The sequence below is a fragment of the Pantoea brenneri genome (assembly GCF_038594305.1).
Lineage (GTDB): Bacteria > Pseudomonadota > Gammaproteobacteria > Enterobacterales > Enterobacteriaceae > Pantoea > Pantoea brenneri.
This window is the reverse complement of the sequence record NZ_JBCGBG010000001.1, coordinates 237,829-294,191: the sequence shown is the minus strand read 5'-3', so window position 1 is coordinate 294,191 and position 56,363 is coordinate 237,829. Positions and strand designations below refer to the sequence as shown.

Sequence of the window (56,363 nt, the reverse complement as noted above, 5' to 3'; positions counted from 1 at the left end):
GGGGAAATTTTGCTGCCGACATCAATGCCGACCTCATCCAGCAGCTGGAGTGGACCGACCGGGAAACCAAATTTCACCAGCGCACGATCGATATGCTCAATCGGTTCACCTTCCAGCAGACAGCGCATCGCCTCATTTATATAGGGTGCCAGAATCCGGTTAACGTAAAAACCGGGCTTATCCGCCACCACAATCGGCGTTTTGCCCTGGCTGCGCGCCAGTGCCACGATCGTTACCAGTGTTTCGCTGGAGGTATTCAGATGGGGAATGACCTCCACCAGCGGCATTTTCTCTACCGGGCTGAAATAGTGCAGTCCGATAACGTTTTCCGGCCGCTGCGCCCCGGCAGCGATATCCTCAATCGGCAAGGAAGAGGTGTTAGAGGCAAATATCGTCTGCGGCTGACAGTGTGATTCAATCTCACGCACCATCTGTTGCTTGAGCGCCAGATCTTCAAATACCGCTTCAATCACCACATCACGCCGGGCGAAGCCCTGATAATCAATGCCGCCGGTGATACGGGCCATCTGCTGCTGACGCTGAGCCGGGGTGATCTGACGGCGTTTAACCTTTTTGCTCAGCAGCTCCCAGCTGGTTTTCAGCGCATGGTTTATCCCCTCCAGCGAGATATCCTTTATGCGCACCGGTAACCCGGCGTTGATGGCACTGACGCTGGCGATACCGCCGCCCATCAGGCCGCCACCCAGAATACCGATGTTGTGGACCGGGCGCGGCGTCGCGTCGCCACCCCGTTCTTTTTTCATCGCGGTGGTTGCGAAGAACAGGCCGCGTAACGCAACCGATTCTGGCGTCATAGCCAGCTCACCAAAGGCGCGGGCTTCAGCATCATGTCCGGCACGGCTGCCCTGCTCCAGTCCAATGCGCACCACGTCAATAATGCGTTTTGCCGCCGGGTAGTTGCCCTGCGTTTTGGCGGCGGTCTGGCGACTGGCCAGCGCAAACAGCGCCTGACGCGCAACCGGTCCCTGTAGCAGGCGATCGCGCAGCGGCAGCGTACGGGCGCTGGCCTTGCCTTTTTTCACCCGTGCGATAGCGGTCTCCAGCAAAATCGCCTGCGGCACCGCATCATCAACCATGCCGAGTTTACGGGCCTGTTTCGCCCGCAGGCTTTTACCGGTCAGGATCAGCGGCAACGCCTGCTGCACGCCGATCAAGCGGGGTAACCGCTGCGTGCCGCCTGAGCCGGGCAATAAGCCGAGCTGGACTTCCGGCAAACCAAGGCGGGTTTTATCATCCAGCGAGCAGATGCGCGCATCGCAAGCCAGCGCCAGCTCAAGCCCGCCGCCGAAGCAGGCACCGTGAATCGCCGCCACCACCGGGAAAGGCAAGGCGGCAAGCATCGCCATCACTTCCTGTCCCTGTTTCGCCAGCGCTTCAGCATCTGCGGCACTCTGACAGCGATCGATCATGCTGATGTCGGCACCGGCGATAAAGTTGTCAGCTTTGCCCGAAATCAGTACCAGCCCGGCCAGCTGAGGATCGCGCCGCGCCTCGGCAATAATGGCAGCGATCTGGCCAGCAAATTCCGCTTTAAGGGTGTTCATCTTCTCGCCCGGCACGTCAATGGTTATGACGCCGACGTGATCCAGCCGCAGCTGTAAATGAAAAGCATTCTGCTCCATTATTCGGCCTCCAGAACCATTGCCGCACCCAGACCACCGGCCGCACAGGCGGTAACCAGTCCTAATCCTCCCCCGCGCCGCCGAAGTTCGTTCAGCGTCTGGGTGATCATTCGCGCACCGGTAGCGGCAAAAGGATGGCCATAGGCGATCGATCCCCCCAGTACGTTAAAGCGCTCTTCATTCACCTCACCCAGCGCATGGGGACGATTCAGCACTTCGCGGGCAAAGCGCTCATCCCGGAACAGTTGCAGGTTACTCAGAGTCTGAGCGGCGAAAGCTTCATGCATATCAATCAGCGTCAGATCGGCCAGCGTAATGCCAGCGCGGTCCAGCGCCACGGGCGAGGCGTAGGCCGGGCCCAGCAGCATATCCTGCTGTACGCCAATCGCGGTAAAGGCATAGCTGCGCAGATAGCCAAGCGGTTGCAGTCCCAACTCACGGGCGCGCCCTTCACGCATCAGGATGACTGCTGCCGCACCGTCCGTCAGAGGCGTACTGTTGGCGGCAGTCACGCTGCCGTGCTGGCGATCAAACGCCGGACGCAGCCGGGCATAATCTTCAGCTTTGGCATCCATCCGCACGTTATTGTCCTGATCGATTGGCTTTTTCCAGGGCGGCACCAGCGCCGCCATCACTTCCTGTTGCAGCACGCCCGATTGCCATGCTTTGGCGGCATGCTGGTGAGAACGCAGCGCCAGCGCATCCTGTGCCTGACGACTGATACCGTGGCTTTTGGCCATCTGCTCGGCGGTGTCGCCCATTCGCAGTCCGGTTGAATACTCGGCCACCGCAGGCGGCACCGGTAGCAGATCACGCGGGCGCAGACGACGCAGAATCTGTAATTTTTGCGACAGGCTGCGCGCTTTATTGAGATCAACCAGGGCTCGCGCCAGGGTTTTGCTGACGCCAATCGGCAGCACCGATGACGAATCAGCACCACCGGCGATGCCGGCAGAGATGGTCCCGGCCAGTAAACTTTCACAGACGTTAGCCACCGCCTGAAAACTGGTGGCGCAGGCGCGGCTGACGCTGTACGCGTCGGTATGGACGCTGAGTCCGCTGCTGAGTACGATTTCGCGCGCAATATTCGGCGCTTCGGGCATCTGCACTACCTGACCAAACACCAGCTGCTCAATCACGTCGACCGGCAGTTCGCTGCGTGCCATTAATTCGCTGACCACCATCCGTCCCAGTTCTACCGCCGGAATGCCATGGAAGCCGGTCGCCTGGCGCAAAAAAGGGGTACGTAACCCGTGGGTAATCGCGATGCGTTCGCCATCGCGCGTCAGCAGCGGCTGCGCTTTGCTCATTGTTCTCACCTGTGAATCGGGACTGTGGCATCATTGCCCAAAGAGGTCTGACCTGATCCCAGTGTTAACCACAAGCGGGTGAGTCGCCAATATCGAAAGGGGAAAATTGCGAAGGGAAACACGAAAATGAAAAACGCCGCTCTGAAAGCGGCGTCTGGCGGGTTAGCGTAAACCGAGCTGGAAAATCAGGGTTTCTGCCTGGCAGCAGAAGGTGAAATCGATATCGAGTTGTACTCCCTGGTCCACATCGCTGAAGCGAGCCTCAATCAGGCAAGGGTCAGACTCAACTTCACGCGCACGTTCGGTCAGGCTGGCCAGTTTTGCTTCAGCATCAGCGCGCTGTGCAAACCACTCCGACCAGCTGGCAGTGCAATCGGTATTATCCATTACCGTGCCGACATCGACGCAACAGCAGGCTGCCGTTTCGGTCGCACTGCATTTTTTAATGGCATCAGTCATCATTTTCTCCTGACGATAGTCTGGTGGGATAAGCAATTTTATGCGCCAGATTTTACCTCTTCGGTTAAAGATGCGCCATCAACCTGTAGCTAAGTGACGAATATCACAATAAAATTTGATCCAGAACAAACTGGACTGGTTATGCTGTGCTGCGTCGGGTCAGTTTTGTTACGCAGATCGAATTTTAAGCGATCAATCCTGAAATATTTTAAAAACAATATTGCAACATGCACACAGGTCGGACCTATACTCTCCGCACTGGTCTGATATGTGCGATTTACATCAGTCCCTACAATCCGCCGTCCCTTGTTACGCGACGTAATAACGTTAAATAATAATTCACATGAGGTTGTGGTCATGAACCATAAAAACCTGTTTGCAAAGTCAGCCGTGGCGGCTGCAGTGGCGCTTGTCTCTTCACATGTTTACGCAGCTGGGTTTCAGTTAAATGAGTTTTCTTCGATTGGTTTAGGTCGCGCATATTCAGGCGAAGGCGCAATGGGCGATACCGCCGCGTCCGCCAGCCGTAACCCGGCAACCATGGCGTTAATGGATCGTCCGGCGTTTTCCATCGGGGCGGTGTATATCGATCCGGATGTGAATATCAGCGGACGCAGCCAGAGTGGCCGCAGTCTGGATGCAAATAATATTGCCCCGAGCCAATGGGTGCCGAATATTCATTACGTCCAGCCAATTAATGATCAATGGTGGATAGGCGCGTCTGCTACCTCCAATTATGGCTTAGCAACAGAGTTTAATAATGGTTACACCGCTGGCGGCTACGGCGGTAAAACCGACCTGATGACCGGCAATTTTAACCTCAGCACCGCTTACCGACTGAATGAACATTTCAGCGTCGGGGTGGGATTTGATGCGGTCTACGCCAAAGCAAAAATCGAACGTTATGCCGGTGAATCAGGCGCAGCGTTACGCATCCCGGCGGATACCCAGGTCGCCCATCTGAAAGGTGATGAGTGGGGCTACGGCTGGAACGCCGGTATCCTGTATGAAGTAGATGAAAATAACCGTTTCGGCTTTACCTACCGCTCAGAAGTCAAAGTTGATTTTGATGGCGATTACAAAAGTAATCTCCCTTCTGCGCTGAACGCGGTTAATAATCCACAGCAGTCCGGCATCCCTTATGGCACCAACGGCTCGACCATTCCAGGCGCGCTGACCCTCAACCTGCCGGAAATGTGGGAAGTGTCGGGCTGGCATAAAGTGGCACCGCAGTGGGCGGTTCACTACAGCATGGCTTATACCAGCTGGAGCCAGTTCCAGGAGCTGAAAGCGACCGGTTCCAACGGTCAGACCCTGTTCTATAAAGATGAAAGTTACCGTGATGCCTGGCGTATCGCGCTCGGGACCACCTACTTCTACGACAAGAACTGGACCTTCCGTACCGGTATCGCCTTTGATGACAGCCCGGTTCCGGCAGATAAGCGTTCGATCTCCATCCCGGATCAGGATCGCCTGTGGTTAAGCGCCGGGACCTCCTACGCGTTTGACGACAATGCTTCGGTCGATGTGGGCATCTCTTATATGCACGGCCAGAACGTGACGGTCAAAGAAGGCCCGTATACCTTTAATTCCGAAGGTAAGGCCTGGCTGTATGGCGCGAACTTTAACTATAAGTTCTGATGCGCAGAGGCCAATAAAAAGGGCGACTCACCGGAGTCGCCCTTTTTGCTGCTATAAAAACCGCACCTTACTGCGCGTCAATATCCTGCAGATCGTCCTGAATCGCGGCTGCGTTCGGGTTCTCTTCCGGTTTGAGCTTGCCACCGCGCGCCAGGAAATCGTGACGCTGGAAGTAGGCGTTGCGAATAAAGGCGTATGGATCGCTTTGCTGTTTGAGGATGGCATCCGAGTCGAGCAGCTGTGCCCGCGTCTCAATCCCTTCCAGCGTCCATTTACCAATCGACATCGGCCAGGTCAGCCAGCCGAGAATCGGATAGAGGGTATCGACGTAGTCGCCACCATCCTGACGGACGGTAAAGCTGCCGTAAGCCGGCAGTTCAACGTAAGGACCATAGCCGACGCCATAGTGGCCCAGCGTGGTGCCGAAACGGTGCGGCTCTTCACGCGCCAGCTCCGGATTAGCTTTACCGGCCACATCAATGAAGCCGCCCAGCCCCAGCACGCTGTTCAGGAAGAAACGGGTGAAGTGAATACCCGCATCACGGCCGTTACCGACCAGAATGGCGTTAACCATGCTGGCGGGTTCTTCGAGGTTACCGAGAAAATTACTCAGGCCGGTGCGGGCTGGCACCGGTACATAGTCGCGCCAGGCGACGGCTACCGGGCGAAGCACATAGGGATCGAGCACGTTGTAGTTAAAGTTGAACATCGTGCGGTTAAAGCCTTCGAACGGATCGCTGCGCTGAGCAGGTTCGTCATTCGCCGGCTTCGAACTGGCACAACCCACCAGAAGAACGCTGGCAACAGCCAGGCTGGTCAGGCGATAATTCATTCCAATCTCCCTGTGCGGATGAAAAAAAGTCTGCTCACCCTTCAGGCGGCAGTCCATTAACGAACCTGCATACCCTCAGCATAGCTAACTTTACGTCAGCCTGGGTGAGACAGGATCTGCCTGAGCGTCGTCGGATCCCGCGCTCAGGGCTGCTGTTGATTTATTTCTACTGCCATCTGCTGATGGCCGTCCCAGGGCATAACCGCACTCAGACCAAACCAGTCACCCGAACGCGCGTTGGCACTGCCGTCGCGGGAAATGCGCGCCCGTACCTGAAGCTGATGCTGCGCCGACAACAGGCGATCCGGCATCATCGCATTGCTGTCATCCAGCGTCAGCGATAACGGAAAGTGGCTGAGCGGCAGGCGTTTTACCGCCACCGGCACCGGCGAAACACCGTCAGTGACAGAAATATACAACACTCCGCCTTGCGGTAATATTTTTTCTGCCTGCGGCGTCAGGCTGATACTGAGTGCCAGCTGGCTGCTCTGTTGCCCGGCCGCGGTTTTGGCCTGCTCAATGCTACGGGCGATCATCACACGCCGCTCATCGTTAGCCGGTAACAGCGTCAGCAGCGTTTGCCAGGCATCAATCGCCTGATCATATTGCTGTTGCTCAAAAGCATTAAACGCCAGCAGGCCCAGAGTACGCAGGTTGTGCCGATCGGCCTTAAGCAATTCGTGCAGCAGCAGCGCCGCCTGGCGGTTATCCTGCGGATCGCTGGAGCGAGTCAGCACTTCGGCGTAATCCTGCTTCAGGCCGGGATCGTTAGGTGCAAGCTGCAAAGCCCGTTCAAACGCCTGGCTGGCGATGCTGGCGTTATTCAGCACCATGCCGAGCCGTCCCAGCATGGTCCAGTCGTTAAGGTTGTCCGGTTCCGACTGCAGTGCACTGCGCAGCCCGAGCTGCAACCGCGCCAGCTCCTCCATCGTCAGCGGCTTCGCCGCCGGGTCCATCAGCCGTGCCCGTAAGGCAGGATAGTCCTGCTGCACCTGCATCCAGCCGGTCAGCTGCGCCAGGCCGCCGACTTTCAGATAGGTCCCCAGCGACACCAGCAGCAGCACAATCAGGCCGGGCAGTAATATCCAGCGGCTACTGCTGTGCGCCTGTGCGGTCTGGGTGGGCGGAATATCGGCCAGCAGCGTCTGTTGCAGCTCCCGCTCCATGACCGGCCGCTCCGCCACCACGCCCTGCTCTTCATCTTCCGCCAGTTCGCTCAGACGCTGATGATAGAAGCGCTGATTGAGGCGATCGCGATCGCCAGCGCTGGCTTGCCGCTGCCGCCAGCCTGCGGCAAGGAACAATACACAGGCTGCCAGCAACAACAGTAAAAGGGTGATCCAAAATGCACTCATTACGGCTTCCTGTCTGACTTCAGTAGCGCATCAAGACGCTGTTGTTCATCTTCATCCAGCTCGCTGCGGGTTTTACGCTGGCGACTGCGCAGCACGATAACGCATCCGCCCAGCAGCACGAACAGCGCCGGTCCGACCCATAAAATCAGGGTAGACGGCGTAACCGGCGGCTGATAAGTGACGAAGTTGCCGTAACGCGCCACCATGTAATCGATAATTTGCTGACGGTCCTGGCCCTGCTTCATTAGCTGATAGACCTTGAGTCGCATATCCGCCGCAATCATCGCGTTCGAGTCGGCGATGCTGTTGTTCTGGCATTTCGGGCAGCGCAGCGAGGCGGTCAGATCGCGGTATTGTTCTTCCTGCGCCACTGAATCGAACTGCAGGGTATCGATAGACGCCCACAGGCTAAAGCTGAACAGCAGCCCACAGACCAGCAGTAACAGACGCCTCATGCTCCCGCCTCCTTACTGTATTTGATCCACAACGGCTTCACTTCCTGCTGCCAGACGCGCTCATTCAGATCGCCTGCATGGCGATAGCGGATGATGCCTTTGCCATCGATCAGGAAGGTTTCTGGTGCGCCGTAGACGCCGAGATCCAGCCCGAGCATCCCGTTGCCGTCATACAGGCTGAGCGCATACGGGTTACCCAGCGTATTCAGCCAGCTGACCGCTTTGTTGCGATCGTCTTTGTAGTTCAGCCCGACCACCCGAATGCCCTGCTCCGCCAGGCTATTAAGGTAGTGATGTTCGGCCCGACAGGTCGGGCACCAGGTGGCCCAGACGTTAAGCAGTATCGGTTTGCCGTCGGTCAGCACCTGCTGATCGTAAACTTTACCCGGCTGATCGAGCGCTTCCAGCCTGAACAGCGGCACCGGCTTGCCAATCAGCGCCGATTCCAGTCGGGTCGGATCGTCACCGTCGGCATTGCGCGCCAGCTGCCACAGCAGCGCCGCCGCCAGCAGCAGAAACAGCACCAGCGGGATAAACAGGATTTTCTTATTCATGCCAGCTCCTGAGGGACCGTTTTTTTGCGGGCGCGATAGCGAGGATCACACAGGCAGAACAGGCCACCCAGCGCCATCAACAGGCCGCCGAACCAGATCCAGCGCACAAAGGGTTTGTAATAGATCCGCACTGCCCAGCCACCATCATCCAGCTCTTCGCCTAACGCCGCGTAGAGATCGCGGCTGAAACCGCCGTCAATCGCCGCTTCGGTCATCATGGTGCGTGCGGCAGTATAAAAACGCTTTTCAGCCTGCAGCGTCGCTTCCGGTTTGCCGTTGCGCGTCACGTCGATCACACCTGAACCGCCGCTATAGTTAGGGCCCTGCAGGTTCTGCACGCCACGAAAAACAAAGTGGTAATGATGAATGTCCACGCTGTCGCCGGCCTTCATCCGCACATCGCGCTCTACGCTGTACTGGGTGCTGAAGGCAATGCCAATCACCGTTACGCCCACGCCAAGATGGCCCAGTACCATGCCCCAGTGACTGCGCGAGAGATGACGCAGCCCGGCAAAGAAGGTATGGCGATGGGTGGCGCGCTCATGCAGTTCCAGCAGCGTCAGCACAATGATCCACAGCGACATCATCAGCCCGACCACGGTCATGGCGGCAATACGATCCTGTAACCACCACGGGATCACTATCGAACCGGCCAGCGTCACGATCAGCGCCAGCGCCAGTCGTTTCGCCAGTTTCTGTGGCTCGTCACGACGCCAGCGCACCAGCGGTCCAATCCCCAGCAGCAGGGCAAACGGCGCCATCAGCCAGCTGAACATGGTGTTAAAGAACGGCTCACCCACCGAGATGCTGCCCAGTCCGAGCTGCTTATGCACCAGCGGCAACAGCGTGCCGAGCAGCACCACCAGCATGGCGGCAATCAGCAAGACATTGTTACCGAGCAGGAAAGATTCCCGTGACCAGGTTTCATTCTGCACCCGGCTACGCACTTTTCCGCCCTTGATAGCGTACAGCAGCAGCGAACTGCCAATCACAATCACCAGGAAGGCGAGGATAAACATGCCGCGCGCCGGATCGGAGGCAAATGAGTGCACCGAAACCAGCACCCCGGAACGTACCAAAAAAGTCCCGAGCAGGCTGAGCGAAAAGGCCGTAATCGCCAGCAGCACCGTCCAGGCTTTAAAGGTGCCACGCTTTTCAGTGACCGCCAGCGAGTGCATTAACGCGGTGCCCGCCAGCCAAGGCATGAACGAGGCATTTTCTACCGGATCCCAGAACCACCAGCCACCCCAGCCCAGTTCGTAATAGGCCCAGGCCGAACCGAGCACGATGCCGATGGTAAGAAACACCCAGGCCGCGGTGGTCCATGGGCGTGACCAGCGAGCCCAGGCGGTGTCGAGCCGTCCGGCCATCAATGAGGCAATAGCAAAGGCAAACGCCACCGAGAATCCGACATAGCCCATATAGAGCAGCGGCGGATGGAAGATCAGACCGATATCCTGCAGCATTGGGTTCAGATCGTGTCCATCAATCGGGAAATCGGGCAAGGTGCGGCTGAAGGGATTTGAGGTCAGCAGGATAAACAGCAGGAAACCGAGGTTAATCATTCCCATCACCGCCAGCACGCGTGCCAGCGCATCCTGCGGCATGCCGCGACTGAAGATCGCGACCGCCACGGTCCAGGTACTCAGCAGCAGCACCCACAACAGCAGTGAACCTTCATGGGCGCCCCAGGTGGCGGCGATGCGGTAATAGATCGGCAGCAGGCTGTTGGAGTTGGTGGCAACATAGCTGACGGTAAAATCATTGGCAATGAAGGCCCAGACCAGCAGCAAAAATGCGGCTGCAATCAGCACGAACAGGCCGGCAGCCAGCGGACGCGCCATCGCCATCAGGCGGGCATCCTGGCGCACCGCACCCCACAGCGGATAGGTGCTGAGCAGCAGTGCAATGCCCAGCGCCAGGCAGAGCAGAAAGGTTCCGATTTCCGGCATCATGATGACTGTTTTCCCGGCTGATACAGCGACTGCGGGCCGTTGTGATTTTTCTTCATCGCGTCTTCAATCTCCGGCGGCGTATATTTTTCATCGTGCTTCGCCAGCACTTCTTTGGCGATAATCCGGTTGCCAGTCTCCAGCACTCCTTGCGCGACCACGCCCTGCCCTTCTCTGAACAGGTCCGGCAAAATCCCTTCAAAACTGACGCTCACCACGCCGCTGGCATCATAAAGTTTGAACGACACCGCCAGCGTGTTGGGATCGCGTTTGACGCTGCCCGGCATCACCATGCCGCCGACACGCAGCCGTTGTCCCGGTTCCGGAACTTCATGCGCCTCGCCTTTGCCATACAGGATTTCACTTGGGGTATAAAACAGATCGATGTTCGAGCGCAGCGCATACATCACCAGCGCCGTGGCCAGGCTGAGGCCGATCAGAATCGCCAGCACGGCATACAGACGATTACGTCGACGGATATTCACAGGCTTTCTCCTGCCGCTTCAGCGGCGGCTTTTTTACTCTTCGCTGTCCGGATGCGACGTTCGCGCGCCTCGCGCTGGCGGATCTCTGCCAGTAAACGGCGTCGTGTCAGCAGGGTATGCAACACCAGACCGATCAGCGGAATTAAGGTGCAGGCGACGGCCAGCCAGACATAGAAGGCGTAACCGCCCATGGCGAAGAAGGCGTGCCATGACGAAAATGCCGGCGTCATGCTTTCTCTCCCTTGTTTGCCACGCCGATCGCCCACGGACGATGGCGTTCGGTTAATAAAATCAGATTACGTAACCGCATCAGGGTCAGGGTGAGAAACAGCAGCAGGTAACCGAGAATCGACCAGCGCAGCGGGGTACGCATCACCGGCGCGATGGCCTGCTGCAGTATGCCGGACGAGCCCTGATGCAGGGTATTCCACCACTGTACCGAGAAGTGAATGATCGGCAGATTCACCACGCCAACCAGAATCAGGATACCGGCGGCACGACCGGCAGTACGGCGGTCATCAAAGGCGTGATAGAGCGCAATCACCCCCATATAGATGAACAGCAGCACCAGCTCCGAGGTGAGGCGCGCATCCCAGATCCACCAGGTGCCCCACATCGGTTTGCCCCACGCCGAGCCGGTAACCAGCGCAATAAAGGTGAACACCGCGCCGACCGGTGCCATCGCGGCAGAGGCCAGATCGGCCATCTTCAGCTGCCACACCAGTCCGCAAAAAGCGGCAATCGCCATCGAGGCGTAGATGCCCATCGACCACATCGCGGCCGGAACGTGGATATAGATAATGCGGAAACTGTCGCCCTGCTGATAATCAGCCGGTGCGTAACCAAATCCCCAGATCCACCCTAACAGCAACGACGCCAGGCCCGTCACGGCGAACCAGGGTATCAGCCGACCAGACCACTGATAGAGCCGCTCGGGTTTCCCCAGTTGATGTAACGCTTTCCACATATCAGCCACTCACATTTCGGTAAATTATGGGTCGCCGCGCCGGTCAGACGCGGTCATTGCAGGGTAATCCGCAGCGCCGCCGCAGTAGCAAACGGTGACAGGGTGGCGCTGACCAGCAGCATCGCCCCGAGGATCGCCAGATAGCCGCCAATCGGTAAGCCCTGCCCGGCGGCCTCAATCGCCGCGCTGGCGAAAATCAGCACCGGAATCGACAGCGGCAGCACCAGCAGGCTCAGCAGTACGCCGCCTCGCCGTAAACCGACGGTTAACCCGACGCCGATCGCCCCGAGAAAACTCAGGGTCGGCGTGCCGATCAACAGCGTTAACGCCATTGCCCACCAGCCATTAAAATCGAGCGATAACAGCAGTGCCGCCAGCGGCGACAGCACAATCAGCGGCAAGCCGGTTACCAGCCAGTGCGCAATCACTTTCCCCAGCACCGTGACCGGCAGTGGCGTCGGCAGCAACAGCAGTTGCTCAAGTGAGCCATCGATAAAATCATCGCGAAACAGCCGCTCCAGCGCCAGCAGCGATGCCAGCAGCGCGGCGACCCAGGCGACACCGGGCGCAATGCGCGCCAGCTGTTGCGGATCGGGTCCGATACCCAGCGGAAACAGGGTGATGACGATCAGAAAAAACCACAGCGGATTAACCACATCGGCCCCGCCACGAAAGGCAATACGCAATTCACGCTGGATGAGGCGCAACAGCATCAGATTAACTCCGTCGCGCTCAGGCGAATTTTACGCACCCGCGCCGTCTGGCCGGGCAAGTCCTGATGGGTCGTCAGGATCACCGCCCCGCCGTTATCGGCATGCTGAGCAAATTTCATCATTAATTTTTCGATGCCCGTTTTGTCGATGGCAGTCAGCGGTTCATCCAGAATCCACAAGGTGGCGCGACTCAGCCACAAACGCGCCAGCGCCACCCGCCGCTGCTGGCCTGCCGACAGCTGCGCCACCGGCACTTCTTCGTAACCCAGCAGATCGACGCTTTCCAGCGCAGCAAAAATCTGCGCGTCGTCGCAGTCAGGATGGTAAAAGCGCAAATTTTCCAGTGGGGAGAGCACGGCTTTCACGCCGGGATGATGCCCCAGATAGAGCATCGATGCGTGCCAGCGTTCGCGCTGCTGCTGGTTCGGCCGATCGTGCCAGCGAATCTCGCCCTGTTCTGCCCGGCTTAATCCCGCCAGCAAGCGCAACAGCGAGGTCTTACCGGCGCCGTTCGGTCCCTCAATCTGCACAATGTCACCTGCTTTGACGCTGAACGACAGCCGATGGAACAGCGTCCGTTCATCGCGAACACAAGAGAGCGTAATGATTTCCAACATGAAGGGGGAATCGCACCAGCTAAAAAGAGGCCAGGATAATACCATAATGTTGCTGTGGGCCGAAGTCTGCACCGCCGTTGAGACCGACCGTCAGGAGGCGATATGTGCGGTCCGCCACGCTGTTTGCTTAAAAATGCAGCCGCGAAAAAGCTTGTTACGCTTATTCATATCGACCGTTACATTATCGGCAAATAAAAAGCAGCTACGCTTATTACGCCACAGCACTATCACCAGGAGAAAATATGAAGCCTTCATCAGGTAACCAACAGGGTCACAATGACGTTGAAAGCGATGAAAAGGACGAGGGAACGGAAATAGAAGTCGATGAGGAGGCGTTACCTTCACGTGCGGCGGCGATACATGAAGAGATCCGTCAGGATGGGGAAAAAGAGCTGGAGCGCGACGGCATGGCCCTGCTCTGGTCAGCCATTGCGGCTGGATTATCGATGGGCGCCTCGCTGATGGCGAAAGGGATTTTCCAGGTTCATCTCGACGGAGTACCCGGCGCATTTTTACTGGAAAATCTCGGTTACACCTTTGGTTTTGTGATTGTCATTATGGCGCGCCAGCAGCTGTTTACCGAGAACACCGTGACGGCGGTATTACCGGTGATGCATAAACCGACCTGGGGTAATGTCGGTCTGCTGCTGCGTTTGTGGGGCTTTGTGCTGCTGGGCAACCTGATTGGCACCGCGCTGGGCGCGCTGGCGTTTAATGAGATGCCGATTTTTGATGATGCGACCCGTCAGGCGTTTACCAACATCAGCATGAAGGTGATGGAAAACACCCCTGGCGAGATGTTTGCCAATGCGGTGATCTCCGGCTGGATTATCGCCACTATGGTGTGGATGTTCCCTTCAGCCGGCGGTGCCAAACTGGTGGTGATTGTGATGATGACCTGGCTGGTAGCGCTGGGCGATCTGGCGCATATCGTGGTTGGTTCGGTGGAAGTGCTCTATCTGGTGTTTAATGGCAGCATTCCCTGGCACGAATTTTTCTGGCCATTCGCCCTGCCTACGCTGTTAGGTAACATTACCGGCGGCACCCTGATTTTTGCCCTGATCAGCCATGCGCAGATCCGCAATGACATGAGCGAAGCGGCGGTCGCCAAAGCCAAGGCCGATCAAAAAAAGCAGGAGAAGCGCCGTCAGCGTGAAGAGCAAAACGGTTAAGTTGCTGTCGGAATGAGCAAACGCACGGCGTCGTAGTGAATTTCTGCGCCTATCTGCGCTATACTGCGCGCCGTCGTCCTCTTAGTTAAATGGATATAACGAGCCCCTCCTAAGGGCTAGTTGCAGGTTCGATTCCTGCAGGGGACACCATATACACCCTTCACGCCGCCTCTTCTGTTCGTCAAAAACCGATTTCATCAGGCATTCCGCCCAACTACCGTTCGACATCGTTCGCTAAATCCCGCGATTAGTCCGGATAACGGCGGGAAAAATCACTTTTACTGCCCACCTGCGAGAAGTTCGCCGTGCAAGCCAAAACGCGTGGTTATCAGAGAAATGGATTGCGTCACTGATGGTTTTTACGGCCTTATTTTGATGCATTCCGTTTTAATTCAGCATAACCGGCAGTCAGTTGTTTCAGGTGCATCTCCAGTTGAGAGCTGGCAGCGGCAGGTAAAGGTTCACCGGCAGCATTTTCTGACAGTGCCCGCAGCTGCTCTTCAGCCGGCAGAGACTGGTTGAACGACTGCATGGCTGAAAATACCACTGATTTCAGCTCACTGACCGTCATGTATTTTCCCTTCTGTTGATCCAGTCCGTTCAGGCGGTCGCTCAGATTCTGTAGCGTCGTCATTCCCTGATGCCAGCCATTCAGGTTTTCTGCCGGTATGCTGGCAGCGTTTAACTGCCGCAGCCACTGCTGTGCCAGAGGTTTTGCCTGTTCCGGCCACAACGCCTCAGCCTGTTCAACCAACTGACGGCTGTAGTGAATACGCCAGTCCGGTGGCAACCGATCCAGGCGCTCAATCTGCTGCTGCGTGGCTGCGATAAAGGCTTGCGGTGAAAGCGCTTGCTGATGCAGCATCTGCCGTTGTTCTGGCCTAAGTGTTGCGGGTAACGGCATCAGGGATGACGCAAGCTGCGTCTGTAGCGGGTCAGGTTGGTGCAAGAGATGCCAGCCCCACACCGCCGCCGCACCTGCCACCAGCATGGTAAACATCCCGGCGGCAAAGGATTTGCACTTTTTTTCTGGCACCGGGATCGCCGCCAGCACGTCCACATTCGGCTGATGTGCCGGCTGGGCTACATACACCCATTTTACCCGGTTATCCGGTTCGGTTTTCTCCGCAAGCGGAATGGTGGGCTGTGCATCAACGGATGTTCCTGAGCGATTGATCTCCGTTGCCGGTAGTACCACACCGGGCTGAAGTGCGTCAGCGTCGCTGGACGCACCTTTGCTGGATGCACCTTTGCTGTTTTCCAGCCGGACAGTGCTGTTGTGCATCAGGGTACGCAGGGTATCAAGCTGGCTGAGATGTTTAAGCGCCTGCCGCTGCAGCACCTCTCCCATACGATTAAGCTGCTGCTCCGCCAGATAAAGCGAGCGGAGATCGCTGTAGCTGAGAGGAAGCGTGCGCATCCGTTGCTGCAGGCGCTGGCTCAGACTGCTGAGGATTTCCATCCGGGCATGGACCGGCTGCGGCCAGAGTGCGCCCCATTGGTGGGTGATGAGCGCCTCGAGTATTGCCAGGCCTTCATTCAGGCCCGCCAATCCAGCCAGTTGAGTCCGGGTCAGCGTATACCAGGCTGCCGTCTGCAGCTCTACACCATTTTGCTCAAACAGTGAAAGACAGAGTTTTTCGGCATATCGCCAGTTCACGTCCGGACGCGCCGGATGTGACAGTTTGCTCAGTTCATCGCGCAGAGCAGCATAATCCGGCAGCATGCGCGGATCGCTGCCGGATTTAATTTTACGGGAGATAATGTCATTCATGACGACTTGTCCAACTGACGTAACATTGCATCATCTTTAATGCGGTGATCCATCCAGTGGTTGATTACCCCCGGCCCATTGCTGTCGGTGTACTCAAGCGCGCAGGTTATGCCACTCTCCTGCCAGGCTTCCTGCCAGATATTTCTGACAGCAGGGAATGACAGAGATGACGAGATATCGAGGATGACAACAAGCGAAGCGTTCTCAGGAAACTGGTGAACTGGAAGATCAGCAATGAGTTCTGAGAACAAACGTGAGATGACCAATCCAGGAGTATCTTCTGGTTCTGCCGTAATACGGCTCAGCCTCCTGCTTTCTTCGCCTTTCCAGTCCGACTGCGAAATGATAATGCTGTGGTTATTGAGCATTTCAACTGCAACAGAAGCTTGTTCATCATCCTGATGGGCCGTTATAAATGTCGTATTCAGAATCTGAAGCGCACGACGTGCCCTACGAGTCTCACTTAATATCCATTGCTCCCGACGCCGGTCAAAACCATTCGCTTTACTGTCCTGTAATGACCACGCCCATATGCGAATAGTGAAACTCACAATCCACACAACTAATGGTGTGCCAATAGCCAATATCCAGAAGTGACTGTTATCGATGTATCGTCCGAATATCCGCATAAGGATCACGCTGATAATCAGCATTGCCACCAGGACAGCAATCCAGCTCGATACTTTTGGTTGATCTGGACGTGGATAACAATCAGGAAGATGTTTAAGGGAATACAACATTAATTATCTCGATATGAAAATACCACAAACGAATTTTTGATTATGAGTAATGCTCATCGCAATAAAAATTGGTCAATAATGAGTTGCCCAAGCGTCTACTCAGTAGAAACCTTGGACAAAACACTTTTAGGGAAGTGGCTCAGGCATTCAGGGCTTACAGTTACATTAAAATGGCTAACGTGACCTATATCACTAATATACATAGAACTTACATCAGGCGATCCATCTTTAGCAATATCACGATAAAACATCCCTCCAACCCCACGATTAGATTTGCTTAAATATATAACTTCGTCAGTTGGGTTGCCATTTTCCATACTATATATGGTCAAGGAATCTAATTTTAAAAGAGTGCCATTTAAAATATATGCATGCCCATCGATAGCTAACCTGTCGTCACCCTAGGAATAATTTTCTTCACTGGCACTTGTTAGAAGAAGGTAAGAATTATCTACACTCGTTTTAGCACTCACTCTTTGATAAACATCAGAAATAGCATCAGTGGGAATCATAGCACACATTGATACAGATTCTTTGTCTGCGTTATCATCAGCAAGGCAATAAATTGCCGGCAAAAACAATCAATAGACCACACAAAATCAAATTTTATATCGACCTACTAAATGTGAAAGAATAATTGATTATCCATTTCATTATTCACCCCTCCCAATTAACAGTAATCACCGACCCTCAGCCATCTATATCAATATTTAATTCCCTCAAGCGTTTTGAGTCGAATATGGCATGACTTGTGGGTATTACCGTCATAAATAACATTAATCAAAGTATTCCTCTCAACCCTGATATTGACAAATTCATCTCCGCATGATGGCTTTATCTCTTTGAATTGTTTATCACCAGGGGAAAAGATAAATAACCTATATATTTTATAAGTGTCCATTCCCTCATCCATGTGCCAAATACTAAAATCCCTATAACCATCATGGTTGTAATCTTCAAATGATATGTGGTTTTTTCTCAGATGAAACATCAATTCTTTCTATATTAACCTGTTTATCTGCATCTAAAAAGGATACTAACAACGAATCATTATCATTCAGCAAAACCGCTGCAGAAAGCTTTTTTCAATTATTAACATCTAAAATGCAATTATCACATCCAATTGCAATCTTTGTAAAAATGCACAGGAAGAAAAAAATATATTTCATGATAGTATCATTAGGAATTTTGAGTGATTCTACAGCAGGGCTTACACGGGCTGTGGCTTAAGGATATCTATTAAATTCCCACGAGCTATTTTTCTTGCACGTTTCAAAGTTATTATCATCCGTAGGATCAAATTCTGACCCAACTGGCTTCAAATTTCCATTTGCAAGATTAAAAAACACCCCCTGATTGGTTCCGATATAAGCGAAATCCTTTCCTTTTATAAAATCAACGCCAAAAACACCTTCACTCACACTCTTTTCAATCTTTTTATATCTGTGTTCCAAACCTACAAGAATCACATTTGTATCTTGGGGACTGCCCTCATTAATCATTTTCGGCTTACCCCAGAGAATTATTTTATCACCACTACATTTAACACTATAGCCATTGATAACAGTATCAAACTTAAAAATCTTTGTATGATTGTTAATGTCAACGGTTATCGAGTCAGTACCATTTAATGTAACTCCTAATGCATATACATTAAATGAAATATAAAAAAATGATAATTATTGAAATAATCAGATTCATTTGCTAGCCCATCAAATAGCAGTAGCTACAATATAATCGATAATACCCCTAATTGACTTTTTGTTTGTTACTGCCATTCAACATTTTTTCATTTACTTTATTATCCAAGCCTATTTCCATACTTTCAAAAGTCTTTAATACGTAAGGGATTTGACTACTATCTGAGGAAAGGTTACCTGAACCACAAAGTGCACTATAAGTAGAATCTTGAACTAAGCAAAAACTAACCAACTCTTTTGCATTCTTATAGATTTTTTTATCATCCTTTGTAATGTTTTCATCAAATACAACATATCCCTCAGCATTCTTTGCTTTGATATTGTATAATTTCAGCGACTTGTAAGGTCCGTCTTGATCTGAAGAAATAATTTCGGATTTTTTATTGTTTGCTTTAACCCATAAAGATTTGCTTCTCGAATAAACAATTTTTTCATTCATACTTCTGTCATACCCGTTATTGTACACTGTATCGGACGATAAACAGACCCAAGTATTGACAGGAAATCTGTTAGCGGGGTTATTTTCTTCGGTGCTTGCTTTATTGTTAGGTGATGTTCTATACTCTTTAAATTTTATAATATTGCAACCGCTAGACTCTACAGTATTGTAAGAAACAGATGAATTCTCATTAATTTCCCTTGCTATGAAATTATCACCATTAAAATCAGCAGGCATATTTATTTCAGGATTGATATCTGCAAAAGTGAACTTGCAAATTGAAAATATGAACAAAGCAAAATATTTTGTTTTCATCTCTTATCTCCTTAACACAATGCCTTCAGGTTTATCTAAAGTAAACGCATTGTTTTCATCTGGGAAGTTAATTTCTGTTAACACAGCCAAGGCACAAGTATATGCGCAGCAACGCTCTATAAATCCATTTATACCTTGATAATTTCGTCTGCTGATAGCTCCTGGCAAATTCACAGTTGCACTCGCCCGCCAGAATGCTGGGCTACGATAATAGATCTTAATACCATGCCCTGCAGTCACTGCCTGCCTCTGTAGTTCATGAGCTTCATCGGCATATTTTGCCATGCCGGTTAATGACCAATAAAACCCTGCGCTATCGGATGGGTCGAATTGTCCAACATCGACATTTTCACGCCAAGACACCACTTCTTGCTCAAGGCTAGGATGTTGTCCGTCATATAGAATCCTGTTATCTAATCTTTTTTCCCGTTCCCTGAGAGCACGGTCACCTTGGACCCTTCTGTAGTCCCTGACCAATTCGTCTCGAACATCTTTATTAAATGACCTTCCCCGATATGTAAAATATTTATAGAAATTATCAGGGTTAGTTAACTGCAGGAACCCCCTACCATACCACGGGAAATACCAAATATTATAATGGTATCTATGCCCATGATCGTCTGTAGCAGAATATCGATAATCTTCTCTAGTTACATTCAGCCATTTAGTTTCCTGTACTGAATTCCCTAAAAAACTCACCAATCTGAAAGGTGTGTTAATGCAATACTTTCTAAACATCTTATTCAGCATTGGATAATGTTTTGAGAAGACAGATGTATCACTTTCATGAAACGTGACTGGTTCCCAACTATAACGAGAACCCGAAGGTCTTATTATATTACGTGGTACAACTTGTTTAAATTCTTCTCGACTGAGCCAATTACATTTACGAAAGTGGGAAATAAATACTTTAGGTTCTATATGCCACAATTTTCCGCTACCGAGAGAGCCGGAATCAAAACACAGCGCTTCTGCGTGTTGCTTAAATTTGCCATAGTCTTCCTCGCTCATTAGCGTACGTTCATTTGATTCCTGTGACCCGGGAACCTGCCATATGGCCGTTTTTTCCGGCGTACACTGCTCCCAGGGCAGACCGGTCATCAACCATTTATATCTGGCATCTATTGTGCTTTTTTCCCACTCGAATGGTAAACAGCAGATAAGCCTGTTGCTTTGAGTTTCGTAACTGCCTTCTTCCTGCAACTTTCTTATGATCGCCGAATTACACTGACTGTGTGTATCGTTGTCATCATCAACCAGTAGCCATCCTGTCCAGTGCGGGAAATCAGCGTCACTGAACTTTTTAATCTTCGCATCCGCAAGATTGACCACGCCCTGCCCTCCGGGATAGCTGACGGTCATCCATAATGGCGCATCCGCTGGCACCAGAGTTTCATGCTCAGTATTGATAACCCGCCCAAAACGAAGCAACTCAAACCCGGCGCTGGGGCTTTGCTTATAGTTCCGCATCGCGGTTTTATAGAGATTATATTCGTAGTCTTCACCGTCAGCGTTAACCAGTGGTTCGCCCAGCAAATCATACTTCCCGTCAGTCTGTGTGTTCTTCTGTCGGGTCACCATCGTGCAGCTGCCTTGGGCCAGAGTCATACTGACATACAGAGGCGTATTGCTGGTATAGAGTTCAGAAAGTCCGGTGATAGAAGTGCTGTTATCTGCAGGGGCCTTGTCATAAAACTTTGTCTGCGGTGGCAGATAAAAGTGAATATCACCATAAACCGCATCGGTGCGACCATTCTTCGAAATATCCAGCTCTCCTGATTTCCTGCCCGTCAGTTTGCTGATGTTGTCGTCATCGCAGAAAATCTGGAAATGGAAGGCATTGACCGCATCGACCATCCCGGAGGTGCCAAGCGGATCTTTCCGGTACACCTTCTCACCGACTTTCACTGTTGATTCAAGCGACTTCAGGTGCATGTAAAGCGAATAAAAGACCACTTTCGCACCCTCACCACTGCCGATCTCCGTTTCGTGCTTCAGCAGCACGTAGCCATCGTCACTGCCTTTGACATCTGGTTGATCCGCATTGAGGTTCAGCGGTGCCTTATCCCGTTTATCGATGCCTGAACTTTTACGCACGGAAACCACGATCCCATCCGCAACAGCTCTTACACTCTCAAAAGGCCTGCCGCCATCAGTATGGGCTATGTGGATCCCGCCATGCCATGAGCCATGGCCATTAACCGGGTAGTCGCGGCGGTCAACTACGGTCATCACTCTTTCAATCCACGCCGCATCGGTTTCATGGGCATTTTTCGCTTTCAGAAGCGGTGGGCTGATAATCATAAACTGACTCCCTGTCAGGAAAAGCTGAATTTGCGGGAAGGTTCGGTGGTTTCCAGGGCAATGCTCGGGAATTGTTCGGGGTTATTAGCCTTCTCTTTGCGCCCGTAGAACCCGGCTTTTGTCCGGTACTCACCCAGCGTGGCAGATTCGATGCCGTTGGCATCCAGGTTGATATAACTTCCGCCACCATTAATCACCACACGCTTATTTGCCGTAATGTGGATCTCATCCTCAGTGCTGGTAATACTGAGTTCCCCACGCGCCACCAGTTCCATCAGGTTATTCTGCGCCTGTATTTTTACCGGCCCCTGGTTCGCGATGAGCCTGATCCCCAGCTTGCGGACAAACACGCTCAGGGCATTGCCCACCCCGATGAACAGATTTTTCACCACGCTGACATCTGCATTTTTACCAGCTGTGGCTATCAGGTTCTGCCCAGCAGATACCTGCAGATGTTGTCCGCTGGTCAGCGCCATACCCTCCGGTGCGCTGAGCAGCAGCACTGATTTTTTGAGGTCCGTCAGCTGCTGTTCCAGCAGTTTGATTTGCGCCTGGAGATCGGCCGGGTTCGCGGTCGCCTTCTGCGCGTCATCGGAAATGGACGTCATCTGCTCCCGGGCATCACCCAGATTGCTGATGGCCGGTGCCATCTCCAGCACCTGACCCTGTGCTTTCGTCTGGCCATCAGCGCTGATGAACAACCCTTTCTGCGCCCGGATGGCTCCCCAGCTGTCGGTTCTGAGTTCAAAACCCTCGCCGCGCTTCTGCTTTTCGCTGTCGACCAGGTGACCCAAATTCAGCTGGCTCTTGCCACCGTACTCCGTACTGACCTTGATGTGCTCTTTCCCGCGCTCGTCGTCGAGGCGGATTTTGTTGTTGGCCGGGGTGCGCAGCACGTTGCGTTTGTAGTTGCGGATGGTGACGGGGTCACCGTGCGCCGAGTCGTGCAGCACGCCGGCGATGTACGGCCGGTCCGGGTTGCCGTCCTCAAAGCCAATCGCCACTTCGGTGCCCGCCAGCAGCGGCAGGTGCAGGCCGTAAGTGTCGCCGGCATACGGGCGGGACTGGCGCACCCACAGGCTCTCAAAGCCCGTTTCCCGGTCTTCGCGGTCAAACATCATGTGAACGCGGTAGCGCCCGTCTTTATCGATATGGCCGTAGGTGTCGTTTTCGGTGGTACTGGTGACGCGTGCCGGCAATGTGCCGGCCATCACGGGACGTGTGCCAGGCTCAGGACGGAAACTAAAATCAGTGCTGTCCGGGATGCCGTCAAAGCTGACGCTGAAGTCCTCATCACGTCGCGCATGGCTGTGCATCGCCGTGACGACCACGCCCTGCGCGAACACCTCTGCCACTTCGTAGCCGCCGGTGACTTTGAGTACCTGACCCGGCGAGAGAGTCGGACAGCCGGTGATGGCACGGGTCTGCGTCTGGCCATTCAGGTAGCGCTCATGACGAATGCGGGCATAAAACGCCCCGGACTCCGGGGCCGGATTGCGGTCATGGTGATTTCCCGGTGTCAGATAGTTATCAGCATAGTGATAGGCATCACCACAGGTGGTGACATCCCCGCGGGTTGCATCCACCCGCGCGTTCATGTCCTCCGTGGCCTGGCGGTAGTTGTAGTCCCGGGTCAGCAGGCAACGGGAAAGTCGCTCGCTGTCAGCGTGCTTCTGCGGGCAAACACTGACCATCACCGACAACTGAGGTCCCCAGTCAGGACGCAGCCGCAGGACCTGACGAGCTGCCTGCTCCAGATTCTGAGGGTCCTCCACGCGAATCCAGCACCCCTGCGTGACCGTGAGCACCAGTGACTGATGAGGCCAGACCTGCGGCAGATCGCCACAGACCAGCACCACCGGCTGACGGTAAGTGGCTTCAGGTAGATCATCCAGAGGCAGGGTGTCATCGTGCTCAGCACGACGACTTTTGACAGTCCAGAACGCCAGGATAAGCCCCAATAGCGCCACCAGAATGAGCACAGAAACCAGTCGGGATACCGGCACAAAACCCAGGCAGACCACTGTACTCAGCAGGGCGGCCCACATCGCAAGCCCGCGCTGCTGTGCAGGGCTCATTTCACGGCCCCCGGCAACAGGGTCAGTAGCGTCTGATCCAGCCAGTGATCCAGTGCCCACCAGAGCGCGGCGATCACCACCACGCTCAAGCCAATACGAATGGGCCATGACGCCAGCCAGCCTCCCATCCCTCGTCCGGCACGGCTTTCCGCCAGTACCGGATGCGCTTGCGGATAGCTGTATGGCGTGACATGTTCACTGAGTATGTTGATGAGTTTCTGGCGTTCCGGGTCGTTCAGCGAGCGGAAACTACCGAGGAATCCCACCATCATGACTCGCTGGAAGCAGGTCACAACAGCGTGGTCAGGAACCGGTTCACGTAGCACATCACGCATCCGATCGCACAGTGTGTCGCCAGCGTCCATAGTGCCGAGGAAATACCCCTGCAGCGGAATGTCATACCATTGCACACAGGCGTCATCCTCCACACCGCGACCTTTGACCACCTCATCGATCAGCGCACACTGTGCTGTGAGAATATGCTGACAACTGGCTTCATCGAGTTCACTCGCTTTAAGCTCACGCTGCACGCGCTCCACATCAGCAATACAGCGATCCCACAACATCCGGCCTTCACCGTCCTGAAACTCCGGGCCGTTACGCAGGCTGATCACCTGCAGTAAGGTGTCCTGAAGCAGCATATCGATATCAACAGATGCGGCAGTACTGCCTTGATATGCACTCATGTTCTCAGTACCGCAAAGAGTTCAAGTTCAGGCTCGCCAAGCATTCCAGGAACGTAAAACATGCAGGTGCCACCCTGGAGCATTTCGGTGGCCAGTGGATGAGAGGCATCAAGGCTGAAATACTGGTTTTCCAGACGCAGTGGAATGGCGGCCGGCACATGGCGCAGCGGCGTCAGAGGTATACCCACCCGCGATGAATTAACGATACTCCTGACATGATCGGGACTGCCGACCTTGCACTGACGCGGGAACTGCTCCTGCAACTGCGCCACGGGCAACGGCGATCGCACGGAGAGGTAATAATCAGCCCCTTCGCGCAGGCGTGGGTCATGCAGACGAGCCTGCCAGAAGTGAAGTCGGGCATCATGCTCGAGCTGAATCGCCACCACCCGCGATGGCAGGCTGGCTTCCAGCAGGTCGCCCAGTAGATCAAACAGCGGCGGGAAGACGTTATTCAGCTGCTCATGCTGCCATACAGGAATAGCACTCACCTGGTGTTCCAGCGAGAAGGTCAGCAGGCTGCCCGCAAGGCGTGCCAGTTCCGGGTACAGGCGCTCCGGTGGACTTTGCGGATGACGCTGAAACTGTCCCAGCACCGGCTCCGCACTGTTCAGGGCATTGAGCAGCCAGAACAGAGACACATCAGCCACGGCAAAATCGGCCATGCGCTCGTTACTTTCCCGGCGCATATCCATCAGCCGACTCAGACGAGCGCGCAGTTGCGTCATCAGCTGTTCCAGCTGTGTCACCAGCCAGCGGCTGCCCTGCAGAGTCAGCAGTGGCGGAAGCCAGGTTTCATCGGGTACCCAGTTCCCCTGTGAATCCTGCTGCAGATGAGCGACCGGACAGGTCAGGTAATCGCTGTTGTTCTGATGGGCGAAACGCAGAGTCAGCTCTGGCTGCATCACCGCAATCTGACGGGTGTCGTCTCCAAAGGCATTGCGGACATCCCGCCAGCGCTGGCGATAACGAACAGGACGCTCGGCCACCTCATCAGGTTTGAGGCAGTTACCGCCATTCGATCGCAGCAGCGGAAGAGCCAGAACCACCCGCTCCTCATGTGAAGCGCTTTCAAGCGACAGTACCGGTGGCAGCTCGTCGGCATTGTCAGTATCAATCAGCGTACCGTCCTGAAAACGGACATGCAGATGACGAGCCTGCAGACGGCCCAGTTTTAGTGCTTCCGGTTCGAAAGCGACATTTATCACTCCCCAGGGCTGTGATAAACCCAGTCGGGCGATACATTCCACAGACCAGGCCGCATAGGCAGCCTGTTGCTGGAAGTGCTGGGGAGAGACCATCTGGCCCCTGCCCCATAATGGTTGTTCCGTTTTCATTAGCTTCCTGCCTTAGCTTACGATTTGGCTTTCGGCATCTGGGAAACCAGCGACAGATTGACGTCCATGCCTTCCACCTGGAAATGTGGCACGGCAAACAGTTTCACGCGGAAGAAGCCGGGGTTGTCCTCGATATCTTCAACCACTACTTTTGCATCACGCAGCGGGTGTGACGCCTGCAACTCGTCGCCCGGATCGGTCATTTCAGTCACCAGACTGCGCACCCAGGTATTGAGCTCCAGCTCGAGTAAACGGCGATCCTTGGTGGTGCCGATGTTTTCGCGCTGAATGAGCTTCAGATAGTGCGCGATACGTGACAGCAGGAAGATATAGGGCAAACGGGCGTTGATGCGGCTGTTGGCCGTCGCATCTGCCGTGTCGTACAACGCCGGCTTTTGGGTGGAGTTGGCAGAGAAGAAGCAGGCGTAATCGCGGTTTTTGTAGTAGGACAGCGGGATGAAACCAAGGTTGGCGAACTCAAATTCACGGGTTTCCGGAATCATCACTTCAGAGGGGATCTTCACCTGATTACCGGTGCCGAGATCGTACAGATGGATAGGCAGATCCTGCACAGCGCCGCCGGCCTGCGGACCCCGGATTTGCACACACCAGCCGTTGTTGATGAAGCTTTTCACCATGTTGGCGGCAAAAGCAAACGAAGCATTGGTCCACAGGTATTTATCGTGATCCGGCCCCTTTACTTCCTCAATGTAATTGAAGCTGCGCACCGGCACGGTATCAGGTCCGTAAGGCAGGCGCCCCAGCACGCGTGGCATCACCAGCCCGATATAGCGGCTGTCGTCCGTTTCACGGAAAGATTTCCATTTGATGTATTCTGCCCGGTCAAAGTAGTTGCCAATATCTTTAATCGCCGCCACCTCTTCCATCGAGCTTTTCAGGAAGAACTGCGGGCCGGCAGAGCCGATAAACGGCATATGTGCCGCTGCGGACACCTTCGAGATGTTGCGCAGCAGGGCGATATCCTGCGCCGAGGCATCAAATTCAAAGGCAGAAATCAGCGCGGCAATCGGCTCGCCACCCGGGCTGTCGTACTCTGCGGTATAGGTATGCTGGTATAATCCGCTCTGAATAATCTCCGGCGCGTCTTCAAAATCCTGACGCATATCCTCTTTAGACAGGTCAAGTAACTCAATTTTGACGTTCTGACGGAAGTCAGTTTTGTCCACCAGTGACTTCAGCCCACGCCAGGTACTTTCTGTTTTCTGAAATTCCTCATGATGCATCACCGCATCCAGCTGGCGGCTGATCTGGTAATCAAGCTCGGCGATATGATGGTCAATCAGCGTCTTATCCAGCTTTTCAACTTTTGAACCCGATTTAGTCAGGCACTCAAGGAAAACCTGCATTCCGGCGGTCAGTCGCTCATCAGCGGTGGCATCAGACATCGCCTGGCTGTCCTGCCAGATATCCAGGGCGCTCAGTTCAGAGACCGGGTTCAGGTTGATTTTTTCAAACAAGGAGGCATACACGCCCCCGGCTTCCGGACGTTCCAGCACGATGCTTTCGCTACCCGCGGCATTCTCATTTTTTACAGACATCAGCATTTCCTTCATTAATCCGTTAAATCATCGGGACCGTTACGGCTGTTTCGGTGCCAGAGCAGATAACTCACCGCGCAATTCAGCGCTGAGCGCCGGGTCGAGCAGGATTTTTTCCAGCTCTTTACGGAAGGTCACGTTGTCCAGCAGGTTAGCTTTAAGGTCACGGAGCAGGTTGCGCATGGCGAGCATGGCCCGGAGTTGCGGGATTTGACGCGCAATCTGTTCTGGCTCGAAATCTTTCATCTCACTGAAGGAAAGGCTGACACTCTCTTCGCTGCCATCGCCGGCCAGGGTGTTTTCGACTGACAGATGAACGGCAGGCAAGAATCCTGTCATTACGCTGTCGAAGTTGTTTTTATTGACGCTGACGGTCTCACGTTCCGACACCGGACGTTGCTCTGCGCCATTGCTGTAATCGCCGATTACCATCAGCTTGAGCGGGAGTTCGATTTTTTTCTGTGCGCCGCCGGTATGCAGGCTGAGCTGGATGTTAACGCGGGCCTTAGGGATCTCGGACTGATAGGAGTTAGACATGGCTGTCCCTGTTCTATGGAGTAATAGAAGCGGTTAATGCCACTGAAAAATTAATAAGAAAGACTTACCTTTAAACAATCCCTTCCCCATTCACGCTACCCGAAAACACGAGTCTGTAATCGGGCAGATTCCATTCATCAGCGAGCATGACACCTGTTTTTAAGTCTTTCTCTGAAAATTTAAAATTTCAGATAAGTGCTCATTGACGAAGTTTAGAAACATTGGTTGTGTGATTGGAAATGAAAAGATGTAACTAAAGTTTACAAAATGCAAGTTTAACAACAATAGATCATCAAATTGATTTATAAGAATTTTCTCAAGACATACTCTACAAACCCCATGAGATAAGGGTGTGCGCTAATTGATCAATGTAACTCCCCGTTTAAAATCGTATAAAGCCTCATCACTTTCCTGTGGAATGTGATCCTCTGCTTTTTATGTAAATATGAGAGCCGGGTCGTAGGCCGGTAAACGAAATGTTCACCATTGTGTTGAAAGTGGATTTTTTGTTTTTACTTAAACATTGCTTAATATTATTTTTGTGCATAAAGAGAGGGAAATGTAACTGCTCGTCGTCTCTTATTGAGCAGAAGGCTGGCATCCGGCGCACGCTGAAGTGATGCTAAACTTTGGCGGCAGAGATGACCCGAATAAGAGACTGTCAGATTGAAAAAGCGGCTGACCGCAGTCATGCTGGATCAGGAGAGGATGCTCAGAGCGGTGAAGCGGTGTGCTGACAACAAATCCGCAGCGTAGAATGAGTAAAATCAGATGAGTTTTGACCCCGATTTATCAAAACGAGGACCAAAGGTGTGAAAAAGAAAATTACCCTGCCCCAGTTTGGTCAGCAGGCTGATGCAGAGGTGTTCGGCAATAAAATCACCGTACGCTATGAGGGCAATGAATCCTTTCCCAGAGGCCTCAAAATAAATGAACAGTATTATGTGGTGATTGATGGCGAGGAAAAAACCATGACGCTGGTGCGCAAGCCGATGGGCTCATGGCAGTTCACTCTTCAGTAACGACCTGTCGCTGAAAACCACCTCGCTTCGGCGAGGTTTTTGTTGTCTGGCCGCCACCAGACGTTGCACCACAACGGCCAGTCGCTAAGCGCGTTGTAACGTTATCGCAGTCTGCGGTTATTGCCGCAAAACGCGGCGTCTATCAATCCGGCTGATGAGGCTTTGCCTTGCGGTAAGCCGAGGGCGTAACGCCGTGTACCTGACGAAAACGGTGGCTGAAGTGGCTGGAAGAGTGAAAACCGCACTGCAACGCGATGTCAGTAAGGGTTAATGCTGGCTGCGTCAACAGCATCCGGGCACGCAGCATACGGCGTCGCATCACAAACTGATGAGGGGCCTCACCCGCTGAGTGACGAAACATACGGGCAAAGTGATACTCACTCAGTGCCGCTTCGCTCGCCAGATCGGCCAGCGTTAACGGCTGATCGAGATGCGCATCGATAAATTCAAGAACCCGACGCAATACGGCAGGCGCCAGCCCGCCCCGCACCTGAGGCAGTTGCCACTGTACTTCGCTATATTCCTGCAGCAGATGAGTCAGTAATAACGTTGTCGCACTGCTCAGCGTGAGCTGGCTTGCAGGCTGTTGCCAGTCGCAGCTCAGCAAAAAATGCCGATAGAGCTGGGTAATGCGCGGGTCGGCAGAGAAGATTTTCTCGTGCAGATTTAGCTTCGCCGGACTGCGATCCCATACCTGCTCAGCCAGCTGGCGCAGCTGGGGCTCGCTGCAGTAAAGGTGAACAAAGGCGAGATCGGCACGCAGATCCCAGGTCGATTCTATCCCCGCCGGCATCAGGCAGAAACGATCCGGTCCGCCGCCATTACGCCAGCCCTGCGCGGTTTTATGCCAGGTATCGTAGCCCCCTTCCACATACAGACTCAGCGTATGGTGATCGCTGAGCGTCGTGACGCGATCGCCGCTGTTAAACCAGGCCGCCAGTTGCAGACCATTTCGCAGCTCCACCCGATCGCGCAGCTGCGCTTTATGGCGTTGCAGGGTTTCAAACGTCTGGTAAGTACGCATCCGGGTATCAGCTTCAGGGGAACAGAGTGCCAGTTTACGGATCTGACGGGACAGAGAACAGACCACATCGGGACGCATCATAAAAATGCGCAAGATTTTGCAAATCTGCCGCAGCCTGATGCAAGCGCCGCCTGCGCTAAAGCTGCACACTGCGGGCTTTAGGGTAAGGAACGCGACGATGAATCTGTTTTTATATCTCTCGGTGGTGCTGATCTGGGGCACCACCTGGATTGCCATTTATGCGCAACAGTCGGTTGGCACCAGTGCGGTGACCGTTGCCGTGTTCTGGCGCTTTTTACTGGCTTCAGTGGTGATGTTACTGCTGCTTAAAGCGGTGAAGCGCCTGCATCGCCTGAGCCTGCACGATCATCTGTTCTGCCTGCTGCAGGGCGGCTGCGTGTTTGGCTTCAACTTTGTCTGCTTCTATTACGCGTCCGGGTATATCAGTAGCGGGCTTGAGTCGGTCATTTTTTCCATGGCCGTGATGTATAACGCCATCAATAGCTGGATTTTCTTCGGCCAGCGCCCTTCGCCGCGTCTGATTCCGGCGGTGTTGCTGGGTATGGCAGGCATCGTGGCGCTGTTCTGGCATGATCTGCGTGAAACCCAGGCATCTGGTGAATTGTTGTGGGGAATGGGATTGAGCGCGCTCGGCACGCTGGGCTTTTCGTTCGGCAATATGATCAGTCAGCGCCATCAACGGCGGCAATGCGATGTGCTGACCACCAACAGTTATGGCATGTTGTATGGTGCGCTGCTGATGGCGCTGGTGTCACTGCTGCAGGGCGTTTCACTCTACCCTACCTGGAACGGGCAATGGCTGGCGGCATTGAGCTATCTGGCGATAGTTGGGTCGGTGATCGGTTTTGGCGCCTACTTCACGTTGGTGGGTCGCATCGGTGCCAGCCGGGCCGCCTATACCACGGTGCTGTTTCCGCTGGTTGCGCTGGCTTTCTCTACCCGTTACGAGGGATATCAGTGGCATGCCAGCGCCATCCCTGGCCTTGTCATGATTTTGCTGGGCAACCTGGTGATGTTTGCCCGCTGGCCGGCAAGCCGTCGCCGGGCTATCGTCTGACGAGGAGGCGGGCTGTGGCCCACGTCCGGATGAGCGTCATGCCCATTGCTGCTGTTGAATGAGTTTTTGTGGTTGGTTGATTGCCTTACGTGCAATCCAGTAGAGCAGAACACGCTCATCGTCACTATCGCGATCGGCCATCGACAGCAGTTTGAGCGCCAGCGTCGATTTGGTCACAGGCTGTTGTTCAGCACTCAGTTCAATCACTGCCTGACCGATAATGCAGCAAACTTCATCCTCACTGGTGATGGATTCATATGTCCGGTCTTTCATATTTCCTCCTGATAAGTGAACCCTTAGCCTGGCAAAAAATCTGGAAAGCTGCAGGCATAATCGCCTGAGTGAAACATTATCTTACGGCTACTTACCCTTACTTATTAAACTGCCGCTTTGGTTATCTTGCAGCGGAGGCCGTTCATACCCTCTCAGCGGCATTTCATGCCGCGCCTGCTTCCGTTCATGCCGTTGTTCGCCACGCGCGCGTAAGGCTGCCCTATTCTGTCCGCAGTTTCCAGATTCCCGGACGGGAGAGAAAATCATGAACCAGACTCAACAGGCTTCGCACCAGCGCACCCGCTGGCTCACACTGATCGGAACGGTGATTACCCAGTTCGCACTGGGATCGGTTTATACATGGAGTTTATTCAACGGCCAGCTGTCGCAAAAGCTGGATGCCTCGATCAGTCAGGTGGCGTTTTCGTTTGGCCTGCTGAGTTTAGGCCTGGCTATCGCCTCGTCGCTGGCGGGAAAATTGCAGGAGCGTTTTGGTGTACGCCGCGTCACTATCGGTGCCGGTATCTTGATGGCATCAGGATTCTGGCTGACCGCCCATGCAGACAACCTGATGATGCTCTACCTCAGCGCTGGCCTGCTGGTCGGTCTGGCTGATGGCGCCGGTTATCTGATGACGCTGTCGAACTGTGTGAAGTGGTTCCCGGAGCGCAAAGGTATGATTTCGGCCTGCGCAATTGGTGCATACGGACTTGGCAGTCTGGGCTTCAAATTTATCTGCGGCGCGCTGCTGACCCGTGTCGGTCTGGAACAGACCTTTATTATCTGGGGCGTGCTGGCGATGACGATGATCATACTCGGAGCCCTGCTGATGCGTGATGCCCAGCCACAAAGTGCCGCCAGCGCCAGCCAGCAGCAGGCACGCGATTACACGCTGGCCCAGTCGGTACGTTTGCCACAGTACTGGATGCTGGCGCTGATGTTCCTGACTGCCTGCATGAGCGGTTTGTATGTGATTGGCGTGGCGAAGGATATCGGTGAAGGGCTGGTACATCTGAGCACGCAGACTGCTGCCAATGCCGTTACGGTGATTGCCATTGCTAACCTGAGCGGGCGTCTGGTGCTGGGTATCTTATCTGACAGGATGTTGCGTATCCGGGTGATTTCGCTGGCGCAGGTGGTTTCGCTGGCGGGAATGAGCGTACTGCTGTTTACCCACATGAATGAAACGACCTTCTTCCTATCGTTAGCCTGCATCGCCTTCAGCTTCGGCGGCACCATTACCGTATTTCCCTCGCTGGTCAGTGACTTTTTTGGCCTTAACAACCTGACCAAAAACTATGGCCTGCTCTATCTCGGCTTTGGTATTGGCAGCGTAATGGGCTCACTGGTGGCGTCGCTGTTTGGCGGCTTTACCGTCACCTTTAGCCTGATTATGACCCTGCTGGTGATCTCACTGTTACTGTCATTGACCATTCGCTTACCGCATCAGCCTGTGACGGGTAAAGCGGTGTTGCAGCGCCACTAATGTTTACGGGCCGCGTCCACGCGGCCCTTTCGGATCAGCCGCGGAAACGCGGCTCTGCGATGCCCGCCACGTCGACCTCAACCGCAAAAATATCGCCTGACTCAGGATAGCGTGCCAGTTCTTCTTCGGTGCGATCTTCACGCGAACTGGTGATAAACAGGGTTTTCAGATCCGCCCCGCCAAACGCCACCATGGTAGGCCATTTCACCGGCAGCAGGATTTCTTCCACAATTTCGCTGCTTTGCGGATCAATACGCACCACCCGCCCGCCGTCGAACTGGGCTGACCAGTAATAGCCCTCACTGTCGACCGCGGCGCCATCCGGTAAGCCGCCGGCGGCATCGAAGCGGCGGAAAACGCTGCGCTCGCCCGGTTCACCCTGGCTATCTAACGGATAGCGATAGAGCACCTCGTTGGGCGTGTCGCTGTGATACATCCAGCGACCATCGGGAGAGAACGCCACGCCGTTAGAGATTTTGATGTCCCGCGCTTTGACTTCCAGCGTCAGTTCCGGCGTAACCCGGCATAACAGTCCGCCGTTTTTATCCTGCGGTTCCCACAGGCTGCCACACCAGAAATTGCCCCAGGGATCGACACGGCCATCATTAAAGCGACTGCGCGCGGCTTCACCTGGATTATCCGCCACCTTCTGTTGCGGTTTACCCTGCGCATCCAACAGCCAGACGCCGCTGCGCAAGGCGGCAATCAGGCCGCCCTGTTCACGTAAGCCGATACAGCCCACCTCTTCAGGCTGGGGAAACGTCTGCAGTTCGCCACTGACCGGGTCAAAACGGTGAATCGCCGGTGCCAGAATATCGACGCACCACAGCACCTGCTCCTCTGTTGACCAGAGCGGGCATTCACCCAGTTCCGCCTGCAACGCCAGTACATTTTTCACTTCATGCGCCATGTTTCTCTCCTGTTGAAAACGTCTGCTAATAATGTAGCTATAATTTATTTTAAATGAGAATTATTTTCGCTTGCTTTTAAGATTATTCTCGCTGAGAATAATCGCTATTCAGCCCTTTCTTATTTCCTTCTCTTTTTGCGGCGTCATTTTTCGCAAACAGAAATATTCAGTAATATCTGCATAAATAACTCTACATTTCCTGCATCTTCACTCCACTTTTCCAGCGTAATGTCGTAGTCATTGGAAAAGAGGAGACGTTTCCTATGAAAAGATTAATTAAAGTCGCGTCGGTAGTCGGGCTGATAACATTATTAAGCGGCTGTATTATCGAACCTCGTCACGACAATGGCTGGCATCACGGGGGCGGCGGGTATCATGGAGGCTATCACGGTGGGTATCATGGCGGACATCATCACCGCTAACGGGCAAAGACGTCACACAGCATAATATAAAAATAGAAAAATTAAGGGCGGGATAATTATCCCGCCCATTTTATTTAGCTTTTGACCGCATAATTACACTGGAACCAGGCTTTCTTTAGCCCAGGAATATGACTGTCCTGGGCAGGTAGCGATTCCACTTTATCGAATCCTTTCTTATTACAGTAATTTGCCAGGTCAATTTCCATCGCATCCCGATTGACTTTTAACGGGTCAAACCGGTACTGGACAGTATTTGAGCTGGCATCTTCGTCAATACGTTCAAATGCCCCGGGTTTACTGGCGGTACAACCGCTCAGCAAAATAAGCGCCAGCGCGCCAATAATCTGTTTTTTCATTTATTTATCCTCACAGTGCTGCGCAGTGTAAATCGCAGCACCTCGCGCATCCATAAGACTAATGCGCGAAAACCAAAACTTGACAAGCTTTTACCGATTAATGCGATTCGATTAAACGGCTATCGCTATCATAGTGAGCATGACATGATGCATTCAGACAAAACGAAGTCTGCACCACACCAGGTAATAGCCAAAATAAGAACGTAATCCTGACCTTTGTGCCCGCGCTACGCGGGCTTTTTTACGTCGGTAACTAACCGGAAACCGCAAACATTCTACGTAACAGGTTGGCCGCGCGCTTGTCAGGTAATGCGAGAATCGCGCTGTAGAGATCGATCGACATGGCGCACATCGATGAGCGATCAACGGCGGTATCGGCTGGCATATTCAGCTGCTGCAGCTTATCGCCCCAGCGCTGATAAAGCTGCGCAACCACCTGTTTCAGATCGCGCTGCGCCAGCACGCTGTCCATTGGCTGCTGCTGAGGTGCGCTGTTAAGCAGTAATTGCTCCATTGCCTCGGCCTCTTTGTGATTAAGCGACGGCGGCAGGATTTTCACTAAATTGACGCCGCCGTTGACCTGCGGATAGAGAAAACGGAAGCACAGGCCAGGATCGCGGGCATTGAGTGCCTGCATCTCCTCTACTGATACGCCAATGTAATTCACCACCGCCGCATCGGTTCCCCGCATCAGCCGCTGATTAATCACATCAAGCAGCCAGCCGCGCAGTTCGCCCGTCGCCTGTTCAACCGGCTCACCCGCGCGGACCCGGCGCGTCAGTTCCTGCGTCAGCAGCTGCCACAATGCCGGTTCCTGGGTTTGCAGTACCCGATATCCGGGCGTCTGTGCCAGGTAACTGGCCGCCTGATCATGCTGCCGGGCCTGCTGCTGCTGCGGCACGGCCCAGCTGAACCATAGCAGATTAGCCGCCACCAGCGGCAGCAGAAAAAGGATTAGCCCCTGCCACAGTCGCAATCGGGTGGTTTTAATCAGCACAATAATAATCAACGCCAGCAGCACAAAGGCGGCCAGCGTAATAACCAGCAGAGAGGTCATGCTACGGTATTAATCCTTACGCACATCAATCAGCACCGGACAGTGAGCACGCTCAATCACCGCCGCGCTGACCGAGCCTTTTAACAGTCGGTTAAAAGAAGAGAGATGGCGGCGTCCCATGATAATCATGCTGGCCTTGAGCTGGAGTGATTGCGCAATAATCGTGTCGGCTGCTTCACCGGCCAGAATCATACCGCGCGCATTAATGCCGGCCCGCAGCAGCGGTGCCAGAGCATGGCGCACCACCAGTTCCGCCGTGTTCTGCTCATCCTGCGCCGCGACAAAATCGGCCGGATCTTCACCGGCATCAATTTCCATCGGTTGATTGCAGGAAGAGTACGCCGGATCGACGCAGCACAGCACCACCACTTCTGCGTGGTGTGCCAGCGCCTCTTCAATGGTCAGCGCAACCACTTTTTCGGTTACCGGCGAATGATCAATGGCCATCAACAGGGTTTTCATCGAGTGCTTATCCTTCTACAGCGGCGATTTTGCCAATTTCACGCACCAGCGCGTCTTTACACTTCAGCATTTCATCACGAAAACGATCTTCGTGTCGGTGGAAGCGTGCAGAGGGCACCAGCAAAGAGACAGAGAAGCGGCCAAACAGCGTATCGAGGGCAAACGCCATGGTCGAGATGCCTTCCAGCGTTTCACCGCGATCGACGGCAATGCCGGTTTCGCGCACTTCATTGATCAGTTGCAGCAGCTGCGGCAGGGTTTTGACCGTCATCTCGGTTAACTCCCGCCAGGCTTCGCCGACAATCACCCGAACGTCTTTATCGCACTCTAACGCCAGCAGCGCTCGTCCGCCGGAGGTGCTGTAGAGCGGCAGGTTGAGTCCCATGTGCGGCACCACGCGCAGCTCACGCGAGGCGATCACACAGTGAACAATAGCCAGCTGAGTACCGCTGGCGCGCGCCAGCGAGACGGTTTCATTGGTATCGGCAGAGAGTTTCTCCAGCAGCGGCCGGACCAGATCGACCACGTCGGTGTGCACGCTGGAGATCAGCTTCAGCAACGCCGGGCCAAGCCGCAGGCCACCGGCACCGCTGCTGCGCACCAGTTCTGCACTGTCGAGTGCGGCGACAATCCGCTGTACGGTGGAGCGAGGCAGATCGACTGCCTGCGCGATCTCACCCAGGCTCATGCCGCCCGGCTGTTCGCCCAGCGCATTCAGAATTTTTGCCGCACGTGCGATAACCTGGATACCGCCCGTTTTTTCATCCTCACGGCTGGAGGGTTGATGTGCCATAGCGTCGTCCTTTTTAAGCTGCCCTACTGTAGCGCGATCGGCGCACTTTTTACAGCCTGTACCACATTGCAATACACCATACCGGGATGTAATATGACGACCTGTATCACATTGCAATACACTGCATCAAAATAACGAGATCACCTGCTATGAATGCTAAGCCAGCCACCGTGCCGGCCCCTCACCCATTTACGCTGCGCCTGGCGCTGGGGTTAGTCGGCGTGTTGATCGCCGCCCTGACATCAGGGCTGAACGATCGCGTCAGCGATATCGCTCTGGCCGATATCCGTGCTGCGATCGGTATCAGTTACGATCAGGGTAGCTGGATTATTTCCGCCTATCAGGCGGCAGAAGTAGCGGCGATGATGATCGCGCCATGGTTCGCCGTCACGTTATCGCTGCGGCGCTTTGCGCTCGGCGTGTCGGCGGGCTTTATGCTGACCGGGATCCTGCTGCCGCTGGTGCCAGATCCGACGCTGTTTATTGGCCTGCGGGTGCTGCAGGGACTGTTTGGCGGCGCGCTGCCGCCGATGCTGATGACCGTTGCTCTGCGCTTTTTACCGCCGCCGATTAAACTGTTTGGCCTGGCCGGATATGCACTGACCGCTACCTTTGGCCCGAACATGGCGGCGTCCCTGGCATCATTATGGACCGATCACGTCAGCTGGATGATGGTGTTCTGGCAGGTGGTGCCGGGCATGCTGATCGCCATGCTGCTGATTGGCTGGGGTCTGCCGCAGGACCCGCTGCGTCCCGAACGTTTCCAGCAGATCGATCTGTTTGGCATGGCCACCGGCTGCAGTGCTATCGCCCTGCTGGTGCTGGTGCTGACCCAGGGCGAACGCCTCGACTGGCTCAACTCCCCGCTGATCGTCGGGATGCTGCTGACCGCACTGCCGCTGCTGCTGGTATTTCTGATTAACGAGTGGTTTCACCCGCTGCCGCTGTTTAAGTTGCAGATGCTGAAACGTCATAACCTGGCGCATGGCCTGCTGGCGCTGGCCTGCATACTGACCCTTTCGCTGTCAGGCTCGGCGCTGCCTTCCGCCTACTTTGCCCAGGTTGAGGGCTTTCGTACCCTGCAGTTTGCTCCGCTGGCGCTGACGGTTGGCCTGCCGCAACTGCTTATAGCGCCACTGGTAGCGGCGTTGCTGAATATCCGCTGGATCGACTGCCGCTGGATGCTGGCAGCGGGAGTGGGCCTGCTGGTGACGTCCTGCTTGCTGGGTATGCAGGTCACCAGTGACTGGGCGCGACAAAACTTCTGGCTGCTGCAAGTTTTACAGGCATTCGGTCAACCGATGGTGATTGTGCCGATTCTGATGAGTGCCACCAGCGTTGTCGCGCCGCCAGAAGGCCCGTTCGCCTCAGCGATGTTTAACACGGTGCGCGGTTTTTCCAGCATCGCCGCCTCGACGCTGGTTGAAGTGTTCCTCAGCCACCGCGAGCAGTTTCACTCCAATATTTTAATTAACCAGGCAGCCAGTCGTCCGTGGCTGATGACCGCATCCAGCAGCAGTCAGGCCAGTAGCAGTCAGCCGTTACTGCCGGACGGCAGCATCAGCGCCAGTGAAAATATCAGCGGTTTCGCCACGCTGGTGAAACATCAGGCGACGGTACTGAGCCTGAGCGACAGCTGGCTGATGCTGATTGGCTTTGCTGGCTGCCTGTTATTACTGACCGCCATCCTGCCTAAACGCGTCTGGCCGCCTCAAACCCTGATTCAACCCCTATCCCGGAATAACTGAATATGCGTACTTTAATAATGAGAAAAACAGTGTTGCTGAGTCTGCTGCTGTTGGTTTTACTGGCGATAGCGTGGGTGATCGGCTCGATGATGACCCGTAACGATCACCGCACCGACGATGCTTACGTCAATGCCGATTACACCCTGGTGGCACCGAAAGTGTCGGGCTACATCAACACCGTGCTGGTGCAGGACAATCAGCAGGTTAAGGCCGGAGAACTGCTGGCCACGCTCGACGATCGGGACTATCGCGTGGCGCTGGAGAGCGCCAGAGCCGACCTGCAGGTTAGCGAGGCAAAACTGCTGAGCAGTCAGGCGCAGCTGGAACAGCAGCAGTCGGTGATTGAGCAGCAGAAAGCCAGCGTGGCCGCCAGCCAGGCCTCAGCGCAGTACGCCGGCCAGAGCGCCGATCGCTATAACCGACTGTATAAGAGCGGCACCGTTGCTGCTGACGATCAGCAGAAAGCCAGCTCAACCCAGCGTTCGGCGCTGGCGGCAGTACGCCAGAATCAGGCGGCGCTGGCATCGGCAGTGAAACAGGTTGGCGTATTGCAGGCGGCGGTCCGCTCCGCAGAGGCTGATGTGGCTGCGGCGAAAGCCAGTGTCGATCAGGCCGGGCTGAATCTTTCCTATACCCGGATCGTCGCACCCGTGGCCGGCATGATCGGACAGCGCTCGGTACGCACCGGTGCCTACGTCTCGGCCGGCACCCGTCTGCTGGCGGTAGTCCCGCTGCAGCAGACCTACATCACCGCCAATTATCTTGAGACTCAGCTGAGCGACGTGCGGCCGGGACAGCGGGTGCGTATCCACATCGACGCCTTACCGGGCGAGACCTTTACCGGTCACGTGGACAGCATTGCGCCCGCCACCGGCGCTACTTTTTCGGCTATCTCCCCCGATAATGCCACAGGCAACTACACTAAAGTCGTTCAGCGTCTGCCGGTGAAAATTGTGCTGGAGAGTAACCAACCGCATCTGGCGCAATTACGTGTAGGCATGTCGGCGATCCCGGAAATTGAAGTGCCGTAAATTTGTGAGCAATATCTCAGAACGGACCTATTTCATTTAGGCAGGATTCCGCGTAAATTAGCGCTCGATCCTGTTCTGAATTATTCAGTTCGACCCGGAAAAGAGCAGACCGTTAATCCAGGCGGCGTTCTTTTTTCCAAATCTGTTCGCGTTGCACTGGCCTGGGATCGCCATCATCGTAACCGCTCAGAGGAGTTGCTTTGTGAAATATGCCTTGATGGGAATATCTTTTTTCGCGTTACTTTGGTTCGGAACCTTCGTTCTGCTGCTGAAGTAATGGCGTGACAGTGCCGCCAGGGGGCGACAAGCTTGTCGCCCCAGTTGGCTGTCAGATCTCTTCTTCCAGACTTTTTACGCTGCCCGGCAACACGCCATCGGCACGGAACATCGCTTTAATCCCCCGCACTGCCTGACGAATCCGGTCACTGTTTTCAATCAGTGCAAACCGCACATGCGTATCACCGTAATCACCGAAGCCGATGCCTGGCGAGACGCACACCTTGGCCTCCTGCAGCATATGTTTGGCAAACTCCAGCGATCCCATATGGGCATAATGGTCGGGAATTTTCGCCCAGACGTACATTGAGGCTTTAGGATTGTCGACCATCCAGCCCGCTTCATGCAGTCCTTTGACCAGCACATCACGGCGGCGTTTATACTGCTCAGCGATATCGCGCACGCATTGCTGATCGCCTTCCAGCGCCGCGATAGCCGCCACCTGCAGCGGCGTGAAGGTGCCGTAGTCGTGGTAACTTTTGATACGTGCCAGCGCAGCAACCAGCTCTTTGTTACCGACCATAAAGCCGATGCGCCAGCCCGCCATGTTGTAGCTTTTTGACAGGGTAAAGAATTCGACGGCAACGTCACGCGCGCCCGGCACCTGCATAATCGACGGGGCTTTCCAGCCGTCATAAACGATGTCGGCATAGGCCAGATCGTGGATCACCAGTACGTTGTACTGCTTCGCCAGCGCAATCACCCGTTCGAAGAAGTCCAGTTCCACGCACTGCGCGGTCGGATTAGACGGGAAGCCGAGGATCATCATTTTCGGCTTGGGATAACTTTCGCGGATGGCGCGTTCCAGCTCATTGAAAAAGTCGACTCCCGCCACCAGCGGCACCGAACGGACCTGAGCCCCGGCAATCACTGCGCCGTAGATATGAATCGGATAGCTTGGGTTCGGCACCAGCACGGTATCGCCATGATCCAGCGTCGCCAGCATCAGGTGCGCCAGGCCCTCTTTCGAGCCGATGGTAACAATCGCTTCTGACTCCGGGTCAATTTCCACCTGATAACGATCGGCGTACCAGCGTGAAATTGCCCGACGCAGGCGAGGAATGCCGCGCGAAGTAGAGTAACCGTGGGTATCGTCACGCTGAGCGACCTGACACAACTTTTCAACGATATGCGGCGGCGTTGCCCCATCCGGGTTGCCCATAGAAAAGTCGATAATATCTTCGCCGCGCCGACGCGCAGCCATTTTCAGTTCAGCGGTGATGTTGAAAACGTAAGGGGGCAGACGTTCGATACGCGAAAAACGACGGGGTGTGCTGTTATCAGCCATGATGTCCTCTGGAGTACGTGAGCGCCCGGACCGTCCGAGCGACGCTGGTCACTGCGGTGACCTCTCAAGAACATAACGTGGCGATAACAACTTTGTCGAGGGTGGCGGAAAATATTTTTATTTTTGCGGATTCAGCCGTCCCAGCAGCCAATCGTTTACCCAGCGACCGTTCAGCAGATAATTATCCCGTAGCGTCCCTTCGAGCTGAAAGCCATTTTTTTCCAGAATGCGCCGCGATGCCCAGTTGCCTTCAATCACCATGGCTTTGAGCTTATGAAAGTCGGCCTCAAATAAAAACTGGCACAGCGCCGCCAGCGCTTCGCTGCCAAATCCCTGACCACAGTGGCGATGCAGCAGCATGTAGCCCACTTCCGCCTGGCGGTAAGGCTCCCATTCCGGGCTGCACCCAAACAGGCCAATCGGTTCGCCAGTATCGAGCCGGCGCGCCACCAGGCAGAGCATATGAAAACTGCTGGCCTGCCAGGGGGCCAGTCGCTCATTAAAGCGCTGGCGAATATCCGCCTCATCAGGAATTTCGCTCACCCAGGTCATGGTGTCGCGGTCCCGATGCACAGCGCGGAACAGTTGCCAGTCCTCTGGCTGGAGTTTACTCAGGGCTAATCTGGCGGTGACGAATTGCATGCTCTGCTCCTGATGAGCGTGGTTTAACGACAGTCTCTGGCTCACTTATTGCGCAACATAGCAAACTGCCCCGCTGGCGACCAGTCCCGGCAGCCTGGAAAATGTTCCCCTTTATAGCACTCAGGCTTTCCCCTTTTCTTTATTTGATCACCATCATTGATCTGAAACATAAACCGGCATGGCGGATCGCCAGGATGCTAGCGGATCGCGATCACATTTTTTATCATAGGCCCACATTCCTTTGCCGATGAGTCGCCTGTGTCCTCCCACTTCACGATGTTACTGGCAGTGTTTGATCGCGCCGCATTGATGCTGATCTGTCTTTTTTTCCTGACGCGTACCCGTCTGTTTCGCCAGCTGCTGCAAAAAGATGAACACACCCTCTATGAGAAAGCGGTCGTAACCGCCATCTTTTCACTGTTTGCCCTGTTCAGCACCTGGTCCGGCGTGGAGGTTGATGGTTCTTTGCTGAATGTACGGGTGATTGCAGTTATGGCGGGCGGCATTCTGTTCGGGCCGTGGGTCGGTATCGCCACCGGCGTGATTGCCGGTCTCCACCGCTTTTTGATTGATATTCACGGCGTCACCTCGGTGCCGTGTCTGATCACCAGCATCATTGCCGGTCTTGTGGCGGGCGGCATTAACCGGCGGGTGCTGAAAGAGCATCGCTGGCGGGTGGGCATCATCGCCGGCATGCTGTGTGAAAGCCTGACCATGCTGCTGATTGTCCTCTGGGCGCGCCCGACCTCACTCGGGCTGGCAATCGTATCGGAAATTGCGCTGCCGATGATCCTCGGTGCCTCCAGCATCGGCCTGATTGTGCTGCTGGTGCAGAGCGTAGAAGGCGAAAAAGAGGCGATTGCTGCCCGTCAGGCCAAGCTGGCGCTGGAAATTGCCAATAAAACCCTGCCGCTGTTCCGTCAGGTCAACAGCGATTCACTGCGCAATATCTGTGACATTATCCGGCGCGAAATCAAAGCCGACGCGGTGGCGATGACCAATAAAAAACAGATCCTCGCCTACGTGGGTTATGGCGAACAGAACTATCAGCATGGCGATGATGACATCAGCCCGACCACCGCCCAGGCACTGGCCAGCGGTAAAATCATCATCAGAAACAATGATGAAGCGCACCGGACCAAAGATATTCACTCGATGATCGTCATTCCGCTGTGGGAAAAAGGCCAGGTAACCGGCACGCTGAAGATCTACTACCGCCGGGCGCACCGCATAACCGGTTCGCTAAAAGAGATGGCGATTGGGCTGTCACAAATTATCTCCACCCAGCTTGAAGTCTCCCGCGCCGAGCAACTGCGCGAGATGGCCAATAAAGCGGAACTGCGCGCGCTGCAAAGTAAAATAAATCCTCATTTCCTGTTTAATGCGCTGAATGCGATCTCCTCCTCCATCCGCCTCAATCCCGATACCGCCCGCCAGCTGGTGATCAATCTGTCGCGTTATCTGCGCTACAACCTGGAGCTGAATGATGATGAGCTGATCGACATCCGCAAAGAGCTGTGGCAGGTGAAAGATTACATCGCCATTGAGCAGGCGCGTTTTGGCGATAAGCTGACGATGATTTATGACGTCGATGAAGATCTGCACTTTTTACTGCCCAGCCTGCTGATTCAGCCGCTGGTGGAGAACGCCATTGTGCACGGTATCCAGCCCTGTAAGGGCAAAGGCGTGGTGACGTTAAGCGTGCGGGATCTGGGCGATCGGGTGCGGATCGCGGTGCGCGATACCGGCCAGGGGATCAGCGATGAGGTGATGGCGCGCGTTGCCCGCAACGAGATGCCCGGCAATAAGATCGGCCTGCTGAATGTGCATCATCGGGTCAAACTGTTATCGGGCCAGGGATTGTCTATCGTACGCCATCAACCCGGCACCGAGATTGCGTTCATGCTGAGTAAAAACGGCCAGCGACTGGCGGAGAATCTGTTATGAAAGCGATTATTGTCGAAGACGAGTTTTTAGCCCAGCAGGAGCTGAGCTGGATGATTCAGCAGCACAGCACTATCCAGATTGAAGCCTGCTTTGATGACGGTCTCGACGTGCTGAAATATCTGCAGCAGCATCGGGTCGACGTGATTTTCCTCGACATCAATATTCCCTCGCTGGATGGCATGCTGCTGGCACAGAATATTAATCAGTTTGCCCACAAACCGTTGATTGTGTTCATTACCGCGTGGAAAGAGCATGCGGTCGAGGCGTTTGAACTGGAGGCGTTCGACTATATTCTCAAGCCTTACCACGAGTCACGCATTGTTACCATGCTCAACAAGCTTGAAGCCACCGCCCAGAGCCAGCAGGCCATCAGCAATCCTGCCGTTGCAGCAGCACCGCAGACGGTAAATTTGCTGAAAGATGAACGCATCATCGTCACCGACGTGAATGATATTTACTACGTGGAGGCCCACGAGAAGCTGACGTTTGTCTATACCCGACGCGAAGCCTATGTGATGTCGATGAATATCAGCGAGTTCTGTTCACGCCTGCCGGAACAGCTGTTCTTCCGCTGCCATCGCTCTTACTGCGTTAATCTGAATAAGATTCGCGAAATCGAACCGTGGTTCAACAACACCTACCTGCTGAAACTGCGCGATCTGGACTTTCAGGTGCCGGTCAGCCGCAGCAAAGTGAAGCTGTTTCGTCAGCTGATGCGTTTGTAATTACCGACAGGGGATGGCAGAAACCCACTTCCCGACCGATCTGCCTGATCGGCAGCCTGGTCGGGAAGCGGTATAGCGGATGAGGTGCAAATCAGATTTCGCGGCCCAGCGTCTGACGCAGATGCGCACCGGCACCCAGCAGGCCAGGCTGATCGTGGGTGATCATATAAACCGGGATGCTGGCAACGTAATCGCGGAAACGGCCTTTATCTTCAAACGCAGCACGGAAACCCGAGGCTTTAAAGAATTCCAGGAAGCGTGGCACGATGCCACCCGCAATATAAACGCCACCAAAGGTGCCGAGGTTCAGCGCCAGGTTGCCGCCGAAGCGTCCCATGATGACGCAGAACAGCGAAAGTGCGCGACGGCAATCGGTGCAGCTGTCATCCAGCGCCCGTTCACTGACATCTTTCGGCTTCAGGTTTTCCGGCACGCGATTATCCACTTTAACGATGGCGCGATAGAGGTTAACCAGCCCGGCACCGGAGAGCACGCGTTCTGCGGAGACGTGGCCCAGCTCTTCGCGCAGCACTTCCAGAATCTGATCTTCTTCTTCGCTGTTGGCGGCGAAGTCGACGTGACCGCCCTCGCCCGGCAGGCTCACCCAGCGCTTATCGACGTGAACCAGATGGCTGACGCCCAGCCCGGTACCGGCGCCGTAAATAGCGATAGGTTTATCTTTAACCGGCTCGCCGCCGCCGAACTGAATAACGTTATCGGCAGTCAGCATCGGGATCGCCATCGAAACCGCGGTGAAGTCGTTAATGATTTCCAGGTGTTCAAAACCGATGTTCTCTTTCAGCTTGCGCGTCGAAAACGCCCAATCGTGGTTGGTCATTTCAACCCAGTCATCGGTAATCGGGCAGGCGATGGCAATACAGCCATCTTTAATATCCTGCTGTTGTTCATCAAGATAATGGCGGATGACGGCTTCGAGGCTGTCGTACTCTGATGTTGAGAATGTTTTGGCCTGGGAGATGCTGCCGCTTTCCACCTCACACAGGGCGAGACGGGCGTTGGTGCCGCCGACATCGCCGACCAAGGCATAGGTTGTCATTCTTCTGTTGCTCCGCTTGGGGTCTTAAAGAGTTGGAGGACACTATAAAATCCTGCCCATAAAACAACAACGCTCACCGGTGCGATTGGTGAGCGTCTACTCAGGTGCGCTACAGCCTAACCGCGATAGCCTGACCTGCACAGCGGCAACTATCTGAATCTATCCACCGTTGCGTTGATTCAGGCAGGCAGTGACTTTTCGCAGCAGCGGAGGCAAGTCCTCTTTCTGCATCACCACCTCAACCAGCGTCAGACGTTGAGGTTGAGAAAGTCGCGCCATCACTTCCTGTAACTGGACCGTTTCACTGATGCGCCAGCTCTGTGCCTGGCCATGCAGGCTAAGGGCTTGCGGCAACGCCGTCCAGTTCCACTGGGCGATATCATTGTAACGTTGTGTTGCGCCGTGAATGGCCCGCTCAACCGTATATCCTTCATTATTCAGCAGAAAGATGATTGGCTGCTGCTGGTCGCGCAACATTGACCCCAGCTCCTGGATGGTTAGCTGTGCCGAACCGTCGCCAATAATCAGGATCACCCGGCGAGCGGGATCGGCGGTCTGCGCGCCAAACGCTGCCGGTAGAGTATAGCCGATCGATCCCCATAATGGCTGAACCAGTAGCTGCGCCTGTGTCGGCAAGCGCAATGCTGCTGCACCAAAGGCCGCGGTGCCCTGCTCAGCCAGAATAATATCGCCTGGCTGCAGAAATTCCTGCATCGCCTGCCAGAAAGCCTGCTGGCTGATGGTCGCCGCTGCCTCAACCGGCGCGGCGGCGGTCGCTTGCGGCCCGAGCTGCCATTGCTGACCATAGCGGGCAAATAATCCATCAAGTTCGCTGAGCGCGTCAGTCATCGATAGCGGTGAAAACGTTTCCCCGGCCACAGTGGCGCAGTGTGACTGCAGATCAATCAGACGTTCAGCAGCAAACTGCTGGGTAAAGCCGGCGGTAATGGTGTCGGTAAAGCGTACGCCCACGCAGAGGGTGACATCGACCTGTTCGATCTGCTCACGGACCTGGCCGGCGCTGCCCTCGCCCGCGTAGGTGCCGGCAAATCCCGGTTGCTGTTCATCCAGCACCCCTTTGCCCATCAGTAAACTGGCGCAGGGGATTGCACGATGCTGGCGCAGCGCGGCCAGTGCCGGTTGCTGCTGCCAGCGCAATGCCAGAAAGTCCGCCAGTAACGAAACCCGCGCTGCCGGTGCCAGCAACCGTTCGGCGGCCTGCCTGAAGGCTTCGCGCACCTGGTGTGATGAAGCGTGGATCAGGTTTAAGGGCTGTGTTGGTGGCTCAGCGTCACAGGCGGCTACGTCCACCGCCAGCGACAGATAGCCGGGCTGGCGCATCTGTAGCGCGCTGACAATCACCCGGTCGATCTCCGCGCTGGCATTTTCCGCGGTTAACAGCGCGGTTGCGGCACTCACCTCTTCGGCCATGCGGATGAAATGACGAAAATCACCATCACCCAGTGAATGATGCACGCAGTCACCCTGCTGCTGGGCCTGGGTCGCGGGTGCGCCGACAATGTGGATCACCGGCAGATGTTCGGCATAACTGCCGGCAATGCCGTTGATGGCACTCAGTTCGCCCACGCCAAACGTCGTCAGCAGCGCCGCTGCCCCGCGGCAGCGGGCATAACCGTCTGCGGCGTAGGCGGCATTCAGCTCGTTAGCACAGCCGACCCAATGGATTACCGGATGGTCGATAACCCGATCCAGAAATTGCAGATTGTAGTCACCCGGCACACCGAACAGATGCTGCACGCCAATCTCCTGCAGACGTGCCAACAGGTAGTCACCAACAGTAAAAGCGGACATAGCAGATTCCTTTTATAGGAGAGTCGGCTTAAGTATCTGACAGCCTGCAAAATTGGCGAGAAAAGAGTCGCAGGTGCCAGCCACAATGGCTGGCAAGCCGCCGTTACGGCGGCGGATTACTCTGTAAATATGCGATCTGCGGCGCGTTGTCACTGAGTGTAACCGTATACACTGCTATCCTTTTGGCACAAATCCCCGTTTTTGACCCAGGAGCGTTGAATGTCGTCTTTCCCCCGTCCCGATCGATATCAGCAGATGGAATACCGCCGTAGCGGCCGCAGTGGCATTAAACTTCCCGCAATCTCACTTGGCCTGTGGCATAACTTTGGTGACAACACCCGGGTGGATAACAGCCGCGCCCTGCTGCGTCATGCGTTTGACCACGGCATAACCCACTTCGACTTAGCCAATAACTACGGTCCGCCGCCGGGCTCGGCAGAAGAAAACTTTGGCCGTATTCTGCGCGAAGATTTTCGTGCTCATCGCGATGAACTGATTATCTCGACCAAAGCGGGCTACACCATGTGGGACGGTCCGTATGGTGACTGGGGATCGCGTAAATATCTGGTGGCCAGTCTCGATCAAAGCCTGAAGCGTATGGGGCTGGAGTATGTCGATATCTTTTATCATCACCGTCCGGATCCGGAGACGCCGCTGGAAGAGACTATGCGCGCGCTGGATCAGGTGGTGCGTCAGGGTAAAGCGTTATACGCCGCCATTTCGAATTATCCGGCCGATCGCGCAGCCGAGGCGATTGCCATTCTGCGCGATCTCGGCACGCCGTGTCTGATCCACCAGCCGCGCTATTCAATGTTCGAACGTACTCCGGAGCAGGGTCTGATTCAGACGCTGGGTGACGCGGGCGTCGGCTGTATCGCCTTTTCACCGCTGGCGGGCGGCGTGCTGACTGACCGCTATCTGCAAGGCATTCCGGAGGATTCACGGGTAGCAAGCGGCAGTAAATTCCTTAGCGAGAATCAGCTGACCGACGAGAAGATGGAAAAAGTCCGCAAGCTGAATGAGATTGCCCTGCAGCGTGGACAAAAACTGGCGCAGATGGCGCTGGCCTGGGTGTTGCGCGACGATCGGGTGACCTCAGTATTGATCGGGGCCAGCAAAACCGCCCAGATTGATGATGCAGTGGCGATGCTCGCCAGCCGTCAGTTTGATCAGGCAGAGTTAGCCGCAATTGAGGCTGCCCTGCAGTAACTTTTTTCGCCCGGCGCAGGCCGGGCATTTTCTGCGCCAGAATAGTCTCAATCCCCCTTTTCTCCCCAATTTCCTCACAATCTTCCGACACAATGATGCGGTAACAACAGCAATACGCAGGCATAATCGCTGCGCCGCAACAGCATCAGACTGTTGATGAGGAGAAAAAATGAAAAGAGCCGTTTTGTTTGCCGCCTTGCTGGCAATGTTATCACCGCTGGCAATACACACCGCACACGCGTCCAGTGCCTCCATAACGCTGGCTCCCGGCGTGACTTTGCAACTGGGTGACCGCGACCGTCGTGGCTACTACTGGGATGGCGGCCACTGGCGCGAACCGCGCTGGTGGAACGATCGCTATTCCTGGAATGAGCGCCGCTGGTGGCGTCATGAAGAGTGGCGGCGTCATCAGGAGTGGGAGCGTGAACGCCGCTGGCACCAGCGTGATCGGGACCGCCGCTGGGAACATCAGTATCGTCGCGACCATCATGACCGTCACGATCACCATGGCCGCGACCATCATGGACACGATCACCATTAATGCAAAACGCCCGGCAAAACCGGGCGTTTATCGTTGCCTGCCGCCGTTATAGTCCCAGCGCTTGTCCCACCAGCAGATAGATATTCAGCGTAATCACCAGCGCTACAATGACCCAGCCGGTCAGCTGCATCAGGCGAGAATTCACCATCTCATCGCCCATCAGTTCACGGTTGCCGGTGAACGCCAGCAGCGGAATTAATGCCAGCGCAATACCAAAGCTGAGCAGCACCTGACTCATCACCAGAATACGGGTCGGATCCCAGCCTGCCCAGATGACAATAAAGGAGGGCAGCATGGTCACCGTGCGGCGCACCCAGAGCGGGATATGGAAACGGATAAAGCCCTGCATCACCACCTGTCCCGCCAGTGTACCGACCACCGTCGACGATAAACCGGCGGCCACCAGGCTCAGGCCAAACACGATGGCAGCGGCTTCGCCCAGTAACGGTTGCAGCGTCAGGTAGGCCTGATCGAGTTCGGCAATTTTACTGTGTCCACTAAAGTGGAAGGCCGCGGCTGCGGTTGCCATCATCGCCAGGTTAACGAATCCGGCAATGGTCATTGCAATCGCCACGTCCAGTTTGGTCGACGAGTAACGCTGACCTTTGCTGTCGCTGCTTTTGCCCTGCGTCAGTGCGGAGTGCAGATAGATCACGTGCGGCATAATGGTCGCGCCCAGCACCCCGGCGGCGAGGAACACCGCATCTGAGGTCGGCAAAGAGGGCAGCGCCATGCCGAGCACCAGTTCACTGACCTTGGGTTGGGAGAAGAACAGCTCAACGATATAGGCGGCGGCGACAAACAGCAGCAGCCCGCCAATCACCAGCTCCAGCGGCTTTTGCCCGCGACTCTGTAACATCAGGATCAGGAAGGTAGCGATGCCGGTCAGCACCGCGCCCTGCATCAACGAGATGCCCAGCAGCAATTTGAAGCCCAGCGCCGCGCCGATAAATTCCGCCAGATCGGTGGCCATAGCGATAATTTCCGCCTGCACCCAATAGAACCACACCGCCGGCCGGGGGAAGCGGTCACGAATATGTTCAGCGAGGTTTTTGCCGGTGGCGATACCCAGTTTGGCCGACATCAGCTGGATCAGCATCGCCATGATGTTGGCCCACACCACCACCCACAGCAATTTATAGCCGTACGCCGCGCCCGCCTGAATATTTGTCGCAAAGTTGCCCGGATCGATATAGCCGATAGCGGCAATAAACGCGGGTCCCAACAGTGCGAGTTTGACTTTTCTTACTCCGCGAGCGGCGCGCTCGGCGGTACGACTTTCAAACATATACGGTACCCTGTCTGAACATGTGCCTACCCCGGCAAGCTTAGGAGGAAGCGGTTGCAAGTGAAATTCGGTTATTGTTATTGGTGAAATAGATGCTGCTATAAAGTATAGCCATTGCTATATCTTACAGTAAAGGAAGTGAGTGCTAAAAATGTGAGCAACGATGTCACTCTACGCCCGGTGCAAAATATAGACAATAAATTTGTGGTTATCTACTGTGAACGTTTTGTAAACGAGACGTGATCGCTGAGAGTTTTCTGGAAAATAAGGTGATAGCGAATACTTATATTGTGGTTCAGATCTCGTTTTTAAGTAACGCGTTACATAGAATACGCAGCAAAATACAACCCTCCTCAAATTTGGAGCAACCATGTCCCATATTTTGCAGTTTCTTTTAGCACTGGTGGTGGTCGGCGTGTTGGCCTTGCTGGTCAGTCACGACCGAAAAAGTATTCGCATTCGCTACATTATACAGCTTCTGGTGATTGAAATTGTGCTCGCCTGGTTCTTCCTGAACTCCGAAGCGGGACTCGGATTCGTCAAAGGCTTTGCCGGCGTGTTTGACCATCTGCTGAAATATGCGGCTGAAGGCACCAACTTCGTCTTCGGCAATATGAATGATAAAGGCCTCGCCTTCTTCTTCCTCAACGTACTGTGCCCGATCGTCTTTATCTCTGCGCTGATCGGTATCCTGCAGCACTTCCGCATTCTGCCGTGGGTTATCCGTGGCATCGGCACCGTGCTGTCAAAAGTGAATGGCATGGGCAAGCTGGAATCGTTTAACGCCGTGAGTTCTCTGATACTGGGACAGTCAGAAAACTTCATTGCCTATAAAGATATCCTCGGCCAGATGTCACAGCGCCGGATGTACACCATGGCGGCCACCGCGATGTCGACCGTTTCGATGTCGATTGTCGGCGCTTACATGACTATGCTGCAGCCTAAATATGTGGTCGCGGCGCTGGTACTGAACATGTTCAGCACCTTTATCGTGCTGTCACTGATCAACCCTTACCGCGTCGACAGCGAAGAAGATCTGCAACTGCAGGATCTGCATAAAGGCCAGAGCTTCTTTGAAATGCTGGGCGAGTACATCCTGGCCGGTTTCCGTGTTGCCATCATTGTGGCCGCGATGCTGATCGGTTTTATCGCGCTGATTTCCGGCCTGAATGCACTGTTTGACGTGATTTTCGGTATCACCTTCCAGGGCGTGCTGGGTTATGTCTTCTATCCGTTTGCCTGGGTGATGGGCGTGCCGGCAGGTGAAGCGTTACAGGTTGGCAGTATTATGGCCACCAAGCTGGTGTCGAATGAGTTCGTTGCGATGATGGATCTGCAGAAACTCGCCGGTCAGCTGTCACCGCACGCCGAAGGCATCCTGTCGGTGTTCCTGGTTTCGTTCGCTAACTTCTCTTCTATCGGTATTGTGGCAGGCGCTATCAAAGGTCTGAACGAAGAGCAAGGCAACGTCGTTTCCCGCTTTGGTCTGAAACTGCTGTACGGCTCAACCCTGGTCAGCGTGCTTTCAGCCGCGATTGCCGGTCTGGTGCTGGCGTTCTGATTTAAAAGGGCGAGCAGGTCTCGCCCTTCTCTTCTGTCTCTTTGCCCTTTCTGCTTCATCCCTCTTCTGCTTCCTGTTATCACGGCTCAGCAACATGCTGACGCTGCGCATCACCGATCGCTAAGCACAGCGCAATCATCTCAACAGCGTGCCGGGGCAGAATAGTCGTCTGGCAGACAAAGAGTGGCGGTATCGCCGCACAGCAGCGTCCTGAGCGTGATAGCAGGTGTCTACAACAGAAGGTTCAGATACAGGCCGATCGGGTGATAAACGGCACAAATCACGCATTCGCGCGGTTAAGCGAGAAGTCACAATCAGAAAGGCGAGTTTGACAGAAATTGTCAGAAAATGGTGGAGATAAGCGGGATCGAACCGCTGACCTCTTGCATGCCATGCAAGCGCTCTCCCAGCTGAGCTATACCCCCACATCTGGAATCGTTTTTCAGTGCCAAACTTTTGGGAAGAAGTTTGGTGGAGCTAAGCGGGATCGAACCGCTGACCTCCTGCATGCCATGCAGGCGCTCTCCCAGCTGAGCTATAGCCCCGAACCGAAAAACTGTCGTGTTAAGCGACGGACGGCATAATATGAAACCCCCTCCAGGGTGTCAACGGCAAAATCACATTCTGCGTCTGATCGCTGAAAAAGGCGGCAACCTGAGCGGTTTCAGCAGCATGGCAACGCCAGAAAAGCGGCTGTAAAAGCCTGAGCGGTTTTTTCTGTTATTCAGACTGCGGCCAGGTTAAATCACGGTTAAATATGTTATAGGAATTTTCTTGTCTTCGTCTTTTCCGCATGCAAAACTTAGCGCGCTAATTAAGTGGTCAGCGGGACCCTCTCCCGCCAGCCACGCGTCCACCAGGCGTTTACCGTCCCATTAATCAAAAAAATATTGAGAAACTATGTCGCTGCATACACCAAAAGAAATCGCCCAACTGGCGATCCAGGCGGGCGTGGCCAAAAGCCGTGCGCCGGTCAGCATTCTTCTGATCCTCGGGTTTATGGCAGGAGCCTTTATTGCCACCGGCTTCCTGCTGGATCTGCACGTTATCAATTCCCTGCCTGCTGACTGGGGCTCGTTCGGCGGCCTGTTGGGCGCGGCGGTCTTCCCGGTCGGATTAATTCTGACGGTTCTGGCGGGCGGAGAGCTGCTGACCGGCAATATGATGACCTTACCGGTGGCGTGGTTTGCCCGTCGTATCTCGTTTTTCAGCGTTGCGCGTAACTGGTTTTGGGTGACGCTGGCTAACTTCCTCGGCAGCGTGGCGGTGGCCTGGTTCTTTGGCCACATGCTGGGCATGACCGAAGGAGATTACCTGAAGAAGACTGTCGCCATCGCCTCAGCGAAAGTACACGCCGATTTCCTGCACGCCTTTATTTCCGGCGTAGGCTGTAACTGGCTGGTCTGTCTGGCGGTGTGGCTGGCGTTTGCCAGTAAAGATGTGGTGGGCAAAATTTTCGGCATGTGGTTCCCGGTCATGGCCTTCGTCGCTATCGGCTTCCAGCACGTAGTGGCCAATATGTTTATCATTCCGGCCGCCATCTTCGCCGGTCAGATGAGCTGGGCAGAATACTTCCCTAACTTTGTCGCGGTATTTTTAGGTAACGGCGTCGGCGGGGCAGTTTTCGTCGGTCTGGCCTACTTCCTCGCCTTCCGCCCGGCTGTTGAACCTGCCAGCAGCGTGCAATAAATGATTTCTTGCCTTTTGTCGAGTGGCAAAAGGCAATTTCACCTTCAGTTACTTTCACCCGTTACGTTTTGCTGTAATATGTAGTGCTAATGTATTTAACAGGGACAGCATTGTGAAAAAGGAATGGCTCACTCCCGAAGAGTTGGCAGCAGAAACGGGTTACAGTCGACAAACGGTGAACAAGTGGATCAAACGGGAAAACTGGACCACCACGCCAAAGCCCGGTGTACAAGGCGGTAAGGCTCGCCTGATCCATATTGATGAGCGTGTTAAAAATTTCATCCAGTCAACGCGCAACCTGAATGAACCCTCAGCGACCTACGGTACAGCCCCTCATTCATTGCCTGCGTTATTAATTAGTTCCGTGCAGCAAATGAGTCAGGCCGAGCAGGATCAGTTCACGGCATTAATATTACGTGAAGGGATTAAAGGCGTATTGCAGCGGCTGGGGATTAATGAAGAGTAAAAAAACCGGAAGCGTGCTGCTTCCGGCAGATTTATTTAGGCCTGCGCTTCGCGCTCACTGATAAAGGCCAGCGCCTGATCGATGCGCGCGACGCTGCGGCTACGACCAATCGCTTCAACGGTCACGTCCAGACCGGGTGACTGACCGGCACCGGTCACCGCCACACGCAGCGGCATACCGACTTTGCCCATTCCGACTTCCAGCTCATCTGCGGTGCTCTGAATCGCCTGATGAACGTTTTCCGCAGTCCAGTCGCTGATTGCCGCCAGCTTATCACGCACCACTTCCAGCGGCTGACGCGCGACCGGACGAAGATGTTTCTTCGCAGCATCGGCGTCAAACTCATTAAAGTCTTCATAGAAATAACGGCAGGAAGCCGCTATCTCTTTCAGCGTCTTACACCGTTCCCCCAGCAGACCAACCAGCTTCGCCAGTTCCGGACCGGTACGGGTATCAATTTTTTGCTCTTCAATATGCCATTGCAGATGCGTCGCAACATATTCTGGCGGCAGGGCATTAATATAATGGTGATTCAGCCACTGCAATTTTTCGGTATTGAAGGCACTGGCAGACTTGCTGACCGCATCCAGCGTAAACAGCTCAGTCATCTCAGCAACGCTAAAGATCTCCTGATCGCCATGTGACCAGCCGAGGCGAACCAGGTAGTTCAGCAGCGCTTCCGGCAGATAACCATCATCACGATACTGCATAACGCCAACGGCACCGTGACGCTTGGACAGCTTCTTGCCATCATCGCCGAGGATCATCGACACATGGGCATAGACCGGCACCTGTGCGCCAATCGCTTTCAGGATGTTGATCTGGCGCGGGGTGTTGTTGATATGGTCTTCGCCACGAATGACGTGCGTAATACCCATATCCCAGTCATCAACCACTACGCAGAAGTTATAAGTCGGTGAACCGTCGGTGCGGCGGATGATCAAATCATCCAGCTCCTGGTTGCTGAATTCGATCGGACCGCGGATCTGGTCATCAAAAATGACCGAGCCGTCCTGTGGGTTGCGAAAACGCACCACGCAAGGCTCATCCGCTGCGTGATGATCGTGGCTGTCACGGCAGCGACCGTCGTAACGTGGCTTTTCGCCATCCGCCATCTGCTGTTCACGCAGGGCTTCGAGACGTTCTTTCGAGCAGTAGCATTTATAGGCTGTGCCCGCCGCCAGCATTTCATCAATCACCGCGTTATAGCGATCGAAACGTTTAGTCTGGTAGTAAGGGCCTTCATTCCAGTCGAGGCTCAGCCAGTTCATGCCATCCATAATAGCTTCGATGGCTTCTGGCGTTGAGCGCTCCAGATCGGTGTCTTCAATACGCAGCACGAACTCGCCCTGATTGTGGCGGGCGAAGAGCCAGGAATAGAGTGCGGTACGGGCGCCGCCCACATGTAAATAGCCGGTAGGACTGGGCGCGAAGCGAGTTTTGATTTTCATTCAGTATTGCCTTAGATGCGCGGGTTCTCTGTCTGGATGACAAAAAACAGGTTAGACGCGAAATAGTGGCCACATTCTAGCATCTGGTGGTGAATCCTCAATGCGTGCCCGCTGGCTGCGCCCGAGGAAAAGGGCCTTTTCTGCCAGTAAAACCAGCACATTGGCTAAAAGCGCCACAGGATGTTTAAAAATAAACCGAACGCACATTTATGTTTTAAAAAGCGTTGACTCAAAATCAACTATCCCTATAATGCGACTCCACACAGCGGGGGTGATTAGCTCAGTTGGTAGAGCATCTCCCTTACAAGGAGGGGGTCGGCGGTTCGAACCCGTCATCACCCACCACTCTAACCCGGTGGCCCGCAGTGAACAGGTTATAAGATATGGGTGATTAGCTCAGTTGGTAGAGCATCTCCCTTACAAGGAGGGGGTCGGCGGTTCGAGCCCGTCATCACCCACCATATCTTAGTGTGATACACACCTGTTAAGCAGTACGAAGTGGGTGATTAGCTCAGTTGGTAGAGCATCTCCCTTACAAGGAGGGGGTCGGCGGTTCGAACCCGTCATCACCCACCACTTCGGGTCGTTAGCTCAGTTGGTAGAGCAGTTGACTTTTAATCAATTGGTCGCAGGTTCGAATCCTGCACGACCCACCAATTCAGAATAAAGCGCCTTAAAGGCGCTTTTTTCGTTTCTGCTGCACAGAGTTGAACGTGCCGGATGAGAACCTGCGCAGGTTCGACTGAAGCGCCGGGAGCGGTTCAGGCTGATGCGACAGCATCACCCGCAGGGCGTGGCCCCGGATGGGCCGCGGCTTATCCTGCACGACCCACCCATTCAGAATAAAGCGCCTTTAAGGCGCTTTTTTCGTTTCTGCTGCACTGAGTTGAACGTGCCGGATGAGAAACTGCGCAGGTTCGACTGAAGCGCCGGGAGCGGTTCAGGCTGATGCGCCAGCATCACCCGCAGGGCGTGGCCCCGGACGGGCCGCGGCTTAGCCTGCACGACCCACCCATTCAGAATAAAGCGCCTTTAAGGCGCTTTTTTCGTTTCTGCTGCACTGAGTTGAACGTGCCGGATGAGAAACTGCGCAGGTTCGACTGAAGCGCCGGGAGCGGTTCAGGC

The 56,363-nt window shown here is 54.5% G+C and carries 53 protein-coding genes and 7 tRNA genes (1 of these 60 running past the window's edge); 21 read left to right on the top strand and 39 right to left on the bottom strand.

The genetic code is table 11. From position 1 onward, the window contains the following. From fadJ to AABB92_RS01395, 3 genes are all read right to left on the bottom strand, one after another. Window positions 1-1,643 carry the 5' portion of a fatty acid oxidation complex subunit alpha FadJ gene (fadJ, locus tag AABB92_RS01405; protein ID WP_031375916.1) on the bottom strand. It extends 454 nt beyond the left edge of the window, so only the first 1,643 of its 2,097 coding nucleotides appear in the window; the start codon lies at window positions 1,641-1,643; its stop codon lies beyond the left edge, outside the window. After that, window positions 1,643-2,953 carry an acetyl-CoA C-acyltransferase FadI gene (gene fadI, locus AABB92_RS01400; RefSeq protein WP_031375915.1) on the bottom strand — a complete coding sequence of 437 codons (1,311 nt, stop codon included), beginning with the start codon at window positions 2,951-2,953 and terminating at the stop codon, window positions 1,643-1,645. The genes fadJ and fadI overlap by 1 nt, the downstream gene beginning before the upstream one ends. 162 nt (window positions 2,954-3,115) lie before the next feature. Continuing rightward, on the bottom strand, window positions 3,116-3,412 hold the full coding sequence (locus AABB92_RS01395; RefSeq protein WP_082097556.1) for a YfcZ/YiiS family protein: 297 nt from the start codon (window positions 3,410-3,412) through the stop codon (window positions 3,116-3,118). A 357-nt stretch (window positions 3,413-3,769) separates the two neighbouring features. On the opposite strand from AABB92_RS01395, the gene fadL reads away from it, so the two are divergent. Beyond that, window positions 3,770-5,053: a long-chain fatty acid transporter FadL gene (fadL, locus tag AABB92_RS01390; RefSeq protein ID WP_031375913.1), complete on the top strand. Its 1,284-nt coding sequence runs from the start codon at window positions 3,770-3,772 to the stop codon at window positions 5,051-5,053. 67 nt (window positions 5,054-5,120) lie between these two features. Here fadL and mlaA read toward each other — a convergent pair whose 3' ends face one another. The 10 genes from mlaA to ccmA all read right to left on the bottom strand — a co-directional run bounded on the left by mlaA (window position 5,121) and on the right by ccmA (window position 12,983). Then, window positions 5,121-5,885, bottom strand: a complete 765-nt coding sequence (gene mlaA / locus AABB92_RS01385) for a phospholipid-binding lipoprotein MlaA (protein ID WP_031375912.1) — start codon at window positions 5,883-5,885, stop codon at window positions 5,121-5,123. A gap of 143 nt (window positions 5,886-6,028) precedes the next feature. Further along, window positions 6,029-7,240, bottom strand: a complete 1,212-nt coding sequence (ccmI, locus tag AABB92_RS01380; RefSeq protein WP_031375911.1) for a c-type cytochrome biogenesis protein CcmI — start codon at window positions 7,238-7,240, stop codon at window positions 6,029-6,031. Then, complete coding sequence (locus AABB92_RS01375) at window positions 7,240-7,695, bottom strand: cytochrome c-type biogenesis protein (RefSeq protein ID WP_031375910.1); 456 nt, start codon at window positions 7,693-7,695, stop codon at window positions 7,240-7,242. Before AABB92_RS01375 ends, ccmI begins: the two co-directional genes overlap by 1 nt. Further along, window positions 7,692-8,249 carry a DsbE family thiol:disulfide interchange protein gene (locus AABB92_RS01370; protein ID WP_031375909.1) on the bottom strand — a complete coding sequence of 186 codons (558 nt, stop codon included), beginning with the start codon at window positions 8,247-8,249 and terminating at the stop codon, window positions 7,692-7,694. Before AABB92_RS01370 ends, AABB92_RS01375 begins: the two co-directional genes overlap by 4 nt. Next, complete coding sequence (locus tag AABB92_RS01365) at window positions 8,246-10,204, bottom strand: heme lyase CcmF/NrfE family subunit (RefSeq protein ID WP_031375908.1); 1,959 nt, start codon at window positions 10,202-10,204, stop codon at window positions 8,246-8,248. Before AABB92_RS01365 ends, AABB92_RS01370 begins: the two co-directional genes overlap by 4 nt. Then, window positions 10,201-10,686 (bottom strand): cytochrome c maturation protein CcmE, encoded by a 486-nt coding sequence (gene ccmE / locus AABB92_RS01360; protein ID WP_031375907.1) that lies wholly within the window; start codon window positions 10,684-10,686, stop codon window positions 10,201-10,203. The genes AABB92_RS01365 and ccmE overlap by 4 nt, the downstream gene beginning before the upstream one ends. Next, window positions 10,683-10,916: a heme exporter protein CcmD gene (gene ccmD / locus AABB92_RS01355; protein ID WP_031375906.1), complete on the bottom strand. Its 234-nt coding sequence runs from the start codon at window positions 10,914-10,916 to the stop codon at window positions 10,683-10,685. Before ccmD ends, ccmE begins: the two co-directional genes overlap by 4 nt. Next, window positions 10,913-11,653: a heme ABC transporter permease gene (locus AABB92_RS01350; RefSeq protein WP_046288510.1), complete on the bottom strand. Its 741-nt coding sequence runs from the start codon at window positions 11,651-11,653 to the stop codon at window positions 10,913-10,915. Before AABB92_RS01350 ends, ccmD begins: the two co-directional genes overlap by 4 nt. Window positions 11,654-11,706: 53 nt before the next feature. Further along, window positions 11,707-12,366: a heme exporter protein CcmB gene (gene ccmB / locus AABB92_RS01345; RefSeq protein WP_031375905.1), complete on the bottom strand. Its 660-nt coding sequence runs from the start codon at window positions 12,364-12,366 to the stop codon at window positions 11,707-11,709. Beyond that, window positions 12,366-12,983: a cytochrome c biogenesis heme-transporting ATPase CcmA gene (ccmA, locus tag AABB92_RS01340; protein ID WP_031375904.1), complete on the bottom strand. Its 618-nt coding sequence runs from the start codon at window positions 12,981-12,983 to the stop codon at window positions 12,366-12,368. The genes ccmB and ccmA overlap by 1 nt, the downstream gene beginning before the upstream one ends. A 242-nt stretch (window positions 12,984-13,225) precedes the next feature. On the opposite strand from ccmA, the gene AABB92_RS01335 reads away from it, so the two are divergent. Together AABB92_RS01335 and AABB92_RS01330 are read left to right on the top strand one after the other, a co-directional pair. Beyond that, window positions 13,226-14,155 carry a formate/nitrite transporter family protein gene (locus AABB92_RS01335; RefSeq protein ID WP_031375903.1) on the top strand — a complete coding sequence of 310 codons (930 nt, stop codon included), beginning with the start codon at window positions 13,226-13,228 and terminating at the stop codon, window positions 14,153-14,155. Window positions 14,156-14,230: 75 nt separating this feature from the next. Continuing rightward, window positions 14,231-14,305: transfer RNA gene (locus AABB92_RS01330), tRNA-Arg, on the top strand. Window positions 14,306-14,522: 217 nt separating this feature from the next. Here AABB92_RS01330 and AABB92_RS01325 read toward each other — a convergent pair. The 11 genes from AABB92_RS01325 to tssB form a co-directional block, all read right to left on the bottom strand. Further along, complete coding sequence (locus AABB92_RS01325) at window positions 14,523-15,929, bottom strand: VasL domain-containing protein (protein ID WP_031375902.1); 1,407 nt, start codon at window positions 15,927-15,929, stop codon at window positions 14,523-14,525. Then, window positions 15,926-16,669: a hypothetical protein gene (locus tag AABB92_RS01320; RefSeq protein WP_238585822.1), complete on the bottom strand. Its 744-nt coding sequence runs from the start codon at window positions 16,667-16,669 to the stop codon at window positions 15,926-15,928. Before AABB92_RS01320 ends, AABB92_RS01325 begins: the two co-directional genes overlap by 4 nt. A gap of 703 nt (window positions 16,670-17,372) precedes the next feature. Further along, window positions 17,373-17,660, bottom strand: coding sequence for an XAC2610-related protein (locus AABB92_RS23400; RefSeq protein ID WP_031375900.1), 288 nt, complete (start codon window positions 17,658-17,660; stop codon window positions 17,373-17,375). A gap of 235 nt (window positions 17,661-17,895) precedes the next feature. After that, a complete protein-coding gene (locus AABB92_RS01315; RefSeq protein WP_342550251.1) occupies window positions 17,896-18,171 on the bottom strand; it encodes a hypothetical protein in 276 nt (91 codons plus the stop codon). Window positions 18,172-18,418: 247 nt separating this feature from the next. After that, a complete protein-coding gene (locus AABB92_RS01310) occupies window positions 18,419-19,123 on the bottom strand; it encodes a hypothetical protein (RefSeq protein ID WP_031375898.1) in 705 nt (234 codons plus the stop codon). Between the two features lie 3 nt (window positions 19,124-19,126). Continuing rightward, a complete protein-coding gene (locus AABB92_RS01305; protein WP_031375897.1) occupies window positions 19,127-21,427 on the bottom strand; it encodes a peptidoglycan DD-metalloendopeptidase family protein in 2,301 nt (766 codons plus the stop codon). 14 nt (window positions 21,428-21,441) lie between these two features. Then, window positions 21,442-23,505 (bottom strand): DUF2345 domain-containing protein, encoded by a 2,064-nt coding sequence (locus tag AABB92_RS01300; RefSeq protein ID WP_238585821.1) that lies wholly within the window; start codon window positions 23,503-23,505, stop codon window positions 21,442-21,444. Beyond that, window positions 23,502-24,191, bottom strand: coding sequence for a type VI secretion system protein TssL, short form (tssL, locus tag AABB92_RS01295; protein WP_031375895.1), 690 nt, complete (start codon window positions 24,189-24,191; stop codon window positions 23,502-23,504). The genes AABB92_RS01300 and tssL overlap by 4 nt, the downstream gene beginning before the upstream one ends. After that, a complete protein-coding gene (gene tssK, locus AABB92_RS01290) occupies window positions 24,188-25,528 on the bottom strand; it encodes a type VI secretion system baseplate subunit TssK (protein ID WP_031375894.1) in 1,341 nt (446 codons plus the stop codon). Before tssK ends, tssL begins: the two co-directional genes overlap by 4 nt. 17 nt (window positions 25,529-25,545) lie before the next feature. Continuing rightward, window positions 25,546-27,093: a type VI secretion system contractile sheath large subunit gene (gene tssC, locus AABB92_RS01285; protein ID WP_031375893.1), complete on the bottom strand. Its 1,548-nt coding sequence runs from the start codon at window positions 27,091-27,093 to the stop codon at window positions 25,546-25,548. 33 nt (window positions 27,094-27,126) lie between these two features. Then, complete coding sequence (tssB, locus tag AABB92_RS01280; RefSeq protein WP_031375892.1) at window positions 27,127-27,624, bottom strand: type VI secretion system contractile sheath small subunit; 498 nt, start codon at window positions 27,622-27,624, stop codon at window positions 27,127-27,129. Between the two features lie 812 nt (window positions 27,625-28,436). Between tssB and AABB92_RS01275 the strand changes: the two genes are divergently transcribed. Then, the gene (locus AABB92_RS01275) at window positions 28,437-28,646 is read left to right on the top strand and encodes a hypothetical protein (RefSeq protein WP_031375891.1); all 210 of its coding nucleotides are present in this window, start codon (window positions 28,437-28,439) and stop codon (window positions 28,644-28,646) included. Between the two features lie 142 nt (window positions 28,647-28,788). Here the strand turns inward: AABB92_RS01275 and AABB92_RS01270 are convergent, their stop codons facing one another. After that, window positions 28,789-29,670 carry a helix-turn-helix domain-containing protein gene (locus AABB92_RS01270; protein WP_031375890.1) on the bottom strand — a complete coding sequence of 294 codons (882 nt, stop codon included), beginning with the start codon at window positions 29,668-29,670 and terminating at the stop codon, window positions 28,789-28,791. 178 nt (window positions 29,671-29,848) lie between these two features. Between AABB92_RS01270 and AABB92_RS01265 the strand changes: the two genes are divergently transcribed. After that, complete coding sequence (locus AABB92_RS01265) at window positions 29,849-30,748, top strand: DMT family transporter (protein ID WP_031375889.1); 900 nt, start codon at window positions 29,849-29,851, stop codon at window positions 30,746-30,748. A gap of 36 nt (window positions 30,749-30,784) precedes the next feature. Here the strand turns inward: AABB92_RS01265 and AABB92_RS01260 are convergent, their stop codons facing one another. Continuing rightward, entirely contained in the window at window positions 30,785-31,021 is a 237-nt protein-coding gene (locus tag AABB92_RS01260; protein ID WP_031375888.1) for a hypothetical protein, read from the bottom strand. Window positions 31,022-31,286: 265 nt separating this feature from the next. On the opposite strand from AABB92_RS01260, the gene AABB92_RS01255 reads away from it, so the two are divergent. Then, a complete protein-coding gene (locus AABB92_RS01255) occupies window positions 31,287-32,507 on the top strand; it encodes an L-lactate MFS transporter (RefSeq protein WP_031375887.1) in 1,221 nt (406 codons plus the stop codon). Between the two features lie 34 nt (window positions 32,508-32,541). Here the strand turns inward: AABB92_RS01255 and AABB92_RS01250 are convergent, their stop codons facing one another. Next, on the bottom strand, window positions 32,542-33,417 hold the full coding sequence (locus AABB92_RS01250) for an SMP-30/gluconolactonase/LRE family protein (RefSeq protein WP_031375886.1): 876 nt from the start codon (window positions 33,415-33,417) through the stop codon (window positions 32,542-32,544). Between the two features lie 263 nt (window positions 33,418-33,680). On the opposite strand from AABB92_RS01250, the gene AABB92_RS01245 reads away from it, so the two are divergent. Next, window positions 33,681-33,839 carry a hypothetical protein gene (locus AABB92_RS01245; RefSeq protein WP_162836811.1) on the top strand — a complete coding sequence of 53 codons (159 nt, stop codon included), beginning with the start codon at window positions 33,681-33,683 and terminating at the stop codon, window positions 33,837-33,839. Window positions 33,840-33,913: 74 nt separating this feature from the next. On the opposite strand, the gene AABB92_RS01240 is transcribed toward AABB92_RS01245, so the two are convergent. From AABB92_RS01240 to AABB92_RS01225, 4 genes are all read right to left on the bottom strand, one after another. Beyond that, window positions 33,914-34,195, bottom strand: coding sequence for a putative periplasmic lipoprotein (locus AABB92_RS01240; protein WP_031375885.1), 282 nt, complete (start codon window positions 34,193-34,195; stop codon window positions 33,914-33,916). Between the two features lie 253 nt (window positions 34,196-34,448). Next, entirely contained in the window at window positions 34,449-35,252 is an 804-nt protein-coding gene (locus tag AABB92_RS01235; protein ID WP_031375884.1) for a hypothetical protein, read from the bottom strand. A gap of 9 nt (window positions 35,253-35,261) precedes the next feature. Next, a complete protein-coding gene (locus tag AABB92_RS01230) occupies window positions 35,262-35,714 on the bottom strand; it encodes a universal stress protein (RefSeq protein ID WP_031375883.1) in 453 nt (150 codons plus the stop codon). A 7-nt stretch (window positions 35,715-35,721) separates the two neighbouring features. Continuing rightward, window positions 35,722-36,507 carry an IclR family transcriptional regulator gene (locus tag AABB92_RS01225; RefSeq protein ID WP_031375882.1) on the bottom strand — a complete coding sequence of 262 codons (786 nt, stop codon included), beginning with the start codon at window positions 36,505-36,507 and terminating at the stop codon, window positions 35,722-35,724. Window positions 36,508-36,656: 149 nt separating this feature from the next. Between AABB92_RS01225 and AABB92_RS01220 the strand changes: the two genes are divergently transcribed. The 3 genes from AABB92_RS01220 (at window position 36,657) to ypdK (ending at window position 39,563) form a co-directional block, all read left to right on the top strand. Continuing rightward, window positions 36,657-38,255, top strand: a complete 1,599-nt coding sequence (locus tag AABB92_RS01220) for an MFS transporter (RefSeq protein ID WP_031375881.1) — start codon at window positions 36,657-36,659, stop codon at window positions 38,253-38,255. 2 nt (window positions 38,256-38,257) lie between these two features. Next, complete coding sequence (locus AABB92_RS01215; RefSeq protein WP_031375880.1) at window positions 38,258-39,286, top strand: HlyD family secretion protein; 1,029 nt, start codon at window positions 38,258-38,260, stop codon at window positions 39,284-39,286. Window positions 39,287-39,488: 202 nt separating this feature from the next. Further along, window positions 39,489-39,563, top strand: a complete 75-nt coding sequence (ypdK, locus tag AABB92_RS01210; RefSeq protein WP_099257831.1) for a membrane protein YpdK — start codon at window positions 39,489-39,491, stop codon at window positions 39,561-39,563. 51 nt (window positions 39,564-39,614) lie between these two features. On the opposite strand, the gene alaC is transcribed toward ypdK, so the two are convergent. Beyond that, the gene (alaC, locus tag AABB92_RS01205; RefSeq protein ID WP_031375879.1) at window positions 39,615-40,850 is read right to left on the bottom strand and encodes an alanine transaminase; all 1,236 of its coding nucleotides are present in this window, start codon (window positions 40,848-40,850) and stop codon (window positions 39,615-39,617) included. Window positions 40,851-40,967: 117 nt separating this feature from the next. Continuing rightward, window positions 40,968-41,492, bottom strand: a complete 525-nt coding sequence (locus AABB92_RS01200; protein WP_031375878.1) for a GNAT family N-acetyltransferase — start codon at window positions 41,490-41,492, stop codon at window positions 40,968-40,970. A 276-nt stretch (window positions 41,493-41,768) separates the two neighbouring features. On the opposite strand from AABB92_RS01200, the gene AABB92_RS01195 reads away from it, so the two are divergent. Together AABB92_RS01195 and AABB92_RS01190 are read left to right on the top strand one after the other, a co-directional pair. Then, window positions 41,769-43,439 carry a sensor histidine kinase gene (locus AABB92_RS01195; protein WP_031375877.1) on the top strand — a complete coding sequence of 557 codons (1,671 nt, stop codon included), beginning with the start codon at window positions 41,769-41,771 and terminating at the stop codon, window positions 43,437-43,439. Next, on the top strand, window positions 43,436-44,164 hold the full coding sequence (locus tag AABB92_RS01190) for a LytR/AlgR family response regulator transcription factor (RefSeq protein ID WP_031375876.1): 729 nt from the start codon (window positions 43,436-43,438) through the stop codon (window positions 44,162-44,164). The genes AABB92_RS01195 and AABB92_RS01190 overlap by 4 nt, the downstream gene beginning before the upstream one ends. Window positions 44,165-44,255: 91 nt before the next feature. Here AABB92_RS01190 and glk read toward each other — a convergent pair whose 3' ends face one another. Together glk and ipdC are read right to left on the bottom strand one after the other, a co-directional pair. Beyond that, the gene (gene glk, locus AABB92_RS01185; RefSeq protein ID WP_031375875.1) at window positions 44,256-45,221 is read right to left on the bottom strand and encodes a glucokinase; all 966 of its coding nucleotides are present in this window, start codon (window positions 45,219-45,221) and stop codon (window positions 44,256-44,258) included. 159 nt (window positions 45,222-45,380) lie between these two features. Next, complete coding sequence (gene ipdC / locus AABB92_RS01180) at window positions 45,381-47,033, bottom strand: indolepyruvate decarboxylase (protein WP_031375874.1); 1,653 nt, start codon at window positions 47,031-47,033, stop codon at window positions 45,381-45,383. A 219-nt stretch (window positions 47,034-47,252) separates the two neighbouring features. Here ipdC and mgrA point away from each other — a divergent pair, with 219 nt between their 5' ends. Both mgrA and AABB92_RS01170 read left to right on the top strand, forming a co-directional pair. Then, on the top strand, window positions 47,253-48,242 hold the full coding sequence (mgrA, locus tag AABB92_RS01175) for an L-glyceraldehyde 3-phosphate reductase (RefSeq protein WP_031375873.1): 990 nt from the start codon (window positions 47,253-47,255) through the stop codon (window positions 48,240-48,242). Between the two features lie 169 nt (window positions 48,243-48,411). Further along, complete coding sequence (locus AABB92_RS01170) at window positions 48,412-48,783, top strand: DUF2502 domain-containing protein (RefSeq protein WP_031375872.1); 372 nt, start codon at window positions 48,412-48,414, stop codon at window positions 48,781-48,783. A gap of 46 nt (window positions 48,784-48,829) precedes the next feature. On the opposite strand, the gene AABB92_RS01165 is transcribed toward AABB92_RS01170, so the two are convergent. Beyond that, on the bottom strand, window positions 48,830-50,071 hold the full coding sequence (locus AABB92_RS01165) for an Nramp family divalent metal transporter (RefSeq protein WP_031375871.1): 1,242 nt from the start codon (window positions 50,069-50,071) through the stop codon (window positions 48,830-48,832). Between the two features lie 370 nt (window positions 50,072-50,441). Between AABB92_RS01165 and AABB92_RS01160 the strand changes: the two genes are divergently transcribed. After that, complete coding sequence (locus AABB92_RS01160) at window positions 50,442-51,632, top strand: NupC/NupG family nucleoside CNT transporter (RefSeq protein WP_031375870.1); 1,191 nt, start codon at window positions 50,442-50,444, stop codon at window positions 51,630-51,632. Between the two features lie 349 nt (window positions 51,633-51,981). On the opposite strand, the gene AABB92_RS01155 is transcribed toward AABB92_RS01160, so the two are convergent. Together AABB92_RS01155 and AABB92_RS01150 are read right to left on the bottom strand one after the other, a co-directional pair. Continuing rightward, window positions 51,982-52,057 (bottom strand) — tRNA-Ala (locus AABB92_RS01155). A 44-nt stretch (window positions 52,058-52,101) separates the two neighbouring features. Then, a tRNA-Ala gene (locus tag AABB92_RS01150) sits at window positions 52,102-52,177 on the bottom strand. Between the two features lie 355 nt (window positions 52,178-52,532). On the opposite strand from AABB92_RS01150, the gene AABB92_RS01145 reads away from it, so the two are divergent. After that, complete coding sequence (locus AABB92_RS01145; protein WP_031375869.1) at window positions 52,533-53,321, top strand: formate/nitrite transporter family protein; 789 nt, start codon at window positions 52,533-52,535, stop codon at window positions 53,319-53,321. A gap of 112 nt (window positions 53,322-53,433) precedes the next feature. Continuing rightward, window positions 53,434-53,787 (top strand): YfeC-like transcriptional regulator, encoded by a 354-nt coding sequence (locus AABB92_RS01140; RefSeq protein WP_031375868.1) that lies wholly within the window; start codon window positions 53,434-53,436, stop codon window positions 53,785-53,787. A gap of 35 nt (window positions 53,788-53,822) precedes the next feature. On the opposite strand, the gene gltX is transcribed toward AABB92_RS01140, so the two are convergent. Next, window positions 53,823-55,238 carry a glutamate--tRNA ligase gene (gene gltX / locus AABB92_RS01135; RefSeq protein ID WP_031375867.1) on the bottom strand — a complete coding sequence of 472 codons (1,416 nt, stop codon included), beginning with the start codon at window positions 55,236-55,238 and terminating at the stop codon, window positions 53,823-53,825. Between the two features lie 269 nt (window positions 55,239-55,507). Between gltX and AABB92_RS01130 the strand changes: the two genes are divergently transcribed. The 4 genes from AABB92_RS01130 (at window position 55,508) to AABB92_RS01115 (ending at window position 55,894) form a co-directional block, all read left to right on the top strand. Beyond that, window positions 55,508-55,583, top strand: a tRNA-Val gene (locus tag AABB92_RS01130). 40 nt (window positions 55,584-55,623) lie between these two features. Then, window positions 55,624-55,699: transfer RNA gene (locus AABB92_RS01125), tRNA-Val, on the top strand. Between the two features lie 39 nt (window positions 55,700-55,738). After that, window positions 55,739-55,814: transfer RNA gene (locus AABB92_RS01120), tRNA-Val, on the top strand. 4 nt (window positions 55,815-55,818) lie between these two features. Next, window positions 55,819-55,894: transfer RNA gene (locus tag AABB92_RS01115), tRNA-Lys, on the top strand. Window positions 55,895-56,363 lie beyond the last annotated feature (469 nt).

Bases quoted from the DNA above. Each gene is read 5' to 3' on its own strand.
- ipdC (WP_031375874.1), bottom strand. From the start codon at position 47,033: ATGTCCGCTTTTACTGTTGGTGACTACCTGTTGGCACGTCTGCAGGAG.
- tssC (WP_031375893.1), bottom strand. From the start codon at position 27,093: ATGCTGATGTCTGTAAAAAATGAGAATGCCGCGGGTAGCGAAAGCATC.
- AABB92_RS01325 (WP_031375902.1), bottom strand. From the start codon at position 15,929: ATGAATGACATTATCTCCCGTAAAATTAAATCCGGCAGCGATCCGCGC.
- AABB92_RS01320 (WP_238585822.1), bottom strand. From the start codon at position 16,669: ATGTTGTATTCCCTTAAACATCTTCCTGATTGTTATCCACGTCCAGAT.
- AABB92_RS01235 (WP_031375884.1), bottom strand. From the start codon at position 35,252: ATGACCTCTCTGCTGGTTATTACGCTGGCCGCCTTTGTGCTGCTGGCG.
- AABB92_RS01315 (WP_342550251.1), bottom strand. From the start codon at position 18,171: ATGATTAATGAGGGCAGTCCCCAAGATACAAATGTGATTCTTGTAGGT.
- AABB92_RS01250 (WP_031375886.1), bottom strand. From the start codon at position 33,417: ATGGCGCATGAAGTGAAAAATGTACTGGCGTTGCAGGCGGAACTGGGT.
- tssK (WP_031375894.1), bottom strand. From the start codon at position 25,528: ATGAAAACGGAACAACCATTATGGGGCAGGGGCCAGATGGTCTCTCCC.
- mlaA (WP_031375912.1), bottom strand. From the start codon at position 5,885: ATGAATTATCGCCTGACCAGCCTGGCTGTTGCCAGCGTTCTTCTGGTG.
- AABB92_RS01240 (WP_031375885.1), bottom strand. From the start codon at position 34,195: ATGAAAAAACAGATTATTGGCGCGCTGGCGCTTATTTTGCTGAGCGGT.
- glk (WP_031375875.1), bottom strand. From the start codon at position 45,221: ATGACAACCTATGCCTTGGTCGGCGATGTCGGCGGCACCAACGCCCGT.
- AABB92_RS01365 (WP_031375908.1), bottom strand. From the start codon at position 10,204: ATGATGCCGGAAATCGGAACCTTTCTGCTCTGCCTGGCGCTGGGCATT.
- AABB92_RS01305 (WP_031375897.1), bottom strand. From the start codon at position 21,427: ATGATTATCAGCCCACCGCTTCTGAAAGCGAAAAATGCCCATGAAACC.
- AABB92_RS01245 (WP_162836811.1), top strand. From the start codon at position 33,681: ATGAAAAGATTAATTAAAGTCGCGTCGGTAGTCGGGCTGATAACATTA.
- AABB92_RS23400 (WP_031375900.1), bottom strand. From the start codon at position 17,660: ATGTTTCATCTGAGAAAAAACCACATATCATTTGAAGATTACAACCAT.
- tssL (WP_031375895.1), bottom strand. From the start codon at position 24,191: ATGAGTGCATATCAAGGCAGTACTGCCGCATCTGTTGATATCGATATG.
- AABB92_RS01350 (WP_046288510.1), bottom strand. From the start codon at position 11,653: ATGTGGAAAGCGTTACATCAACTGGGGAAACCCGAGCGGCTCTATCAG.
- AABB92_RS01230 (WP_031375883.1), bottom strand. From the start codon at position 35,714: ATGAAAACCCTGTTGATGGCCATTGATCATTCGCCGGTAACCGAAAAA.
- AABB92_RS01375 (WP_031375910.1), bottom strand. From the start codon at position 7,695: ATGAGGCGTCTGTTACTGCTGGTCTGTGGGCTGCTGTTCAGCTTTAGC.
- AABB92_RS01200 (WP_031375878.1), bottom strand. From the start codon at position 41,492: ATGCAATTCGTCACCGCCAGATTAGCCCTGAGTAAACTCCAGCCAGAG.
- tssB (WP_031375892.1), bottom strand. From the start codon at position 27,624: ATGTCTAACTCCTATCAGTCCGAGATCCCTAAGGCCCGCGTTAACATC.
- ccmA (WP_031375904.1), bottom strand. From the start codon at position 12,983: ATGTTGGAAATCATTACGCTCTCTTGTGTTCGCGATGAACGGACGCTG.
- alaC (WP_031375879.1), bottom strand. From the start codon at position 40,850: ATGGCTGATAACAGCACACCCCGTCGTTTTTCGCGTATCGAACGTCTG.
- AABB92_RS01265 (WP_031375889.1), top strand. From the start codon at position 29,849: ATGAATCTGTTTTTATATCTCTCGGTGGTGCTGATCTGGGGCACCACC.
- fadI (WP_031375915.1), bottom strand. From the start codon at position 2,953: ATGAGCAAAGCGCAGCCGCTGCTGACGCGCGATGGCGAACGCATCGCG.
- AABB92_RS01260 (WP_031375888.1), bottom strand. From the start codon at position 31,021: ATGAAAGACCGGACATATGAATCCATCACCAGTGAGGATGAAGTTTGC.
- ccmI (WP_031375911.1), bottom strand. From the start codon at position 7,240: ATGAGTGCATTTTGGATCACCCTTTTACTGTTGTTGCTGGCAGCCTGT.
- AABB92_RS01170 (WP_031375872.1), top strand. From the start codon at position 48,412: ATGAAAAGAGCCGTTTTGTTTGCCGCCTTGCTGGCAATGTTATCACCG.
- AABB92_RS01300 (WP_238585821.1), bottom strand. From the start codon at position 23,505: ATGAGCCCTGCACAGCAGCGCGGGCTTGCGATGTGGGCCGCCCTGCTG.
- AABB92_RS01190 (WP_031375876.1), top strand. From the start codon at position 43,436: ATGAAAGCGATTATTGTCGAAGACGAGTTTTTAGCCCAGCAGGAGCTG.
- AABB92_RS01255 (WP_031375887.1), top strand. From the start codon at position 31,287: ATGAACCAGACTCAACAGGCTTCGCACCAGCGCACCCGCTGGCTCACA.
- AABB92_RS01270 (WP_031375890.1), bottom strand. From the start codon at position 29,670: ATGCGTACTTACCAGACGTTTGAAACCCTGCAACGCCATAAAGCGCAG.
- AABB92_RS01195 (WP_031375877.1), top strand. From the start codon at position 41,769: ATGTTACTGGCAGTGTTTGATCGCGCCGCATTGATGCTGATCTGTCTT.
- AABB92_RS01220 (WP_031375881.1), top strand. From the start codon at position 36,657: ATGAATGCTAAGCCAGCCACCGTGCCGGCCCCTCACCCATTTACGCTG.
- AABB92_RS01335 (WP_031375903.1), top strand. From the start codon at position 13,226: ATGAAGCCTTCATCAGGTAACCAACAGGGTCACAATGACGTTGAAAGC.
- fadL (WP_031375913.1), top strand. From the start codon at position 3,770: ATGAACCATAAAAACCTGTTTGCAAAGTCAGCCGTGGCGGCTGCAGTG.
- AABB92_RS01225 (WP_031375882.1), bottom strand. From the start codon at position 36,507: ATGGCACATCAACCCTCCAGCCGTGAGGATGAAAAAACGGGCGGTATC.
- AABB92_RS01395 (WP_082097556.1), bottom strand. From the start codon at position 3,412: ATGACTGATGCCATTAAAAAATGCAGTGCGACCGAAACGGCAGCCTGC.
- gltX (WP_031375867.1), bottom strand. From the start codon at position 55,238: ATGAAAATCAAAACTCGCTTCGCGCCCAGTCCTACCGGCTATTTACAT.
- ccmB (WP_031375905.1), bottom strand. From the start codon at position 12,366: ATGCTGTTGCGCCTCATCCAGCGTGAATTGCGTATTGCCTTTCGTGGC.
- AABB92_RS01370 (WP_031375909.1), bottom strand. From the start codon at position 8,249: ATGAATAAGAAAATCCTGTTTATCCCGCTGGTGCTGTTTCTGCTGCTG.
- ccmD (WP_031375906.1), bottom strand. From the start codon at position 10,916: ATGACGCCGGCATTTTCGTCATGGCACGCCTTCTTCGCCATGGGCGGT.
- AABB92_RS01215 (WP_031375880.1), top strand. From the start codon at position 38,258: ATGCGTACTTTAATAATGAGAAAAACAGTGTTGCTGAGTCTGCTGCTG.
- AABB92_RS01310 (WP_031375898.1), bottom strand. From the start codon at position 19,123: ATGAAAACAAAATATTTTGCTTTGTTCATATTTTCAATTTGCAAGTTC.
- AABB92_RS01160 (WP_031375870.1), top strand. From the start codon at position 50,442: ATGTCCCATATTTTGCAGTTTCTTTTAGCACTGGTGGTGGTCGGCGTG.
- mgrA (WP_031375873.1), top strand. From the start codon at position 47,253: ATGTCGTCTTTCCCCCGTCCCGATCGATATCAGCAGATGGAATACCGC.
- AABB92_RS01165 (WP_031375871.1), bottom strand. From the start codon at position 50,071: ATGTTTGAAAGTCGTACCGCCGAGCGCGCCGCTCGCGGAGTAAGAAAA.
- AABB92_RS01145 (WP_031375869.1), top strand. From the start codon at position 52,533: ATGTCGCTGCATACACCAAAAGAAATCGCCCAACTGGCGATCCAGGCG.